Origin of the sequence: Flavobacterium sp. CFS9 (assembly GCF_041154745.1) — a bacterium.
Lineage (GTDB): Bacteria > Bacteroidota > Bacteroidia > Flavobacteriales > Flavobacteriaceae > Flavobacterium.
In genome coordinates this window covers 2,247,188-2,304,858 of record NZ_AP031573.1, presented here as the reverse complement: position 1 = coordinate 2,304,858, position 57,671 = coordinate 2,247,188, and the positions used below count along the sequence as shown (strand labels likewise).

52 protein-coding genes and 1 tRNA gene (2 of these 53 running past the window's edge) are annotated in these 57,671 nt (G+C 35.9%); 33 read left to right on the top strand and 20 right to left on the bottom strand.

Annotated features, from left to right (window positions below; translation table 11 throughout):
* On the top strand, positions 1–675 hold the 3' portion of the coding sequence (locus ACAM30_RS10120) for a GYDIA family GHMP kinase (RefSeq protein WP_369618381.1). The gene continues 240 nt to the left of window position 1, outside the view; only the last 675 of its 915 coding nucleotides appear in the window; its start codon lies off the left edge, out of view; it ends in the stop codon at positions 673–675.
* A gap of 44 nt (positions 676–719) precedes the next feature.
* On the opposite strand, the gene ACAM30_RS10115 is transcribed toward ACAM30_RS10120, so the two are convergent.
* The 7 genes from ACAM30_RS10115 to ACAM30_RS10085 form a co-directional block, all read right to left on the bottom strand.
* Positions 720–1,067, bottom strand: coding sequence for a hypothetical protein (locus ACAM30_RS10115; RefSeq protein ID WP_369618380.1), 348 nt, complete (start codon positions 1,065–1,067; stop codon positions 720–722).
* 341 nt (positions 1,068–1,408) lie between these two features.
* A complete protein-coding gene (locus tag ACAM30_RS10110) occupies positions 1,409–3,508 on the bottom strand; it encodes a peptidylprolyl isomerase (RefSeq protein ID WP_369618379.1) in 2,100 nt (699 codons plus the stop codon).
* Positions 3,509–3,616: 108 nt separating this feature from the next.
* Entirely contained in the window at positions 3,617–4,876 is a 1,260-nt protein-coding gene (locus tag ACAM30_RS10105) for a hemolysin family protein (protein ID WP_369618378.1), read from the bottom strand.
* 3 nt (positions 4,877–4,879) lie between these two features.
* Positions 4,880–5,074: a hypothetical protein gene (locus tag ACAM30_RS10100; RefSeq protein ID WP_369618377.1), complete on the bottom strand. Its 195-nt coding sequence runs from the start codon at positions 5,072–5,074 to the stop codon at positions 4,880–4,882.
* Positions 5,075–5,085: 11 nt separating this feature from the next.
* Entirely contained in the window at positions 5,086–5,637 is a 552-nt protein-coding gene (gene lptC, locus ACAM30_RS10095) for an LPS export ABC transporter periplasmic protein LptC (RefSeq protein ID WP_369618376.1), read from the bottom strand.
* 52 nt (positions 5,638–5,689) lie between these two features.
* Positions 5,690–6,922: a hypothetical protein gene (locus ACAM30_RS10090; protein ID WP_369618375.1), complete on the bottom strand. Its 1,233-nt coding sequence runs from the start codon at positions 6,920–6,922 to the stop codon at positions 5,690–5,692.
* Entirely contained in the window at positions 6,915–7,649 is a 735-nt protein-coding gene (locus ACAM30_RS10085) for a type III pantothenate kinase (RefSeq protein WP_369618374.1), read from the bottom strand. The genes ACAM30_RS10090 and ACAM30_RS10085 overlap by 8 nt, the downstream gene beginning before the upstream one ends.
* Before the next feature lie 104 nt (positions 7,650–7,753).
* Here ACAM30_RS10085 and ACAM30_RS10080 point away from each other — a divergent pair.
* From ACAM30_RS10080 to ACAM30_RS10070, 3 genes are all read left to right on the top strand, one after another.
* A tRNA-Phe gene (locus tag ACAM30_RS10080) sits at positions 7,754–7,826 on the top strand.
* A 388-nt stretch (positions 7,827–8,214) separates the two neighbouring features.
* Positions 8,215–9,711 carry an MFS transporter gene (locus ACAM30_RS10075; RefSeq protein WP_369618373.1) on the top strand — a complete coding sequence of 499 codons (1,497 nt, stop codon included), beginning with the start codon at positions 8,215–8,217 and terminating at the stop codon, positions 9,709–9,711.
* A gap of 10 nt (positions 9,712–9,721) precedes the next feature.
* Positions 9,722–9,955 carry a DUF6814 family protein gene (locus tag ACAM30_RS10070; protein WP_369618372.1) on the top strand — a complete coding sequence of 78 codons (234 nt, stop codon included), beginning with the start codon at positions 9,722–9,724 and terminating at the stop codon, positions 9,953–9,955.
* Between the two features lie 100 nt (positions 9,956–10,055).
* On the opposite strand, the gene ACAM30_RS10065 is transcribed toward ACAM30_RS10070, so the two are convergent.
* From ACAM30_RS10065 to ACAM30_RS10050, 4 genes are all read right to left on the bottom strand, one after another.
* Positions 10,056–12,929: an alpha-amylase family glycosyl hydrolase gene (locus tag ACAM30_RS10065; protein WP_369618371.1), complete on the bottom strand. Its 2,874-nt coding sequence runs from the start codon at positions 12,927–12,929 to the stop codon at positions 10,056–10,058.
* A 78-nt stretch (positions 12,930–13,007) separates the two neighbouring features.
* Complete coding sequence (locus ACAM30_RS10060) at positions 13,008–13,760, bottom strand: SusE domain-containing protein (RefSeq protein ID WP_369618370.1); 753 nt, start codon at positions 13,758–13,760, stop codon at positions 13,008–13,010.
* 23 nt (positions 13,761–13,783) lie between these two features.
* Positions 13,784–15,412 (bottom strand): RagB/SusD family nutrient uptake outer membrane protein, encoded by a 1,629-nt coding sequence (locus ACAM30_RS10055; RefSeq protein WP_369618369.1) that lies wholly within the window; start codon positions 15,410–15,412, stop codon positions 13,784–13,786.
* Between the two features lie 37 nt (positions 15,413–15,449).
* Positions 15,450–18,413, bottom strand: coding sequence for a SusC/RagA family TonB-linked outer membrane protein (locus ACAM30_RS10050; RefSeq protein WP_369618368.1), 2,964 nt, complete (start codon positions 18,411–18,413; stop codon positions 15,450–15,452).
* A 237-nt stretch (positions 18,414–18,650) separates the two neighbouring features.
* Between ACAM30_RS10050 and ACAM30_RS10045 the strand changes: the two genes are divergently transcribed.
* From ACAM30_RS10045 to ACAM30_RS10010, 8 genes are all read left to right on the top strand, one after another.
* Positions 18,651–19,682 carry a LacI family DNA-binding transcriptional regulator gene (locus tag ACAM30_RS10045; RefSeq protein ID WP_017494772.1) on the top strand — a complete coding sequence of 344 codons (1,032 nt, stop codon included), beginning with the start codon at positions 18,651–18,653 and terminating at the stop codon, positions 19,680–19,682.
* Between the two features lie 181 nt (positions 19,683–19,863).
* A complete protein-coding gene (locus ACAM30_RS10040) occupies positions 19,864–21,384 on the top strand; it encodes an MFS transporter (protein WP_369618367.1) in 1,521 nt (506 codons plus the stop codon).
* Positions 21,377–22,036 (top strand): beta-phosphoglucomutase, encoded by a 660-nt coding sequence (gene pgmB / locus ACAM30_RS10035; protein ID WP_369618366.1) that lies wholly within the window; start codon positions 21,377–21,379, stop codon positions 22,034–22,036. Before ACAM30_RS10040 ends, pgmB begins: the two co-directional genes overlap by 8 nt.
* 17 nt (positions 22,037–22,053) lie before the next feature.
* Positions 22,054–24,357 carry a glycoside hydrolase family 65 protein gene (locus tag ACAM30_RS10030; protein ID WP_369618365.1) on the top strand — a complete coding sequence of 768 codons (2,304 nt, stop codon included), beginning with the start codon at positions 22,054–22,056 and terminating at the stop codon, positions 24,355–24,357.
* A 26-nt stretch (positions 24,358–24,383) separates the two neighbouring features.
* Positions 24,384–26,498, top strand: coding sequence for a glycoside hydrolase family 97 protein (locus ACAM30_RS10025; RefSeq protein ID WP_369618364.1), 2,115 nt, complete (start codon positions 24,384–24,386; stop codon positions 26,496–26,498).
* 488 nt (positions 26,499–26,986) lie between these two features.
* The gene (locus ACAM30_RS10020) at positions 26,987–28,846 is read left to right on the top strand and encodes a glycoside hydrolase family 13 protein (protein ID WP_369618363.1); all 1,860 of its coding nucleotides are present in this window, start codon (positions 26,987–26,989) and stop codon (positions 28,844–28,846) included.
* A gap of 162 nt (positions 28,847–29,008) precedes the next feature.
* The gene (locus ACAM30_RS10015) at positions 29,009–29,686 is read left to right on the top strand and encodes a glycerophosphodiester phosphodiesterase (RefSeq protein WP_369618362.1); all 678 of its coding nucleotides are present in this window, start codon (positions 29,009–29,011) and stop codon (positions 29,684–29,686) included.
* 105 nt (positions 29,687–29,791) lie between these two features.
* Positions 29,792–31,000, top strand: coding sequence for an NAD(P)/FAD-dependent oxidoreductase (locus ACAM30_RS10010; RefSeq protein ID WP_369618361.1), 1,209 nt, complete (start codon positions 29,792–29,794; stop codon positions 30,998–31,000).
* Positions 31,001–31,077: 77 nt separating this feature from the next.
* On the opposite strand, the gene ACAM30_RS10005 is transcribed toward ACAM30_RS10010, so the two are convergent.
* Positions 31,078–31,551 carry a TspO/MBR family protein gene (locus ACAM30_RS10005; RefSeq protein WP_369618360.1) on the bottom strand — a complete coding sequence of 158 codons (474 nt, stop codon included), beginning with the start codon at positions 31,549–31,551 and terminating at the stop codon, positions 31,078–31,080.
* 156 nt (positions 31,552–31,707) lie between these two features.
* On the opposite strand from ACAM30_RS10005, the gene ACAM30_RS10000 reads away from it, so the two are divergent.
* From ACAM30_RS10000 to ACAM30_RS09970, 7 genes are all read left to right on the top strand, one after another.
* Positions 31,708–32,796 carry a diphosphomevalonate/mevalonate 3,5-bisphosphate decarboxylase family protein gene (locus tag ACAM30_RS10000; protein ID WP_369618359.1) on the top strand — a complete coding sequence of 363 codons (1,089 nt, stop codon included), beginning with the start codon at positions 31,708–31,710 and terminating at the stop codon, positions 32,794–32,796.
* A gap of 30 nt (positions 32,797–32,826) precedes the next feature.
* A complete protein-coding gene (locus tag ACAM30_RS09995) occupies positions 32,827–33,045 on the top strand; it encodes a hypothetical protein (RefSeq protein WP_089076799.1) in 219 nt (72 codons plus the stop codon).
* Positions 33,045–33,350 carry a type II toxin-antitoxin system RelE/ParE family toxin gene (locus ACAM30_RS09990; protein WP_369618358.1) on the top strand — a complete coding sequence of 102 codons (306 nt, stop codon included), beginning with the start codon at positions 33,045–33,047 and terminating at the stop codon, positions 33,348–33,350. Before ACAM30_RS09995 ends, ACAM30_RS09990 begins: the two co-directional genes overlap by 1 nt.
* A 2-nt stretch (positions 33,351–33,352) precedes the next feature.
* Complete coding sequence (locus ACAM30_RS09985; protein WP_369618357.1) at positions 33,353–34,291, top strand: mevalonate kinase; 939 nt, start codon at positions 33,353–33,355, stop codon at positions 34,289–34,291.
* Between the two features lie 52 nt (positions 34,292–34,343).
* Positions 34,344–34,604, top strand: coding sequence for a hypothetical protein (locus ACAM30_RS09980; protein ID WP_369618356.1), 261 nt, complete (start codon positions 34,344–34,346; stop codon positions 34,602–34,604).
* 64 nt (positions 34,605–34,668) lie between these two features.
* Positions 34,669–35,625 (top strand): geranylgeranylglycerol-phosphate geranylgeranyltransferase, encoded by a 957-nt coding sequence (locus tag ACAM30_RS09975; RefSeq protein ID WP_369618355.1) that lies wholly within the window; start codon positions 34,669–34,671, stop codon positions 35,623–35,625.
* A gap of 203 nt (positions 35,626–35,828) precedes the next feature.
* Positions 35,829–36,737, top strand: coding sequence for a pseudouridine synthase (locus tag ACAM30_RS09970; RefSeq protein WP_369618354.1), 909 nt, complete (start codon positions 35,829–35,831; stop codon positions 36,735–36,737).
* Between the two features lie 65 nt (positions 36,738–36,802).
* On the opposite strand, the gene ACAM30_RS09965 is transcribed toward ACAM30_RS09970, so the two are convergent.
* Positions 36,803–37,405: a DUF937 domain-containing protein gene (locus tag ACAM30_RS09965; RefSeq protein WP_369618353.1), complete on the bottom strand. Its 603-nt coding sequence runs from the start codon at positions 37,403–37,405 to the stop codon at positions 36,803–36,805.
* A 280-nt stretch (positions 37,406–37,685) separates the two neighbouring features.
* A complete protein-coding gene (locus ACAM30_RS09960) occupies positions 37,686–38,186 on the bottom strand; it encodes a DUF456 domain-containing protein (protein ID WP_369618352.1) in 501 nt (166 codons plus the stop codon).
* 50 nt (positions 38,187–38,236) lie between these two features.
* Between ACAM30_RS09960 and ACAM30_RS09955 the strand changes: the two genes are divergently transcribed.
* Positions 38,237–38,620: a hypothetical protein gene (locus ACAM30_RS09955; RefSeq protein WP_369618351.1), complete on the top strand. Its 384-nt coding sequence runs from the start codon at positions 38,237–38,239 to the stop codon at positions 38,618–38,620.
* Between the two features lie 48 nt (positions 38,621–38,668).
* Complete coding sequence (locus tag ACAM30_RS09950) at positions 38,669–39,154, top strand: hypothetical protein (protein WP_369618350.1); 486 nt, start codon at positions 38,669–38,671, stop codon at positions 39,152–39,154.
* Between the two features lie 28 nt (positions 39,155–39,182).
* Here the strand turns inward: ACAM30_RS09950 and ACAM30_RS09945 are convergent, their stop codons facing one another.
* Positions 39,183–40,286: a glycosyltransferase gene (locus ACAM30_RS09945; RefSeq protein WP_369618349.1), complete on the bottom strand. Its 1,104-nt coding sequence runs from the start codon at positions 40,284–40,286 to the stop codon at positions 39,183–39,185.
* Positions 40,283–41,227, bottom strand: a complete 945-nt coding sequence (locus ACAM30_RS09940) for a lysylphosphatidylglycerol synthase domain-containing protein (RefSeq protein ID WP_369618348.1) — start codon at positions 41,225–41,227, stop codon at positions 40,283–40,285. The genes ACAM30_RS09945 and ACAM30_RS09940 overlap by 4 nt, the downstream gene beginning before the upstream one ends.
* A 53-nt stretch (positions 41,228–41,280) precedes the next feature.
* Here ACAM30_RS09940 and ACAM30_RS09935 point away from each other — a divergent pair, with 53 nt between their 5' ends.
* The 9 genes from ACAM30_RS09935 to ACAM30_RS09895 all read left to right on the top strand — a co-directional run bounded on the left by ACAM30_RS09935 (position 41,281) and on the right by ACAM30_RS09895 (position 46,997).
* Complete coding sequence (locus ACAM30_RS09935) at positions 41,281–41,841, top strand: hypothetical protein (RefSeq protein WP_369618347.1); 561 nt, start codon at positions 41,281–41,283, stop codon at positions 41,839–41,841.
* Positions 41,842–41,882: 41 nt separating this feature from the next.
* A complete protein-coding gene (ruvC, locus tag ACAM30_RS09930; protein WP_369618346.1) occupies positions 41,883–42,437 on the top strand; it encodes a crossover junction endodeoxyribonuclease RuvC in 555 nt (184 codons plus the stop codon).
* A gap of 75 nt (positions 42,438–42,512) precedes the next feature.
* Positions 42,513–43,658, top strand: a complete 1,146-nt coding sequence (gene hemW / locus ACAM30_RS09925) for a radical SAM family heme chaperone HemW (RefSeq protein WP_369618345.1) — start codon at positions 42,513–42,515, stop codon at positions 43,656–43,658.
* A 123-nt stretch (positions 43,659–43,781) separates the two neighbouring features.
* On the top strand, positions 43,782–44,159 hold the full coding sequence (locus ACAM30_RS09920) for a GxxExxY protein (protein ID WP_369618344.1): 378 nt from the start codon (positions 43,782–43,784) through the stop codon (positions 44,157–44,159).
* Between the two features lie 56 nt (positions 44,160–44,215).
* Complete coding sequence (locus tag ACAM30_RS09915) at positions 44,216–45,061, top strand: cyclase family protein (RefSeq protein ID WP_369618343.1); 846 nt, start codon at positions 44,216–44,218, stop codon at positions 45,059–45,061.
* Positions 45,062–45,090: 29 nt separating this feature from the next.
* Positions 45,091–45,492, top strand: a complete 402-nt coding sequence (locus ACAM30_RS09910) for a GNAT family N-acetyltransferase (RefSeq protein WP_369618342.1) — start codon at positions 45,091–45,093, stop codon at positions 45,490–45,492.
* Positions 45,489–45,839: a DUF4260 domain-containing protein gene (locus tag ACAM30_RS09905; protein ID WP_369618341.1), complete on the top strand. Its 351-nt coding sequence runs from the start codon at positions 45,489–45,491 to the stop codon at positions 45,837–45,839. The genes ACAM30_RS09910 and ACAM30_RS09905 overlap by 4 nt, the downstream gene beginning before the upstream one ends.
* 7 nt (positions 45,840–45,846) lie before the next feature.
* Complete coding sequence (locus ACAM30_RS09900) at positions 45,847–46,218, top strand: MmcQ/YjbR family DNA-binding protein (protein ID WP_369618340.1); 372 nt, start codon at positions 45,847–45,849, stop codon at positions 46,216–46,218.
* A 71-nt stretch (positions 46,219–46,289) separates the two neighbouring features.
* Entirely contained in the window at positions 46,290–46,997 is a 708-nt protein-coding gene (locus tag ACAM30_RS09895) for a PH domain-containing protein (protein WP_369618339.1), read from the top strand.
* A 117-nt stretch (positions 46,998–47,114) separates the two neighbouring features.
* On the opposite strand, the gene ACAM30_RS09890 is transcribed toward ACAM30_RS09895, so the two are convergent.
* Positions 47,115–48,215, bottom strand: a complete 1,101-nt coding sequence (locus ACAM30_RS09890; protein WP_369618338.1) for a DUF4407 domain-containing protein — start codon at positions 48,213–48,215, stop codon at positions 47,115–47,117.
* 269 nt (positions 48,216–48,484) lie between these two features.
* Between ACAM30_RS09890 and ACAM30_RS09885 the strand changes: the two genes are divergently transcribed.
* A complete protein-coding gene (locus tag ACAM30_RS09885) occupies positions 48,485–51,295 on the top strand; it encodes a TonB-dependent receptor (RefSeq protein ID WP_369618337.1) in 2,811 nt (936 codons plus the stop codon).
* A gap of 74 nt (positions 51,296–51,369) precedes the next feature.
* Positions 51,370–52,425 (top strand): phytase, encoded by a 1,056-nt coding sequence (locus ACAM30_RS09880; protein WP_369618336.1) that lies wholly within the window; start codon positions 51,370–51,372, stop codon positions 52,423–52,425.
* Between the two features lie 138 nt (positions 52,426–52,563).
* Here ACAM30_RS09880 and pckA read toward each other — a convergent pair whose 3' ends face one another.
* Both pckA and ACAM30_RS09870 read right to left on the bottom strand, forming a co-directional pair.
* Positions 52,564–54,168 (bottom strand): phosphoenolpyruvate carboxykinase (ATP), encoded by a 1,605-nt coding sequence (gene pckA, locus ACAM30_RS09875; protein WP_369618335.1) that lies wholly within the window; start codon positions 54,166–54,168, stop codon positions 52,564–52,566.
* A gap of 300 nt (positions 54,169–54,468) precedes the next feature.
* Positions 54,469–54,855: a DUF423 domain-containing protein gene (locus ACAM30_RS09870; protein ID WP_369618334.1), complete on the bottom strand. Its 387-nt coding sequence runs from the start codon at positions 54,853–54,855 to the stop codon at positions 54,469–54,471.
* Between the two features lie 193 nt (positions 54,856–55,048).
* Here ACAM30_RS09870 and ACAM30_RS09865 point away from each other — a divergent pair, with 193 nt between their 5' ends.
* Positions 55,049–56,413, top strand: coding sequence for a saccharopine dehydrogenase family protein (locus ACAM30_RS09865; RefSeq protein ID WP_369618333.1), 1,365 nt, complete (start codon positions 55,049–55,051; stop codon positions 56,411–56,413).
* A gap of 504 nt (positions 56,414–56,917) precedes the next feature.
* Here ACAM30_RS09865 and ACAM30_RS09860 read toward each other — a convergent pair.
* Positions 56,918–57,671, bottom strand: the 3' portion of a protein-coding gene (locus ACAM30_RS09860) for a dipeptidase (RefSeq protein WP_017494733.1). 635 nt of this gene lie beyond the right edge of the window; 754 of the gene's 1,389 nt are visible here — the last part of the coding sequence; its start codon lies off the right edge, out of view — the gene reads right to left on this strand; its stop codon occupies positions 56,918–56,920.

The following is a 57,671-nucleotide window of genomic DNA, read 5'->3' as shown; positions in this document are numbered from 1 at the left end:
ACGACTTTGATTCAAATTCTTCATGAAGCTTACCTTCTGAACCCGGATTTTCTAAAAGATACTGACGGCTACAAGATCAGCACACATCTTACATTTCCTAAAAACTGGGGATTAGGTACTTCTTCAACTTTATTGAACAATGTTGCACAATGGACAAAAGTCAATGCTTTTACTTTACTAAAAAACAGTTTTGGAGGCAGCGGTTATGACATAGCCTGTGCCCAAAATGACACACCAATTGTTTATCAAATTGAAAATAATACGGTAAAATCAGTCTCTTTTAACCCTGATTTTACAGATAAAATTCATTTTGTGTATCTCAATAAAAAACAGAATAGTAAAGCAGCTATAAAAGCCTATTACAACAATAAAAATCAGAATTTAGCGCAAAACATAGCCGAAAACAACAAAATTACTTCTAGCCTTATCAATGCTAAAACAGCAAAGGAATTTGCTCTTGCTCTTGAAAAACACGAGGTTCATTTGAGCGATATCCTGGAAATGGAAACCATCAAAGAGATTGCTTTTCCAGATTTCAATGGAGTCGTAAAAAGTCTTGGCGCCTGGGGTGGAGATTTTGTGATGGTGATCTCTAAAGAAAATCCCAAATCTTATTTTACTTCAAAAGGATACGGAACCATCCTGAGTTACGAAGAAATGATTCTACAAAAATAAAGTCATCAGATTTTAACCGACCTAAAACCAAAAGAAAGGAGATTTTAATTTACTTTTTTACTTTCGCGATCTTTGGTTTCCAGTTTTCTGACTTTTTGATTTTCCAGTTCATTAGATTCTCTAAGCGTGTTGTGTAGCCGCTCGGCCATTTTTTCTATATTATTGGTTATAGAATCATAAACCTCTTCCATTCTGCGGTGCTTTTCTTCTTTTATTGCTTTTAAAACATCTTCCACAAAAGCTTTATCGTACTTCTCAGCAACAGAATCTCGAGTATTGGTTAACCTGATTACATAATCGTTACCCAATACCGTCACTTTAAAATGCTGTTCTTCATTACTTAAATAATACTTCCCACCCAATTCATCCCCGTTGATTTCGGTACTACTCAATTTTAAAAGCTCTGTTATTATTCCGAAAATATGATTTTCAATCTTAGAATAAGCTCTGGGCTTTCTTTTCAACAGCTTAAACATAAAGATGGAATGCTGGATTACTACAATATTTATTCATCAGTCTTAAGTCGATTTTGTTTAAATTTTTAAATATAATTTCAACAAATTAACTGTAATATTCTTAATACCACAAACTTTTAACCAAAATTCCTCACAAAAAATCTAAAAACCACACAACAAAACTCCTTTAATCGCACTTAATACATAACAATAAAAAAAACCGAAACATTCTGTAAGAACGTTTCGGTTTTTATATTTAAACCTTAACTAACTAAAAACTAGTAGTTAAATTGCAATCTGTTATCTTCAATTTTAGCGTTAGCTTTCAATGCCGGTAAAATTCTGCTTGCATCAGATGCGCTTTGTGCTTTTACTTTAGCCACATATTCTGCATGATTAGCAGCTGCAGGAGCTTTTACTGTACTGATGTTTTTCACTACATATACACCTGTATTACCTTCAATTGGAGCAGAGATTTTGTTTGCAGCCAATGCAAATGCATTACCTACTACTTTTGGCTCTTGTCCTACACCTCCTGGCAATACCGGGCTGTCCATAGTTACGTTAGTTGCTTGCTGAACGGCAACACCTGCACTTTTAGCAATAGCTTCAAGTGACGAACCTTTCATTTTTGCTTTTAAGATCTCAGCTTTTTTCTTGTTTTTCAAAATTGACTCTACATAAGGTCTTGCCAAAGTTACAGATACTAAACCTGATTTGTTTTCGCTTTTGTATTGTGCAATTACGTGACCGATATTAGCCAATTCGAAACGTTTTACATCTCCGGTGTTCGTTTCTTTATCAAATGCCCATCTGATGATGTTACGTTGGTTTCCTAATGGACCAAATGCTTCGTCCATAGCTTTTGCAGTTATCGGAGCAGCTACTTTTAAACCTAATTCTTTTGCTGTAGCAGCGAAATCTTTATCAGCAGCATCCATTTCAAATTTAGTTGCTAATGTAAATACTTTATCAGAAGTAGCTTCAGAAGGCTCGATTTTTTGAGCAATAGTAGCTAAACGAATTCCGTCTTGTTTGTCGGTAATTTTGATCACGTGAAATCCAAAAGGAGTTTCAACTAAACCAACTTTTCCAATTCCGTTGCTGAATACAAAATCATTGAATGGTTTCACCATTTGGTTTGGACCAAAATATCCTAAATCTCCTCCTTGTTGTGCAGAAGAATCATCTGAACTTGTGAAAGCCAACATCATGAAACTATCAGGGTTTGCCTGAACCTGAGCCAAAATTTCTTCTGCTTTAGCTTTAGCTTCTTCTTTAGTTCTTTTCTCTTTTGTATTTGGAGTCTGAGAACCTTCGTATCCAATTAAAATATGACTTGCTTTTGCGTTAACTCCTGCTTTAAATCCTAAAGATTTAGAAATCGCATAGTATCTTCCGTAAACGTATGGTCCGTAAATTGCTCCTGCAGGTAAGCTGAATAATTTATCAGCATCAACAGCCGGTAAAGCATTTTTAGGTACGTAAGTTGAATCGTAAGGAACATCAGAATTTGAGTTTACAAATTCAGCAATGTTAGTAGCATTTTTAAATCCTGGCAAAGTATCGTTCTTACCCGTTTTAGCATTGTACTCTACTCTTCCGTTTAATAATGCAGTAATTTTAGCTTTAATTTCAGCTTCGTCTTGTTTTGAAGCTTTGTCTTCTACTAAAACATATTGAATCTCACGAGTTGCATCCGCTTTGAATTTCTTCTCGTTTTTCTTCATATATTCTACAATCTCTGAATCAGAAATCTTTACTTCACTATCTTTAATTGAAGAATACAAAGCAGCAGCGTAAGCAAAGTTTACTTTGTTAGCTTCCATTTCATATTTTAGTTTTCCTTCGCTTACAGTAGTGTAAAGTCCAGACTTTACTAATGTATTGTAGATTTGAAATTTAGCGTTTAGCTCAGCATCTTTCTCTTTTTGAGAGATAAATTGTGCTGCTTCCGGATTCGTTTTAAAGTATTCTTTAAATTTAGCTACATCAAAAATACCAGCAGCATTTAAGAACATTGGGTTTTTACCAATATTCGGATCTGCCTTTAAAACTTCAAGTAAGTGTTTTTCACCCACTCTCAATCCTAATTTATCAAACTGTGTTGATAATAATGCGATTGAAACCTCTTGGTCCCAAACTCTGTTTGCAGCTTCAGTGGAAGTAATTCCTTGACCACTTTTTTCAACATTACTAACTTTAACTCTAAAGTCTTCAAATGAAATATCTTTTCCATCGATGCTTCCCACATCTTTTGAACTTTGACCAAATGTTCCTCTAGTGAATAGATCTTGTATTATAAATGCAAATAATGCAAGTGCAATAACTCCTATCAATAAAGCGGAACGCTGTCTAATTTTTGCTAAAACTGCCATTTTTATTATCGTTAATTTTATATTCAGTTTGCGAAAATACAATTATCTAGTTAATAACAATACAACTAGCGTTTTATTTTACACAATTTTTTTTATTAATTTCAAAAATCACTCTTTTATTGTCAATTTAACCAATTCGATTTTCTTATTTGTGGCTTCTTCAATCACAAAATGATAGCTTCCAATTCGTATTTCTTCTCCTTTTTGAGGAATTTCCTTGGTAGAATTGACAATAAACCCGCCTAAAGTCCCGTAAGAATCCTCCTCCGGAATAGCTAATTTATAGGTTTCATTGAGATATTCTACATCTAATCGTGTCGAAAACAAATACCTGCCTTCTCCCAATTCCTGTTCAATCAATTCCTCATCTAAATCATGCTCGTCTTCAATCTCACCAAAAAGCTCCTCCACAATGTCTTCTATTGTAATAATTCCGGAAGTCCCTCCGTATTCATCCAAAACTACGGCCACATTTTTTCGCTTTTTGATCAGCAGATTTAGTACATCTTTTATCAAAATGGTTTCAGGAACAAATTCAACTGTCATCAAAACCGATTTTATTGTTTTTGGCTTTTTAAACAAATCAAACGAATGCACATAACCCACAATATCATCGAGTGAGTTTTGACTCACTATGATTTTTGAATATCCGGTTTCTACAAATAATTCTTTAAGATCTGCAACACTGTCAAACAAATCAATATCGACAATTTCGGTACGCGGGGTCATAATATCACGGGCTTTTACACCTGAAAACTCCAGTGCATTCTGAAAAATCTGAATTTCAGAATCTACTTCTTCATCATCTTCAACAGCATTCATTTGTTCTGCAATATAATTCCCCAGTTCAACTTTACTAAAATACAACTGTATCTGATCTCCTTCTGTTTTAAAAAATTTACGCAGAATAAAATCTGAAATCCAAATGAAAAAAGTGGAGAAATAATAGAACAAACGATAAAACAGATAGGCAGGAATTGCAAAAATCTTGATTAATGAATTGGCATAAATCTGAAAAAAAACTTTTGGAAAAAACTCAGCTGTTATTAAAACAACAAAAGTAGAAATAGTCGTTTGAACCAGTAAACTGGTTAAATTTGAAAAATGCCCTCCTGAATTGATAATCCATTTCAGAATCAGATCTCCCATGTAAAATCCGTAAACAACCAAAGCCAGATTATTACCAATAAGCATTGCAGCAATAAACTTTGAAGGATTTCCGGTAAGTTTTGTTAGAATTTGTGAGGCAAAATTATCTTGTTTTTTTTCAATTTCAAGATAAATTTTATTGGAGGAAACAAAAGCGATTTCCATTCCTGAAAAAAAGGCTGACAATATTAAACATAATATTATAATCCCTATTTCCATTGTTTACTGCTTTTTATTACGGTCGCCAAATTTCTTGACAAATCTCCTCCTAAAGAAGAACATAAATACTGCCATCCCTGCAATTAAAAAACTTAAAGCGGCGGTATCATTTCCATCGTTTATCTTTGTAAAACCATCGTAAATAAAGTAAATGGCAAATATGATGTAAACGTATTGTGTATATTTTATGTAACCCATAATCTCTTTTTTTATTCGTCTGATTCAATCTCACCGCTCACACGCTGCGAATTAATCACTTTAAAATCCTTACTAAAATCTATTCCCTGCCCGATTGAGCTTCCTTTTGCATCTGTAAGTCTAAACTTCCTTTCGGTATAAAACCATTCGTTCGTCTGATCGAAGTACAGCTGTTCTGTTTCCAGCATTTGCCCCTCTTCTGAAGTGATTCTAACTTTTCCCTGCAAGTCAATTATACCTGTTGGCTTATAGGAAACTGCATAATTTGATCTTATAAAGGTACGCTTTTGATTTTTATCGTATAAGGTAACATCAATTCCTTTTGGAAATTCGGTAAACGGAAAATCCAAATTAGAATAATCCAGCATTTTAGGACTTTTCAAAACCCCGGTTATGCGTCCGGAATCTGTATATTTAATATCAACGGTATCTGCATCACTTCCGGGAACAAACTCTGAGAAGTTAATTTTCTGAACCTCTTTAAAATTACTTTCGCACCCAAAAAACAGTGTCACAGTAAAAACTGTGACAGCCGCTATTGTATATCTTTTTGATAAATTCATTTGTCAAATGTAGTAAATTGTAATGAGCTTAAAAAAACATAAAAGTTTATGTTTAATTAAATTTACTTTTCACGAACCATTTATCATTAAATGAGAAGCTCATACTAAAATTGAAATAATTTTCCTGAACTAAACCAGCTGACATTGTTCCTCTTTTTCCGAACTCAAGTCCAATATTAACATTTGAAAAAGATCCATTATTAAGTGGAATTCCCATACCTAATGTCATTCCCAGGTCATTGATCTCCTGATTATTTACGACCAAACCAATTTTCTCGTATTTTAATCCGGCCCTATACGTCATTCGGCTAAAATAGCTTGTGAATGATCCATAATTAGGAATATAGTAACCACCTATCGCATACTTTTGGTATTTTTCGTAACGTACATTATCTCTTGTATTGTAAAAATTCGCAAGCTGTCCGTCACCCTGAAAAGAAATCGTAGTACCCACTAACCATTTTCTGGCTTCACCGATACCAGCACCAAAGGTTACTTTATTTGGTAACTTAAGTTTATTTGTCTGCTCAGGAGTTGTAATTGGATCCGGATCACCATCTACCTGAATAACTCTGTTACTGGTTGAAGTCAAATTACTGGCAAAAGTATAATTCAAACTGGTAAACAAACTTAATTTTTTATCAATTTTTGTTTGATACATTGTACCAATATTAAAATTAATTCCTGATAACTCAGAATCATTTGTTTCTCTGGTTGCATTTTCAACATCTGTTCTAAGCGCTAAACTTGTTGTTGTAATTTTTCCGAAATTATACTGTGCATCAACTCCAATATTCCAGTTCTTTTTAATCTGATATCCTAAACCAAAAAACACTTTATTAACTCCGCCTTTTCCCTGAAGCTGTGTGCTTGTAGCACCTTGTGTATCTGTAAGGTCATTTTGAATTTTATATCCAACAGAACTTAACGGAACCAAACCAAACGCTGCTCCAAATTTTCCCATCGGAATTCCTAATGCCAAATAATCAAAAGTAGCTCTTTGTGCCTTTTCAGATCTTTCGCTGGTCTTCAAATTAGTTGTACCAAAAGATCCTCCAACCGTAAAAGTTGTAAACTTTAAACTCGCATAACTGGCAGGATTTTCAATATTCAGGTGAATACTATCCTGTTCCACCGCAACTCCGGACATCGATCTGTTTTCAAGGGTCCCTTTAAATCTTGTATCTCCAATTCCGTAGAAAGAATAAGGCGATGCGGTACCCTGTTGAGCGAAGGAAACGAACGAGATAAGCAAACAAGCGCTTACTATAATTTTTTTAATCATTGTCGATTTTATATTGAAATGTTTGGTTCAAACTCTCCAAAAGGAAATTTGAATTGGCAAATATGGTATTTTTTAATCGTTTAGCCAAAAAATCTGCATCACCTCCCGTTAAAATTATTATAAAATTTGAAAAGTTTGCCCGATATTCATCGATAAAACCATCAATCTCATAGACGAATCCATTGACCACTCCGGAGTGAATCGCCTGTTTTGTGGAATCTCCAATATAGGAATCCGGAGACTCTAAAGTGAGTAACGGAAGCCTGGCTGTAAAATTGTGCAAAGATTCATAACGCAGTCTCAGTCCCGGAGAAATAGCTCCTCCTAAATAGTTATCATTTTCGTCGATGAAATCGTAGGTTATACAAGTTCCGGCGTCAATTACCAGTCTGTTTTGTTTGGGAAATTTCAAAGTTGCTCCGGCTGCCAAAACCATTCGGTCTATTCCTAATGTTTTTGGAGTGGCATATTTATTTGTGAAGGGAAAAATATCCTCATGAGTTAAAAAATGAACTTTTAGATCCTTTTCGAAAGTCAGGAAAGATTGTTTTTCTACATTTCCAACCGATGCAACAACCAAATCGGAGCATTTCTGAAATTTTTCTAAAATTTTTTTAATTTTTTTTTCGAGCTCATTTTTCTCGAAAGTAAAAGTTTCAAGAACAGTACCTCCCTCAAATACAGCAGCTTTAATTCTGGTATTTCCAACATCAACCGTTAAAATCATGTTTGTTTTTTTAGCAAGGCGAAGATACGAATTGATTTTTTTAAAAAAATGTTTTGGATAAACGAAAAATGATTCTATCTTTGCACCCGCAATGCGCACAGCACGGTACCTTAGCTCAGATGGTAGAGCAATGGACTGAAAATCCATGTGTCCCTGGTTCGATCCCTGGAGGTACCACAACAACCCACTCAACCGAGTGGGTTTTTTGTTTTTACTATCTTTCCTTCGTAATTAAAACAAGAAAAATTAAATATTTTAATACTGATTTTTTTCTTTGCGATCAGGCTTTTGCCCTTTCAGGGCGTAAACAAACATCTCCATCTCCCATAGTGCTTTGCACTATGCTATTGCCAGAGCTCTTTCAGAGTAACAATTCTACATTACTTTCTTCCGGAGAAATAAACAGCAGACAAATCTTTTACGAAAACTATTCTGCCTAAAAAACAATATTTATTTTTTATTATCCTTTTGTTAAAAAATCATTAAATAAATAAAAAAATATCTTATATATTCGCGAAATAGCATTTTATACTTTTATTCATCATCAAGTACACAAAGTCAGCTTATGAGCAACACCTCTGCAAAAGGCATCTGGAAAGTAATTTCGGCATCGTCGATGGGAACCATGATTGAATGGTATGATTTTTATATTTTCGGTAGTTTAGCTGTCGTCATTTCAACCAAATTCTTTCCCAGTGATAATCCTACCGCTGCATTCCTATCCACTTTAGCCACTTTTGCTGCCGGATTTGTAGTACGTCCTTTTGGAGCGCTATTCTTCGGAAGACTTGGTGATATCATCGGACGTAAATACACCTTTATGGCAACTCTCTTATTAATGGGGGGCTCTACTTTTTTAATAGGCTGTATTCCGAGTTATGATACGATTGGATTTTTAGCTCCTTTATTAGTTTTAATTCTTCGTTTACTTCAGGGGCTTGCTCTTGGGGGCGAATATGGCGGTGCAGCTACTTATGTGGCAGAACATGCTCCTGCAGGGCAAAAAGGATATTGGACTTCGTGGATTCAAACTACCGCAACAGTTGGTTTATTTATTTCTTTGATGGTCATATTGACCACAAAAAACATTCTTTCAACCGAGGATTTCGATTCCTGGGGATGGCGTGTTCCCTTTTGGGTTTCTATTGTAATGATCGGAATTTCGTACTTGATTCGTAAAAACATGGATGAATCTCCTGTATTTGCCAAAGCTAAAAAAGAAGGAACAACAAGTACCAATCCTTTAAAGGAAAGTTTTGGGAATCGATATAACCTGAAATTCGTTTTACTCGCGTTGTTCGGCGCCACTATGGGCCAGGGTGTTGTTTGGTACACGGGGCAATTCTACGCCATGAGTTTTATGAAAACTGTGATGAATATTAATTCGTCGCAAGTAGATGAATTACTGGGAATCGCATTGTTGTTCGGAACTCCATTCTTTATTTTTTTTGGATGGCTGAGTGATAAAATAGGACGTAAACACATTATGATGGGCGGAATGCTGCTCGCTATTTTGTTTTACAGACCCATTTACAAAAAGATGTACAACATCACCGATCTAAAATACAAGACCGAAATAGCCGAGAAAACAACTATAACTACAGCTATTTTTAAAGAAAATCAAACCATTACCACGATTTCAAAAACCTATACGGACGGAACTACGTATACAGAAAAGAAAACAAACTTTGCGGATAAAAAAGAATCTCAGAGCAGTGTTATTATAAATATCAATTCTAATGATGAATGGGCTTTAATTTTCTTAGTTTTCATTCAGGTTTTATTTGTTACTATGGTTTACGGCCCCATTGCAGCGTTTTTAGTTGAACTGTTTCCAACTAAAATCAGATATACTTCGATGTCACTTCCTTATCATGTAGGGAACGGAATTTTTGGCGGTTTACTCCCCGCAATTTCAACTTATTTTGTAACTCATGCTAAAGCTGCCGAAAAAGAAGATTTTTATCTTGACGGACTTTGGTACCCCATTATTATAGCCTCGGTATGTTTTGTAATTGGCATGGTTTACATCGAAAATAAAAATAAAACAAATCACCTTTAATATATTATTTATGAATTCAATCAAACAAGCTTTAGGTGTTCTGTGGATTATACTGGCAATTGCAGCGACTTATTTCTGCATTTTCGAATTTGGCTTACCTAAACTGCTTTCAGACAAACAAGACGATCTTGTATTCGGAATCATTATTCTTTTCATTCTCACTCCATTAATTGTTTTGGGGCTAGGTACTTTTGGCTATTTTGCTGTAGCAGGGGAATACAATACTAAAATAAAAAGATCATAAAAAACGAAAGGACTGTCTAAAAACTGACAGTCCTTTCTCACCACTAACAAAACCAAAAATCTTTTACCCGTCAGTTACATTTTCTATTTATTTCGATAAATTACTTTTTAATAAACTTCATTACCTGAGTATGTCCATTCTCATCAACTGCTTTAACAAAGTATAAACCTGTTTTCAAATCGCTTACAGCAAACTGAGAATCCCTATTTTCTTTGATGCCAAAGCTTTTTACGAGTTGGCCTGAAACTGCATAGACCTGAACTTTTGATACTGGCACATCTAAAGTAAAATAATCTGTAACCGGATTGGGGTACAAATGAACTGCGCTTCCTTTTTCAAAATCTTTAATGGCTAAATTTGCTGCTTTATTACCATAAATTCTATACTCTCCTGCAGGAAGATTTAAGGGGGCATTTACATCTGTAACATTAATCGTAGTATTGTCCATCAAATCATACCAGGTACCTGTATATTGAAAACCTGTTGGAACATTTTGAGCAGTAACGTCAAAATTTGCTATTATTAAAACATCCTTTAACTGAGTTGAAGACAAGGCCGAATTGGTAATTTTAATATTAACTGATAACGAATTTGCGTTTGCAATTACGGGAGTTCCCAAAAAAACAGGCTCCTTTATTTTCAGAGTAATCATCTTTGCCCAGTCGTTGTAAATTTTACTGCGTGCTGAATTACCCAGCCAGTTATTAACCCATTGAGGCTGTGGTTTTGTGTCGAGTTTACAATCGCCCCCTATGGCATCAAAATCGGTATTGACAGAATTATTGCTACAGGTAAAAATAGAATTCTCCCATCCTAATTCTCCAAAATGCCAAATCATTTTTGGTCCCGGAACTAATAGTGAAACGGCACCAATTGCCGACATTCTGGACAATGCAGTGTCTAACGTTTTTACATTATATCCTGTTCCTGAATTTCCGTATTGTATATTTTTATACATCAAACGTTCTTCATCATGACTTTCAGCATATCCCATTAATCGGTTTGCTGTAAAACCATGACTGCTACTGGCCATCCTTGAGATATTGCTCTCATTTGCATAGCCCATTGACAGTTGATTGTAAGGCCCTGTCATTTTCCCCCACATCATGACTCCTTTAGAAGGTGTTTCGGCAATTCTGTAATTGGCCCATTCTTTTTCCTCGGTATCGGATCCCAGGTGTTCAAAAATAGTATAATGTGTAGGATCGAGACTCCATGAATAATCAGCATATTTCTTTAAGACATCTACTCTGTCCTGTTGATAAGCATCCGTACAGACTCCATCAGAAGCCGTACAATTTTGTGTAAAACCTTTGGTTAAATCCCAACGGAAACCGTCAATTTTATACTCTTCAATCCATTGTTTAACGACACGATCAACATAATTCTGCGTTTTTAACGACTGGTGATTGAAATCTTCTCCTACATTATAAGCATGTTTGGCAACGGTATTAAAATATGGATTTTCAGCAGTTGGCGAACCAAAACCGTCCCCATCCGGATCATTCATCCACATTCTCACCATCGGATTTCTTCCAAAAGCATGATTTAAGGCAACATCCAGAATTACCGCAATTCCATTTTGATGACACAAGTCAATGAATTCTTTTAACTTATCTGAAGTCCCGTAAAATTTATCCAAAGCCATATGAAACGAGGTATTGTATCCCCAGCTTTCATTACCTTCGAACTCCATTACCGGCATTAATTCGATTGCGTTTATTTTAAGATTTTTGAAATAATCGATACGGTCTATCAGACTTTGATAATTTTTGGCTGCATCAAAATCACGAACTAAAACTTCGTAAACTACTAGCTTTTCTTTTTCAGGTTTTACAAAATTGGTCACCTGCCAATTGTACGGTGTTTGTCCTGTTTTTAAAACGGTCACCTCAAAGTTCTGTCCTGCCGGATAAACAGGCATATTGGGGTAAGAAGTTGCAGGAATAGAGGAATCATCATAAGGAGACAATACTAAAGTGGAATACGGATCGGCAGTTTTTACCATCGAAGGGGAATTCGTCAATGGTGTTGCATCCACTACCCAATATTGATAAGTATTGTTTGCGCCTGAAACCAATCCAGTTAATTCTAACCAGAATTTACCTGAAGCAGGGTCTTTTTTCATAGCATAAGCCGATGACGGTTGCCAATTATTAAAACTTCCCGCTATATAAACAAAGTCTTTTAAGGGTGCGTCTAAAACCAAAGTTGCTTTTGTGGCATCGGACGAATTATAATTTATTCCATCAACCAAGCCTATCGGCATTGCTTCTGAAACCGTATTTGGATTTACTACTACAGAAAATTTCTTTACAATAATAGTTGCTCCCTGAGTCACACTCAGTTCATAACTTTGATTACTTGTAATATTTGAATGAGAATAAGAATAACTTGTCGTACTTGTAATGGTATTAATGGTAGCCCCGTTTGACTTCAAAATGTAGCTTGCCGCACCGTTTGTATTGGTGGCCGCAATATTAAAATTTGCACCTGAAGCAATAATTGTTGTGCTATTTTCTGCAGGACTGGTGAGGCTTACCTGAAAAGTTCCTACTTCAACCTGGATATCCTGCGATTTTTTATCTCCTGTTCCGTCTTTCGCTTTTACCAAAAAACCTATTCTCCCAATTCCGTTTCTATTAAAATAAACCGATGGCGTTAAGGTTTTAGTATACGTATCCGTTGCTGAATCATATGTAAATCTGGCTGCTTCATTAGAGGCTGTCCAGGATCCGTTCGACGGTGAATCCAATTGATTTATATCATTAACATCATACGACCATGACCAAAGATACAGTGCATTTCCGGTTACTGACCAGCTGCCTTCGTTGATACTATTTCCGTTAACCGTAATAGTTATAGAAGTGGTATCTTCAAAAGTTGGCGGACTTATGGAGTAAGTTATCGTTTGTGATTGGGCAAAAGTAGCCACGGACCACAAAAATGTGATCAATAGTAAAGTTTTTTTCATAATGTGGTTGATTGGTTAGTTAGTCGGACTAAAAAAAGGGCTATCTTCTAACAGATAGCCCTTTTCGATTTTCTAAATCTAATTCTTTTTAATAGTATAAGTTTTAGCTGTAAAATCAATAACAATAGTATAATTTCCAGCTACTGTAATTGGAATATTAGCACCTCCGGCATCTAATGTTAAATCATTACCATCATCTCCAAAGTTAGTACCCCATGAATCATCTAGTCTAAATTTGATTTCTCCTACTGTTAATGGTCCAACATAAGAATATTTTTTAGTACTTAAATCATAATCTAAATTGGTGTCAGGATCATTCCATCCGTTAGGAGTTGCAGAACCAATAATACCCCAATTTGGCCAAGCCGGGTATGGAGTTGCTGTAATCGTATAAAAATTTGAAACCTGACTTACTGAACCTGTTGTTCCCAGGGAAGATTTAACACGTACATCAATCTGAGCTGCCTTAAATGGAGCAAAACCTGCATTTAAACAAGCTGAATTCAAGTCTGCCACTGTAAAACTTTTAAATTTATCGGTTGTTGTAGCCACTACAGTTGGAGTTTTAAAATTAGTTCCTGCAGCAGCCATTTCCAGACTATAAGTCACAACAGTATGAGTTCCGTTATACTGAGCATCATCCCACACAAATGTTGTTGCAGCATTTGCAGCATTTGTATTCTGAAGCACAATGCTAAAATCTGATTTTGGAGTTAATAATACCGGTGCCGTTGCCGCTTCAATTACTGGTCTGTCTTGTACATCATCCGCATTACATGATACCGTTAGTACACCAACGAATGCAAGTAAAATTCTATATATATTTTTCATTTTATTATTTTTTATAAGGTTAGTTAGTATCCTGGATTTTGTTTTAAAGTTGGATTTGCCTGAATTGTTTTTAAAGGAATTGGCATCAAATCTCTGGAAGGATCTGTAGCACTACCGTTCATAACTCCGCCTTTCCACTGCCAGATTTTAGATCCTCCTGTGAATTTTCCAAAACGAATTAAATCGGTTCTTCTGTGACATTCCCAAAACAATTCTCTTCCTCTTTCATTTAAGATAAAATCTAGTGTCAGATCAGAAGCTGCAATTGTTGCAGCCCCCGCTCTGGTTCTAATTTTATTCACATATCCTACAGCTGTAGCAATGTTAGCCGCGCTTGCTCCTCTTACAGCAGCTTCTGCATACATTAAATACACATCTGATAATCTGTACATTGGAAAATCTGTATCTGGAATATCATTTCTTTGCGCTGCAGTTCCGTCAGAATTTACGTTTGTATATTTCGTAACTGCATATCCTTCGGTAAAAATGTCAACTCTGGCAATATCTAAATTTTGTCCTTTAGTATAAAAAGTCCCTCTTTTGTCGCCTGTTGCAGTTGCATCCGGAAAAAGAGCAACAAACTCTTTACGAGTTCTAATTCCTGCCCAGCCACCATTCATTCCCTGAGCAGCCGCATCCATACTACCACCTATAGAAGCATGAAGTATAAAACTCATTCCACCACCTGTAGCTCTAATCGCATTTCCATCACTTACAACAGGGAAAATAAATTCGTTTTGAGCTCCGTTTCTATTGTTATCTGCCGAAAATAAATTTTTGTACGGTATATTGGCAAAAGTATATTGTGAATTATCAATAATATCTTTACATACAACCGCTGCTTCATTATTTCTATCTGTTCCTGTATAAACTTTTGAATTCAGATAAATTTGTGCTAATAAAAACTTAGCCGCTGTTTTATCAACTCTTCCATATTCATTTTGCTTAGAAGCTACCAGACTGGCATCGATATCTTTTAACTCCGATTCGATAAAAGCAAAAACTTCAGCTCTTGATTTTTGTACCGGATAAAAGAATCCAACAGGGTCGTTTTCAGTAGTGATTGGCACATTCCCGAACAAATCCATTAAATTGTAGTATGAAAATGCTCTTAGGAAACGAGCTTCAGCTCTAAATGCAGCTATTTGAGCTTTTAAATTAGCATCAACTCCTCTGGCAGTCAATTTTTCATCAGTAGTTTGTCTCAAAAACTCATTGGCTACACTAATATGATAGAATGCTCTGGAAAAAGTTCCATACAAGAACTCATTATCTGCAGACCAGGTTTGCCCATTTAAACTTGGTAAATTACCATCAGCCCACGCGATAATTGCTTCGTCAGTAGGAAATTCCTGTGTTACAAAAAGCAATCTTAAGTAACTGCTAAAATCACCACCTATTCCCGCTATATCAGGGTTCTTTCCAGGTGTATTGGCATCACCGTCACCATCATTACCACCTACATACAATCCGGCATATAATTTTGCCAATACTTGCTTGTATGAAGCAGGATCTTTATAGAAAGCTTCAGAAAGAAATTCATCATCATCTTTAGGCGTCACGTCCAGATCGCCAGTACATGAAGTAAGTGTCAGATTCAATCCTAAAATAAATAGGAGAAAATAAGATATGTATTTAAATGATATTTTCATTTTTGTATGTTTTAAATTTTTGTTTTTTAATGTACTATTAGAAACTTGCATTTACACCAAATATGAAAGTTCGGGCTCTTGGATAAACATTGTTATCTATTCCGTTAAATTTCTCCGGATCCAGACCACCATACTTTGTAAGTACAAAAACATTTTGCACTCCACCAGTGAATCTTAAAGAAACGTCTTTTAATAGTGCCTTATCAAGGGTATACCCCAGAGTAACATTATCTAATTTTATAAAAGAAGCATCTTTTACAAAATAATTAGACAAGTAGTTGTTGTTCGTTACGAATCCCGTGTTATTGTAATCAGAACTGATGTTTCCTAAATCAGATTGTCTTCTCAATCCTGCCAGTAAATATCCTTTGTCTGAGCTTACGTTATCATAAATATAATTCCCTAAACTGGCTCTCCAGTTCATTGTAAAATCAAACTTCTTGTAGTTTAAAGTAGAGAATAATCCAAAAGTGTAATCTGCTGATGGTTTGTGATATTTGTAGCGATCTCCGTCGTCAATTTTTCCGTCCCCATTTCTGTCTGCATAAGCTCCTTCAATTGGTTTTTTGTTCGAATCATACAATTGTTCATAAACAAAGAATGAATTTGGTGCATACCCCACAGAATTAATAAGGATTTTATTCCCGGATCCTCCTGCAATATTATCCCCTACAATATATCCTGTAAAACCTGGTATTGTAGTTCCTAAATTTGTAATTTTCTGGTGAAGATAAGTAGCATTAAAAGCAACATTCCAAGTCAGATTATCGTTTTTCACAATATCCGACTGAATACTAAACTCAACCCCTTTTGTTTCAAAACTTCCGATATTATTAAATCCCTGATTTCTTAAATTCGCTCCGTCCGGAACCAAAACATCCGCTAACAAATCACTTGATTTTTTATCAAAATAGTTTACCGTACCTGTAATTCTGTCGTTAAAAAATCCAAAATCGACTCCTATATTAGTTTCGGCCAATTCTTCCCATTTGATACTTGTATTATATCCTTCCGGTCTTGCTGTTGGGTAAACTGTATTTCCGAAAATGTATTGAGAATTAATAGTTCCTAAAGTTACTCTTGGTAAAAAGTCATACGCAGACGTAATGTCTTGCTGTCCGGTAGTACCATATCCTACTCTTAATTTTAAACTGGACAATGTACTATTTCCTTTCAGGAATGATTCTTCTGCAACATTCCATGCAAAAGCTGCTCCACCAAAATTACCCCATCTGTTCTCTTTAGAGAAACGAGAAGTTCCGTCTCTTCTATAGTTTAAAGTCAATAAATAACGACTGTCGTAATTTAAAGTCAAACGTCCAAAATAAGACTGAAGATTAACATCCGGGTCAGTTGCTACGTCCTCATTTGGATTTGGCTGTCTAACTTCTCCTGAAGAATACTTCTCTTTTTGAAATAACTGGTAGTTATATCCAGCAGTAGCGTCGATTTTAAACTTTCCTAAACTTTTTGTATAGTTAAAGTAAGTGTTTAGATTTTTATTTTGAAGATCATCTGTATAGGAGTTGTAATTTCCTAAGTTTATCCAATTCCCACTACTAAAAACATTTGGCTGGTATCCCAGAATACTTTCTGTACTTTGTCGATTATACCCGTTGCTGCTGAATCTATCAATACCGGCTTCAGCAATAATTCTTAAATCTTCAAAGAAATGAAATTTATAATCTACACTAATATTACCCCATTTTCTGGTAGAAGTAGCTCTTTTATCTTCCTGATTTAATCTGGCTACAGGATTTCTGGCCGGTAATAAAGGTACATTACCATTTGCTTCCAACCATTCAAAATAACCTCCATAACGAGAACCTTCCTGATAAACAGACTGCGTAGGATCAAAAGCTAATGCGCTTCCAATTACTCCTCCTTCATCCTGAAATTGATTTTTAGCAAATGCAATGTTTCCGCTAATGTCAATTTTTAAGTGATTGTCAAATAATACCGGATTTAACGATATCGATGTCGTAGTTCTTTCAAAAGAAGTATTTCTTAGGATTCCAGGATTATCTACATTTCCAACAGATAAACGTACTGGTAATTTATTAAACAAAGCACCACTTACCGAAATATTATTGTTTGTTGTAAGTGCTGTGTGAAAGATTTCGTCCTGCCAATTTGTGTTTGCTGTTCCTAATGTCGCTTTTTGCTGCGGTGTACCTTTTGCATTTACGACAGCACGGAATTGATCTGCACTTAAAACATCTACTGTATTGGCTACTGTATTAATACCAACCTGAGAGCTAAAATTAACCTTCACTCCACCTTTTGTTCCTTTTTTAGTCGTAATAACAATTACACCATTTGCTGCACGAGAGCCATAAATAGCTGCTGCTGATGCATCTTTAAGAACCGTAAAAGACTCAATATCATTAGGATCAATTGTTGACAGAATACTTGTGGCACCACTTGGCACAGCATTACTTAATGGTAGTCCGTCTAAAATAATTAACGGATCATTAGAAGCACTTAAAGAAGATCCTCCACGAATTCTGATATCGGCTTTAGCTCCCGGAGCACCTCCTCCAACAACATTCACACCAGCGATACGTCCACCGATTAAACTTTCCGGAGTAACGTTAATTCCTTTGTTAAATTCTTTGGCTGAAATTTGAGATACTGAACCTGTTGCATCCTTTTTCTTAACCGTACCGTAACCTACCTGCACCACAACTTCTTTAAGCTGATTGGTATCTTCTTCCAGAGAAACGTTTAGTGTTTTTTGGCCATTATAGATTACAGTTGACGTTTTGTATCCGATAAATGAAACCAAAATTTTGTCCCCATTTTTCACATTAGATAACTGAAATTTACCGTCAAAATCTGTTGATGCTCCACCAGGAGCACCCTGTACATTTACATTTACTCCCGGGATTGGTTGTCCCGTTGCCAAATCGACAACTGTTCCGGTTAAAGTGCTTTGAGCCAACACAGTAAACGGCAACAAGAGGAATAAAAATAACAACTTTTTGTAAATTGTTTTCATACTTTTTGTTTAAATTTAGTTTGAGTTTTTGATTGTTAGTTAAGTTTTTAATTTTACTTCGAATTTCAAAATTAGGAATTAATTAACATGCCCAACCGGTTGGCTTTTTTATTGGTTTACGAAAACGTGGTAGTGTTGAAAACTTTCTTTTTTTTGTAATCTTTTAAGTCAAAAATTGTCGATTATAGAAATATAAGATACCTTTATTAACAATTAGATTTTTTTCAAATAACAATTATGAAACGTAAAATAACCCTAAAGCAGATTGCAAAGGAACTTGACGTCTCTATCTCAACAGTCTCAAAATCATTGAGAGACAGCCAGGAAATAGGAGAAGAAACGCGCGCAAAAGTGCAGGCATTTGCAAAGTTTTACAACTACAAGCCCAACAATATTGCCCTTAGTTTAAAAAATCGAAAAACCAAAAGTATTGGCATTATCATTCCGGAAATTGTGCATCATTTTTTCTCTACCGTGATCAACGGAATTGAACAGGTAGCCAATGAAAATGGCTATAGCGTTGTGATCTGTTTGTCTGATGATTCTTTCGATAAAGAAGTCCTGAATATGGAGATGTTAGCCAACGGAAGTATCGATGGTTTTATCATGTCGCTCTCTAAAGAAACACAATACAAAGGTGATTTTCACCACATTACTGAGGTTATCAATCAGGGAATGCCGGTGGTTATGTTTGACCGAGTGACTAATGATATTTTATGCGATAAAGTGATTATTGACGATAAAGCCGCAGCTTATGAAGCCGTTCAGAGTCTGATTGACAACGGCCGCAAAAAAATCGCTCTGGTAACGACTGTAGATTATGTAAGTGTGGGAAAACTCAGAACCGACGGTTACGAAAAAGCCCTTCTCGATAATGGATTGCCTTTTAATGAAGATTTAATCATAAAAATTGAAGATGTAGACACTTGCGAAATCACCATCAGTCAGCTATTGCATGACCGTGCATTTGATGCTGTTTTTGCGGTAAATGAGCTTTTTGCGGTAACGATTATCAAAACCGCAAGTAAAATGGGCCTCAAAGTTCCCGAAGATATTGCTGTAATCGCCTTTACTGACGGAATTATCTCTAAATACTCTACTCCAAGCATCACGACCGTAAGTCAGAGTGGCGAAAAAATGGGAAATAAAGCTGCCAAAATGCTAATCGAAAGACTCGAAGCCGAACATGAGGATGACGAAGAAGAGAACGAAAATTACACCACAGAGGTCATTGAAACCCATCTTATAAAAAGAGAATCTACTGACTAAAAATCTAAAAATCAATATTTTATAAAGTCACAAACAATATTTATGACTTTTTTATTAGCGTATTTAAAAAAATAATTAATACTTTTACGCCTGCTCAAAGCTTTTACTTTTACTTCGAAAATAATAAGTAAGTTTTGATAAGCAAAGCGCTTATCGTCTAATTAATTCTTTAATTACGATAATGGAAAAGCGTAAATTAAGTTTCTGGGAAATTTGGAACATGAGTTTCGGTTTCTTGGGAATACAGTTTGGTTTTGCACTGCAAAATGCAAATACTTCAAGAATTTTTGAAACTCTGGGTGCCAAAATTGACGAAATTCCAATTTTATGGATTGCGGCTCCGGTTTCAGGATTAATTATCCAACCTGTAATTGGTTATTTTAGCGATAGAACCTGGACTCGTTTAGGCAGACGCCGCCCCTATTTTCTAATTGGAGCCATCTTGTCTTCTGTAGCCTTATTCATCATGCCCAACTCTCCAACTTTATGGATAGCTGCCGGTACTTTATGGATTATGGACGCATCGATAAATGTTTCAATGGAGCCTTTCCGCGCTTTTGTTGGAGACAATCTACCCGAAAAGCAGCGTACTTTAGGATTTGCCATGCAAAGTTTCTTTATTGGAACCGGAGCAGTTGTTGGTTCGGTTTTACCCTATCTTTTTACTAACGTTTTTGACGTAAGCAATACAGCTCCGGAAGGAATTATACCCGATTCTGTTAAATGGTCCTTTTATATTGGCGGAATTGTTTTCCTCCTTTCTGTTTTGTGGACTGTTTTTAAAACAACAGAATACACGCCTGAGGAACTTCATGCTTTTGAACTTCAAAGCAAAAAAGACAAGGAAGATCTTATCTTAAATCCGGAAACCGAATCTGAAAGCAACATCAAAAGACAATTCTTTTTGGGATTACTATTGACGATAGTTGGAGCTCTAATTTCCTTTTTAATTTTCGAAAACAGTCTGGCTAAAGAACTTTACATTCTGTTCATCGGGTTGGTTTTCATGGGTATTTTATTCATGATTGCTTCACAATTGAGAACTTCAAAGGTTCACAATGGTTTTACGATCATTATGACCGATCTTTTGAACATGCCTGTCACGATGAAAAAACTGGCCTGGGTACAGTTCTTCTCCTGGTTTGCTTTGTTCTCAATGTGGATTTATACGACGCAAGCCGTTACACAACATATTTTTGGTACTACAGACACTACTTCTAAAATTTACAATGATGCTGCCGACTGGGTTTCAGTTTTATTCACCGTTTACAACGGAGTAGCCGCAGCAGTTGCTTTTTTATTGCCCGTCATTGCAAAAAAAGTAGGTGTCAGAGCAACACATTTATTGGCCTTATGTGCCGGAGGTGTTGGTTTAATCTCTATTTATTTTATTGGTGATAAACAAATGCTGATTCTTCCAATGCTGGGAGTAGGTATCGCGTGGGCAAGTATATTATCTATGCCTTATGCCATGCTATCTGGGGCTTTACCGGCAGCAAAAATGGGATACTACATGGGCGTTTTCAACTTCTTCGTAGTCATACCACAAATTGTAGCTGCCACAATCTTAGGATTTGTCATCAAACAATTCTTTCACAACGAACCTATCTACGCCTTAATTATTGGAGGTGTGTCTATGATATTTGCCGGATTACTTACCCTTAGAGTAAATAGCAGAACTAAAATTGAAATTCATGAATAATAAAAAAGCATTCATCTTCGATCTTGATGGAGTGATCGTTGATACCGCTAAATACCACTTTTTAGCCTGGCAGAAGATTGCGAAGGCCTTACATATAAATTTTACACACGAACACAACGAATTACTTAAAGGTGTAAGCCGCGTGCGTTCGTTAGACATAATTCTCGAATTAGGAAACGTTTCCGCTTCTCAGGAAGACAAAGACAAATGGCTCATTCAAAAAAACGAAGACTACTTGTCTTATTTAGTTGACATGGATGAAAGCGAAATTCTTCCCGGAGTTTTTAACATTCTTCAATTCTTAAAAGAACAAAATCAGGGAATTGCATTGGGTTCTGCCAGTAAAAATGCCCGCCCGATTCTGGAGAAAACCGGAATACTCTCGTATTTCGATGTTATCGTAGACGGAAATGATGTAACCAATGCCAAACCAGACCCGGAAGTTTTCTTAAAAGCAGCTCAATTGCTGCAAATTAGTCCGGAAGATGCTTTTGTTTTTGAAGATTCAGTTGCCGGAGTTCAGGCTGCCAATATTGGAAAAATGACCAGTATCGGAATCGGTTCAAAAGCAATCCTGCACGAAGCACACTATATCTTTGAGGATTTTACCTCAATGGATACCCATTTTATCGAATCATTAATCTCAAAATAAATCAATCAATCACAAAAATGAATCAAGATTACATTAAACCAGACAATTGGTCCATCATCGAAGAAGGCTTTGACGCTGAGAGAGTAAAATCATCAGAAAGTCTTTTCAGCATCGGAAACGGTGCTATGGGGCAACGTGCCAATTTTGAAGAGACCTATTCGGGTGAAACTTTTCAGGGAAGCTACATCGCGGGAATCTACTATCCGGACAAAACAAAAGTAGGCTGGTGGAAAAACGGATATCCTAAATACTTCGCCAAAGTATTAAACGCTCCAAACTGGATTGGAATTGACATTCAGATCAATGAAGAAAACCTGGATTTGAACCATTGCACTGCTGTGAAAAATTTCCGCAGAGAATTGAATATGAAAGAAGGCTGGTACAATCGTTCTTTTGAAGCTACTTTAAAAAACGGAACCGAAATTGCCGTAAACATTCGTCGTTTTCTTTCTTTAGATCTGGATGAAACCGGAATCATTAAATACGAAATAACTCCTTTGAACAAGGATGCCAAAATTGTTTACAAACCTTATATCGACGCAGGAGTTACCAATGAAGATGCTAACTGGGATGAAAAATTCTGGGAGCCCCTTGAAGTTAAAAAAGGAGCAAATGAAGCTTTTGTAACCGCGCAGACTTTTAAAACGCATTTTAAAGTAACCACTTTTATGCACAACACGATTTTTGCAAACGGAGAAAACGTAAACATTTCACCTTCAACAATCGATTCAACTGCCGATAAAATTCAGTTTACTTACGGTACCATTATCGCAAAAGGACAAACCTCATCGATCCAAAAAATTGGTGGATATACGGTTTCTTTAAATCATGAAAATACTTTAACTGCTGCCGAGAAATGCATTAAAACTGCTGCTACTCTGGGTTATGATACTTTGCTTCAAAATCAAATCGATGCCTGGAGTAAAATCTGGGAAATGTCAGACATTACTATTAATGGAGATGTAAAAGCACAACAGGGAATTCGTTTTAATATTTTTCAGTTGAATCAGACATACTTAGGAAAAGACAGCCGTTTAAACATTGGACCTAAAGGTTTCACCGGAGAAAAATACGGCGGATCTACCTATTGGGATACTGAGGCGTATTGCATTCCGTTTTACATGGCTACTAAAGATCAGCAGGTTGCCCGCAATTTACTGACCTACCGTTTCAACCAACTGGACAAAGCAATTGAAAACGCCAAAGACAATTTAGGTTTTAAAAATGGTGCTGCCTTGTACCCAATGGTTACCATGAATGGCGAAGAATGCCATAACGAATGGGAAATCACACACGAGGAAATCCACCGAAACGGAGCGATCGCTTTCGCGATTTACAATTACCACCGTTTTACCGGAGACTACTCTTATATTCCTGAAAAAGGTTTGGAAGTACTCATCGGAATTGCACGTTTCTGGCACCAAAGAGCTTCTTTCTCCAAAGACAAAAATCAGTACGTAATTCTTGGTGTTACAGGTCCAAATGAATACGAAAACAATATCAACAATAATTTCTATACCAATTATATTGCAAAATGGTGTATTGATTATGCCGAAGAACAAATTAACAAAATCGCTGCCGAATATCCTGCAGATCATCAGCGAATTATGGAAAAAGTAACACTTTCTCCATCTGAAATTCAGGAATGGAAAAAAGTTGCCGGCAACATGTATTTCCCAACTTCAGAAGAGTTAGGCATTTACCTGCAGCAAGACGGTTTCTTAGACAAAGAATTAGTTCCTGTAAAAGATTTAGACCGTTCTCAGCGTCCTATCAATCAAAAGTGGTCCTGGGATCGTGTATTGCGTTCGCCATATATCAAACAAGCCGATGTTTTGCAATGTTTCTACTTCTTCGAAGATCATTTTTCTAAAGACAAATTAAAACGTAATTTTGAGTTTTACGAATCCTTTACGGTTCATGAAAGCTCACTGTCACCTTGTGTTCACTCTATTCAGGCTGCTGTTTTAGACAAAATGGATATGGCTTATACCTTCTATTTAAGAACCTCTCGTTTGGATCTTGATGATTACAACAAAGAAGTTGAAGAAGGCTGTCATATTACCTCAATGGCCGGAACATGGATGAGTATTGTGGAAGGTTTTGGCGGAATGCGTGTGAAAAATGATCAGCTTCATTTTTCTCCAAAAATTCCAAAAGAATGGAACGGTTATTCTTTTAAAATTAATTTCAGAAACCAAATTTTAAAAGTAGCAGTAAATCATAACGAAACAACTTTCACCGTAGACGGTGATCAGGATTTAACGATTGTAGTTAATGGAAATCCGGTAACTGCAGAAAAATTGTTTCAAACCAATTAATACAACACACTTAAAAACTTAACAACATGAAAAACTTATTTTTCGCAAGTTTAATCCTGTTTGCTTTCAGCTCCATAGCAAAAGCACAACAATTAAAATCACCCGAAGGAAAGTTCGTAATGGAGTTTTCGCTTCAAAACGACGGAACTCCGGTTTACAATCTGAAATACAAAAACAAAGAAGTTGTAAAAACCAGTAAATTAGGTCTTGAACTTAAAGATGATAAAAAATCTTTACTGAATGATTTTACTGTTGTTGACACCAAAACGAGCACTCTTGACGAAAACTGGAAACCGGTTTGGGGAGAAGTAGATCAAATCAGAAACCACTACAATGAACTGGCTGTAACTTTAAACCAAAAAGGAACTGACCGTCAAATCGTAATTCGTTTCCGCTTGTTTGATGACGGATTAGGATTCCGATATGAATTTCCAGCCCAAAAGAATCTTACCTATTTTGTAATCAAAGAAGAGAGAACACAATTTGCAATGGCGGGCGACCACACGGCATTCTGGATTCCGGGAGATTACGACACTCAGGAATACGATTACACCAAATCGAAATTATCTGAAATCAGAGGTTTATCTCAAAAAGCATATACTGCTAACGTATCTCAGAAATCTTTTTCTCCAACAGGAGTTCAGACTTCTTTAATGCTGAAAACGGCTGATGGAATTTACATCAACTTACACGAAGCAGCTTTGATCAACTATTCTTGCATGCACCTGAATTTAGATGATAAAAACATGATTTTTGAGTCTTGGTTAACTCCGGATGCAAAAGGTGATAAAGGATACATGCAAGCCCCAAGTCATTCGCCTTGGAGAACAATTATGGTAAGCGATGATGCGAGAGAGATCCTGGCCTCAAAAATGACTTTAAACTTAAACGATCCGTCAAAAATTGATGATACTTCATGGATTAAACCTGTAAAATATATTGGGGTTTGGTGGGAAATGATCACAGGAAAAAGTTCCTGGTCTTACACCAATGATTTTCCAACTGTACAATTGGGTGTTTCTGATTTCTCCAAAGCAAAACCAAACGGAACACATGGAGCGAATAATGCTAACGTTAAAAAATATATTGATTTTGCCGCTGCAAATGGCTTCGATGCTGTTTTGGTTGAAGGATGGAACGAAGGCTGGGAAGACTGGTTTGGACATTCTAAAGATTATGTTTTTGATTTCGTAACGCCTTACCCGGATTTTGACGTGAAGGGTTTACACGAATATGCAAAATCTAAAGGAGTAAAAATCATCATGCACCATGAAACTTCAGGTTCTGTTCGCAACTACGAGCGCCATATCGACAAAGCGTACCAGTTCATGAAAGACAACGGATATGATGCTGTAAAGAGCGGTTATGTTGGTGACATTTTACCTCGCGGTGAAAATCATTACGATCAGTGGATTGTAAACCACTATCAATACGCTATTGAAAAAGCAGCAGATTATAAAATTATGGTGAACGCTCACGAAGCTGTTCGTCCAACCGGAATTTGCAGAACGTATCCGAACTTAATTGGAAACGAAGCAGCGAGAGGAACAGAATACCAGGCTTTTGGAGGTTCTAAACCAAACCACGTAACGGTTTTACCATTCACACGTTTAATTGGAGGTCCAATGGATTACACTCCGGGAATCTTCGAAATGGATATCAGTAAAATGAATCCGGACAACAAATCACATGTAAACAGTACGCTGGCAAATCAATTAGCATTGTATGTAACCATGTACAGCCCGTTGCAAATGGCTGCTGATACTCCTGAAAACTACAACCGCTTTCCGGATGCTTTTCAATTCATTAAAGATGTTGCCGTAGACTGGTCTGAAAGTAAATACATTGAGGCAGAACCAGGCGATTTTATTACCGTTGCCCGTAAAGCAAAAGGAACCAACAACTGGTTCGTTGGAAACGTAAACGGAGAAACTGCCCGTACCTCAAACATTGATTTCAGTTTCCTTGAAAAAGGCAAAAAATATACGGCTACCATCTACGCTGATGCAAAAGATGCGCATTACAAAACCAATCCACAAGCTTACACCATCAAAAAAATAGCGGTGACCAATAAATCAAAATTATCTCAGTTGTCTGCTCCTGGCGGCGGTTATGCGATCAGCATTATCGAAACGAAGTAATTTTTAAAGACAAGTGATTTCCCCCAGAATTACTTGTCTTTTTTTTAAAAAATTAACCTCTTTTCGTTACATCGAACGAACTGTCACATCGAACGGAGTTGAGATGTGTGACAAAGGTTCTCGACTCCGCTCGAACTGACACCGGAAATCACTCGAAATGTCACACCGAGAATCGCTCGAACTGATACTGAAAATCACTCGAACTATCACATCAAACGAACTGTCACATCGAGCGGAGTCGAGATGTGTGGCAAAGGTTCTCGACTCCGCTCGAACTGACACCGGAAATCACTCGAAATGTCACACCGAGAATCGCTCGAACTGATACTGAAAATCACTCGAACTATCACATCAAACGAACTGTCACATCGAGCGGAGTCGAGATGTGTGGCAAAGGTTCTCGACTCCGCTCGAACTGACACCGGAAATCACTCGAAATGTCACACCGAGAATCGCTAGACTAACAATGAGAATAATTCCTTATTACTATGAAAAACAAAAAAACATCACTTATCTATAAATTAGTTCTATTCGTTCTACTATTTTCCGCTTCCGCGAAAGCGCAAATTCAAAAAACGGAACCTCCTTTCTGGTATGCCGGAATGAAAAATCCGGAACTGCAAATCATGTTCTACGGAAAAAACATTTCGCAATATGAAGCTTCGGTTTCCAACAATGTGGTGATTAAAAGTGTAGAAAAAACTGAAAACCCAAACTATCTTTTTGTTACCATCGATACAAAAGATGTAAAAACTTCAGAGTTGGTTTTCTCTTTCAAAAACAATAACAAAGTTGCTTTCACTCAAAAATATACACTTAAAGAAAGAAGAGCCAATTCGGCAGACCGAAAAAGCTATGATGCCTCGGATGTAATGTACCTCATCATGCCGGATCGTTTTGCTAACGGCAATCCGAAGAACGACAGCAATGCCGCTTTAACTGAAAAAGGGAACCGCCAGGATCCAAGCGGTCGTCACGGCGGAGACATCGAAGGAATCATTAAAAACCTGGATTATATTTCATCTCTTGGTGCAACCACTATTTGGAGCACTCCTCTATGTGAAGACAACGACAAACAGCACTCCTATCACACTTACGGACAATCGGACGTATACAAAATCGATCCGCGTTACGGAACTAATGAGGACTACGCTCGTCTGTCGGCAGAAATGCATAAAAAAAACATGAAACTGGTTATGGACTATGTGACTAATCACTGGGGAATCACGCATTGGATGATGAAAGATATTCCGACCAAAACATGGTTCAATCAGTTTGAAAACTTTACGCAGACACACCACCGTCGTGAAGTAATCACTGATATTCACGCTTCAAAATTAGATCAGGAAGTTTGTATTGACGGCTGGTTCGTACCTTCAATGCCGGATTTAAATCTTAGAAATCCTTTAGTATCCAGATATCTGACTCAAAATGCAATCTGGTGGATTGAATTTGCTAATCTCGACGGATTCAGAGTGGATACTTACAACTATTCTGATCCTACAGCAATGGCCAACTGGGCGAAAGCCATCACCAATGAATATCCAAATTTTAATATCGTAGGGGAAATCTGGATGCACAATCAGGCCAATTTAGCGTATTGGCAAAAAGACAGCAAAATTGGTGCTATTGAGAATTACAATTCAAATTTGCCAAGCGTTATGGATTTTACACTTCAAAGCCAAATTAGTTCGGCTTTCAACGAAAATGAACCAAGCTGGGATAACGGATTGATTAAATTCTACAACAATTTTGCAATGGACTATTTGTATCCAAATACCAATAATATTTTAGTTTTTGCCGAAAATCATGACACAGATCGTGTCAATAATAATTTTAAATATGATTTAGCAAAATACAAACTAACAATGACTTTATTGGCAACCGTACGCGGAATCCCTCAACTGTATTACGGTTCCGAAATTGGTATGGGCGGAGATAAAAGCAAAGGCGATGCCGATATTCGTCAGGATTTCCCAGGTGGATGGGCTGGTGATAAAAACAATGCTTTCACAAAGGAAGGCAGAACTGCTGATCAGGTAAAGTATTTTGATTTTACCTCTAAACTATTCAACTGGAGAAAATCAAACGAAGCAGTTCATTTCGGAAAAATGACACACTATATTCCGGAGAACAATACCTATGTTTATTTCAGATATACAGATGCTAAAACAGTAATGGTTGTTTTTAATAATAACGCAAAAGAACAAGTTGTAAAAACCAATCGCTTTAAGGAAAATATCAAAACCTTTAAAACCGGTAAAGATGTAATTACAGGAAAAACATTCGATTTAACTTCTGAAATTACTTTGGAGCCAAAATCAGCTTTGGTTTTAGAATTGCAATAAAAACGAGGTCCTTTTAAATTTTTCCGCCACGAATTCACGAATTGTTTTTTTGATAATCTTTAAAAACAAAAATTCGTGAATTCGTGGCTATTTAATTTTTCTCCATCATGCTATGCTTTGCACAAAACTTTTGCGACCTTTGCGGTTAAAAAACATTGCAAAATGCTAAAAATAGCACACAGAGGCGCAAAAGGTTATGAACCTGAGAACACTTTAAAAGCATTTCAGAAAGCGTTAGATCTCAATGCTGACGGAATCGAACTTGATGTTCACTTAAGCGCTGACGGGCATATCATTGTAATGCACGATGAAACCATTGACAAAATGACCAACGGAAAGGGCGAGATTACTCAATTTTCCTTAGCTGAACTAAAGTCATTTTTGATTGGCGGGCAATATGAAATTCCAACTTTAAACGAAGTTTTTGATCTGGTTGACAAAAGATGTTTCATTAATGTCGAACTGAAAAATGCCGATACTTCCTCACAGGTAGTTGCTTTAATCGAAACTTATATCAAAGAAAAAGGCTGGAATTATGAGCATTTTATTATTTCAAGCTTTGACTGGAATGCCTTAAAAGAAGTCCAAAATCTAAATCCTAATATTCCTATCGGCGTTTTAACCGAAGAAGATCTTAATACCGCTTTCACTTTCGCCGAAACCATAAAAGCAAAAGCCATCCATCCTGATTACCAACTTCTGGATGCAGAAAATGTTAGTGAAATAAAGAAAAGAGGATTTCTGGTTTTCCCCTGGACCGTTAATAAAGAAGAAGACATTCAAAAAGTAAAAAACTATAACGTAGACGGTATCATTTCTGATTTTCCGGATAAGATATAAAATTCAAAATTTTAGCCACAGATTTAAAGGATCCTTTTAATTGGTGAAATAAGCGGCTTAAAAAATTAGTGCCCATTCGTGTAATTCGTGGCAAACCTAAAAAATATGACTCAAAATTTCGACATAATTATCGTTGGCGGAGGTGCTGCTGGTTTTTTCACAGCGATCAATATTGCAGAGAAAAATCCTAAACTAAAAATTGTCATTTTAGAACGTGGAAAAGAAGTACTTTCTAAAGTTCGCATTTCAGGTGGAGGAAGATGTAACGTAACGCATGCCTGCTTTGAACCGAATGAATTGGTTAAATTTTATCCACGTGGCGAAAAAGAGCTTCGCGGCCCTTTTCATCAGTTTTGCTCGGGTGACACGATCGAATGGTTCGAAAAACATGGTGTTGAATTAAAAATCGAAGAAGATGGCAGAATGTTTCCTGTTTCTAATTCTTCACAAACCATTATCGACTGCTTCTTAAAGGCAACCGAAAAACTGGGCATAAAAGTACTGACCGGACAAAGCGTACAATCGATTTTCAAAAAAGAAGATTGCTGGAAAATTGATACTCAAAATGAAAATTTCGCTGCCGAAAAATTAGTAATGGCCACCGGAAGCAATCCTAAAATCTGGGAAATGCTGCAGCAACAGGGACATGCCATTGTGAGTCCCGTTCCCTCGTTATTCACTTTCAACATCAAAGATCCCAGAATCAAAGAATTACCGGGAGTTGCGGCACAAACTACCGTGACTGTAAAAGACACCAAACTCGAGTCGACCGGACCTTTGTTAATCACACATTGGGGAATGAGCGGTCCTGCTGTTCTGAAACTTTCCGCTTGGGGTGCCAGAATCCTGCACGACAAAAACTATCAGTTTACCATTTTTGTCAATTGGCTGAATGATGTTGATACCGAAGACGCCGAAAAAATTCTGAAAGATCTAAAACAGGAACATGCCAAAAAAGCTGTTTCAAAAAAGTCTCCTTTTGATTTTCCGAATCGTTTGTGGGAAAGTTTAGTTTTGGCTTCAGAAATTCAAGCGGAAACAAAATGGGCAGATTTATCCAAAATTCAACTGCAAAATTTAGCATTACAACTTACCAAAGCAAAATTTCAGGTTAACGGAAAAAGCACTTTTAAAGAAGAATTTGTAACTGCCGGAGGAATTGATTTAAAGGAAATTAATTTTAAAACCATGGAGAGTAAATTACATCAAAATCTTTATTTTGCCGGTGAAATTGTAAATATTGATGCCATTACTGGCGGATTTAATTTCCAGAATGCCTGGACAAGCGGGTTTATTTTGGCAAACGCAATTTAATTAGTAGACAGTCGCAGTTTGCAGTCACAGTCATTCTGAGACTGAAAACTGGAAACTGAGAACTGAAAACTATCCTGTCAATTCAGCCACCAGATGCTGGCATTTAAAACTGCAGCAAACGCTACCCAAACCATATACGGAATCAATAAATATCCGGCAATTTTATTGATCTTAATGAATTTCAAATACGTTTCATAAATCATCAGCCATAAAAGTACAATCTCAATTAGAGCGAGCATTGGGTTCTTCAGTTCAAAGAACAAATACGACCAGATCGCATTTAGCGTCAACTGAATGATAAAGAAACCTAAAGCCATTTTCACCATCTCTTGTTGCTCTTTTATTTTATCCCAAACCAGTCCCGCTGCAACCGCCATCAAAATATAAAGCAATGTCCAAACAGGCATAAAAATCCAATTGGGCGGGTTAAAAGGAGGTTTTATAAGAGTAGGATACCACGTTTCAACACTTGGTCTTGTCACTACACTTGCAGAATATCCTACCATTAAACAAATAACTAATGCAATTGCAATTTTGACTGACTTGTTCATTTTACTTTGATTTTTTCCCAAAAATAATCAAAAAGAAGGCGTAAATCCTATAACTCCCCTTCAGTTTGTTATTAGTTGGCACTTGACTTACATTTTCCAACATAACTTATATGACGCAATATTTTAAAAACTATCTTTGCCAAAATTTTATAGTTCATGTTTACAGCAGCTGATTTTATTCCTAATACTTATACTTCATCCATCGAAAACGGAAATTTTGAATGGAGCGCACCCAGCAACATCGCGTTAGTAAAATACTGGGGAAAAAAAGACAATCAGATTCCGGCAAATCCTTCAGTAAGTTTTACCCTTAAAAATTGTAAAACGATTACTAAACTTGCTTTTGCAAAGAGAGAAGCTTCTCAGGAAAGTAATTTCTCCTTTGATTTACTTTTTGAAGGAAAACCAAAAGAAGACTTCAAACCAAAAATTCAAAAGTTCTTAGAACGAATTGAAGTTTATCTGCCTTTCCTAAAAGAATATCATTTTACGATCGATACTCAGAATACCTTTCCGCACAGTTCCGGAATTGCTTCGTCGGCCTCAGGAATGGCGGCTTTGGCAATGAATTTTATGAGTTTAGAGAGGTTACTAAATCCTGAAATGACCGAAGATTACTTTTACCAGAAAGCCTCATTTTTAGCCCGTTTAGGCTCCGGAAGTGCCTGCAGAAGTGTAAAAGGAAATCTGGTGGCTTGGGGAAATCAGGCAAACATAGAAGGAAGTTCGGATTTGTATGGTGTTGAATTTCCTTATGCTGTTCATGAAAATTTCAAGAACTATCAGGATACCATTTTGCTGGTTGATAAAGGTGAAAAACAAGTTTCCAGTACTGTCGGGCATGATTTAATGCACAATCATCCATACGCCGAAAGACGTTTTGCTCAGGCGCATGAAAATCTGGATCAGTTAATTACCATTTTTGAAAGCGGTAATCTGAACGAATTTATAAAAATAGTTGAAAGTGAAGCATTGACATTACATGCTATGATGATGACTTCTATGCCCTACTATATTTTAATGAAACCGAACACCTTGCAAATCATTAATGCCATCTGGAAGTTCCGAAATGAGACTCAGATTCCGGTTTGCTTTACACTTGATGCCGGAGCAAATGTTCACGTTCTCTATCCTGAAAACGTTACCGATAAAGTACTACAATTTATTCAGGACGAATTAGTTGTATTTTGTCAGAATGGTCAGTACATTTGCGACGAAATTGGAGATGGTGTAATTGCATTGTAATTTTGCGTATCTTTAATTAAAATTTTGATTATGGACATTCAATTAGAAAAACTTGAGTTAATAAAACTATTAGCAGAGACAGAAGATCCATCTATCTTGAAATCAATTAGAAAAATCTTTAAGAAGGAGCAGAAAGACTGGTGGGATGATTTGACAGAAGAACAAAAAGCAAACGTAGCTCAAAGTGAATTAGAGTTTGAACGAGGTGAATTCAGTAGTTTTGAAGATGTTATGAAAAAATACAGATAGTGAATCTTAAAGTAAATTTTTCAAAAACTGCTGAACGAAATTTAGATGGTATTTTAAAATTCATCGAAGCCAGATGGTCGGAAAAATCGAAAAAGTTGTTTATTATTAAATTTGAAAAAGCAATTTCGATAGTAAGTATGAATCCTGAGATTTTCCCAAAATCATCCGTAAATAAAAAATATCGAAAATGTGTTATAACCAAACAATCGAGTTTATTATATAGCTATAGCGCTAATGAGATTAGGGTTCACACTATTTTCGACACCAGACAAGACCCAAATAAAATAAAGAAAGACATAAAATAATCATGAAAGGACCCTTATTTTACTCAAAAATATTACTCTTTGGAGAATACGGAATCATCCGCGACTCTAAAGGACTTTCTATTCCTTATAATTTTTACAACGGTGCTTTGAAAAAAACCGAAGAACCTTCGGCAGAAGCAATGGCGTCCAATGCAAGCTTAAAGCGTTTTGCATCTTATCTTGAAGCTTTACAAACAGAACAGCCGGATTTGGTTGCTTTTGATTTGACGGCTTTAAAAAATGATGTAGAAACCGGAATGTATTTCGATTCCAGTATTCCGCAAGGATACGGAGTAGGAAGCAGCGGTGCGCTTGTTGCTGCAATTTACGATAAATATGCTACTCATAAAATAACCGTTTTAGAAAATCTGACTCGCGAAAAACTATTACAGTTAAAGAATATTTTCGCTCAAATGGAAAGTTTTTTCCACGGAAAGAGCTCTGGTTTAGATCCTTTAAACAGTTATTTAAGCATTCCTATTTTAATCAATTCGAAAGATAACATTGAAGCAACCGGAATTCCAACTCAAAGTTTTGACGGAAAAGGGGCTGTCTTTTTATTAGATTCAGGAATTGTAGGTGAAACCGCTCCAATGGTTAATATTTTCATGGAAAACCTGAAAGACAAAGGTTTCCGTACCATGCTTAAAAATCAGTTTGTAAAATATACCGATGCTTGTGTAGAAAACTTTTTACACGGCGACATGAAATCGTTGTTCACTAATACTAAAAAGCTATCAAAAGTCGTTTTAAACAACTTCAAACCAATGATTCCGGAACAATTTCATGGGATCTGGCAAAACGGAATTGACACGAATGACTACTATCTGAAACTTTGCGGTTCAGGCGGAGGCGGTTATATTCTGGGCTTTACCGAAGATTTGGAACGCGCCAAAGCATCTTTAAAAGATTATAAATTAGAAGTCGTTTATCAATTCTAAATCCGCCCTTTTAAAACTCGCTTTCTTTAAACAGATCTTAAAAGTTTAAACTATGAATAGTATTTTAAAGATTCTCAAAGCGACTTTTTCAGGAGAAATTCTATTTTTAGTACCTTTAATTTTATTAAAGATACTTTTAGAAAAAGGGTTTCGCATTGTTCGAAGAACCACCAGCCCAATCATTAACCATTTCTCTAAAGTAAAAATTTTAGAACTGGCTTTTGAAGAAGTTGTTGCCATTGTCTTTATTTCTTTTACTGCCGGATTAATTGCTAAATTTGATGCCAAAGCAATATTGAAAGATAATCTTTAAATCACATCAAAAAGCACTACTATCAAACACGCCTGAAATTAAAATCCGAAACCAAACTCAAAAAATGTTAAGCAGACAGCACAAACTTTTAGTAATGAAAATTGTTAGTTTGTTCTCCGTCGTGAGAGGCTATAACATCCCGATTATCGTTTTAGCTCAATACTTATCCTCTATTTTTATACTGGCACCGGAAAAAAGAGCACTGGATATTTTATTGGATTTCAATTTATTTTTAATCGTTTTTGCTTCCGCAATCACTATTGCTTCAGGTTATATTATCAACAATTTCTACGACAGCCAAAAAGATTTAATCAACAGGCCTAACAAATCAATGCTGGACAGATTAGTCAGTCAAAAAACAAAACTATCTGTTTATTTCACACTCAACTTCATTGCGGCCTTAATGGCGTTAATTGTTTCCTGGCGTGCTTTTCTATTCTTTTCAGCATACATTTTCCTCATTTGGTTCTACTCTCATAAAATAAAAAAATATCCTATTGTTGGTAATCTTTGTGCAGCCTTCCTGGCAGTAGTTCCTTTCTTTGCTATTCTGCTGTATTTCTACAATAAAATCTCATTTGAAGAAATCGAGAATCACATGAGTCATTTTATGGTTATCTCATCTCACGCTGTTTTCCTGTTTCTATTATTACTCATTCGGGAAATGATAAAAGATTTGGAAAACCTAAAAGGTGATTTAGCTAACAATTACAGAACAATTCCGATACTTTACAACGAAACGATTTCCAAACAAATCATTACAGTTTTAACAATCCTGACAGTGATTCCGGTTTATATTCTAATCAACATTTATGATGTGGGTTATATGGACATTTACTTTTATGTCTGTTTTGGCGTACTGCTATTTTTCCTGATTTATTTATGGAAATCAAACTCTAAGGAACAGTTTTTACTATTACACAATGTCTTAAAATTCCTGATTGTTTCGGGAGTATTTTGCATCGTATTAATTAATCCGGCTGTCTTATGGCACGGAAAAAAACTGTTGCTGAAGATTTAAAAACTATTTCGTAGAAATTTTGCACAGACAAAGTTTCATCTTTGATTTATAAAGTTGTGCATATAGATTGTAATTCGATCAAACAACAAACCATAAACCATAAACACTTAAATAGTTACACGATAAAACAATTCTTTCCTAAGAACAATGAACTTAGGATTATTTAGCCAGAATAAACTATCTTTGCACAAATTACAGAATTTATGAACAATAAGGAAGGCAATAATAAAAGAGGCGGTTCAAGACCAAATAGCTCCAGACCAAACTCTAGCAAGCCAAAACCTCCTATGGCGAAACGTGCTCAAGGGCCGAAAAAGGTGAAACCTGCTGTGAAGGCTGCCGAAGAACAAAAGGCAGAAAAATTTAAAAAACAGAATCAGGCTCCAAAAAGACAAAAAGCTTCAGACGAAATTCGTTTAAACAAATACATCTCAAATTCAGGGGTTTGTTCTCGTCGTGATGCCGATATATACATTCAGTCCGGAAATGTTAAAGTAAATGGGGTTCCGGTAACTGAAATGGGTTATTTAGTAAAATTAAATGATGTTGTAAATTTCGATGGTGTTACTTTGACTCCTGAAAAGAAAGAATACATCTTATTAAACAAACCTAAAAACTTTACTACAGCTCTTGACGAAGGTCAGGAATACCGTAATGTTTTAGAGTTAGTTCGCGGTTCCACAACGGCAAAAATTGCTCCGATTGGAAGAATGGACAAAAATACAACCGGTTTATTGTTATTTACCAACGATACGGACATGATTCGTAAATTTACTTTACCAAATCAGAAATCATCTAAAATCTACCAGGTTTCTTTAGATAAAAACTTGAAATTTGAGGATTTAGAAAAAATAAGTAAAGGCTTAGTTCTTGACGGACACCGTGTTTTCGTAGAAGAAATCAGTTATATTGAGAAAGAAGCAAAAAGCGAAGTAGGTCTTAAATTACGTTCTTCGAATGTAAAAGTGGTACGTGCTATTTTCGAAAACTTTGACTATGACGTATTACGTATTGACCGTGTATCATTCGCAGGTTTAACTAAAAAGAATTTACCGAGAGGTAACTGGCGTTTTTTAACTGACCAGGAAGTTATCAACCTGAAGAATATGTAAGAAACTATTCAAATTGATTTGAAATATAAATCCTGTTTTGCTTTAGTAAGACGGGATTTTTTTATTTAGAAGCTGAAAAAATTATGACCGAATAAGGTAAAAATAGATCTTCCTATAGATTGGTTTTTTTCTTCTACTGTTTCGTAACAGGAAAAACCGAGGATAATTTTGATTCCGGGAGGAATACTGTTTAAAATATCTCTTTTTTGATCTTCTAAAAGCAATTTTAAACTCTCTAATATTTGGATATTATTCTTAAGATAAGAGACGACTAGTAAAGCAGAAAAGTTAAGAATCTCTCGGGCTGTTTCACTTTTGATTCCAACTTCATTAGAAATCATTTCAGAAATTCTGCCCTTTTTATTGGTAAAAATTTCTTTCAGTAAACTATTTCCTTCTAAACGATAACAATCGTCAACTGATAAAATACGTCCTGATGTAAAATCTACCTCCTGGTAAAAAGTCGATTCATCTTGTATTAATGAAGTAATTCCTTTGTAAAAATCCGACTCCTCCGCCCTGTTGTACAACCCCATTAAAACTGTACCTATCGAAACATCAATTCCTTTAATTAAAAGTGCATCATTTTCAAAATAAAACTTGTTCAACTTTGAAACAACATTAGAAGAAATAAAACGTCTAAGTTCAATTTGTAGGTTAGGAGTCATATTTAACTTGTTTGAAATTATTTAAATCCGTTAAAAATAATCGACGAAGTGAGGCTTTTTATCGTTTATCAGGATAAAAATATAAAATATTCTAACATTTCCAAAAAATAAGTTAAATGGTGAATTACAGCTTAAACAGTTGTTAAACCTAAAAATCCCGAACGTCCAGTAAACATAACCCATTCGTTATCAAAACAAAGAAAAATCCTCTCAAAAAAAAATCACATTTTTTTGATAAAAAATTAAAAAATAAGAAAAAGCTTAAGGATAAATACGCTGTTTAAAACAGTAATAAGCGATTTTGCCAGACAATGCTAATAAAAATACCCAGGAAAATAATGCAGCATAAAAAATTCACAAAACTCGAAGCCAAAAACCCCAAAACGGATCCTGTTGCTGCTTTCAGCGCTCTTTGATGATTGGTCGAATCGTAAATCAATTCTCCAACAAGAGCGCCCACAAAAGGTCCAATAATAACTCCAAAAGGTATGGGAGCAATAATACCAACAATTAAACCAATGTTGGTTCCCCATACACCATAGGAACTCCCTCCAAATTTTTTAGTTCCTTTTGCCGGAATGATATAATCAAGAATCGTAATTACAATCGTTAGCAAAAGTGTAATTCCTAAAACCCAATAATTATTTTCAACTGCTTTGGTCAGGTACAGCAGTAACAACCCCACCCAACAAGATGACAATCCGGGTAATACAGGCAGAAAACTACCAAAAATCCCAACAATCATACATATAAACCCAAGCAACAACAATAGTAAATCCATGTCTATTTTTTTGTAAATTTGATCTGCAAACTTTCTAAAGGAACAAATTAATGCGTCAATTTCTGCAATTTATCTCCTGTAGTTTTTTGATCCTTGTCATCAATAGCAATTTGTATGCCCAAACTAAAAAGCTATCAATTGAGGACAGACTTCTGCAAGACAGCATTTATAAAAGTAATAAGAAAAAAGTGCTCAACTTTTCGATGAAAGATTTTAATACTTTATTCTTCGAATATTTTAATCGAAAAAATGATCCCAATATTGTATTAAGCAAAACGGAGTACTACAATTACACCGTTCGAATTGCTGCTTTCTCTGACCGACTTGCTTCTTTATATCCTGAAGAAAAAGAAGTTGCAGCAAAAAACAAAGAAAAATGGCTGTCGGAAAATTATGAAGATTATTTACAATTCAAAGCTTCTCAAAAAAAATAATTGTATTTTTATATTCTAATTTTATTTATTCAATCCAACATCAAAGTCTTGAAGAAGTTTTTCCTTTTATTCCTAATTCTATTTTTCCAATCTTGTCAATATTTTGAGAAGAAGGTTCCGTCTGAAAAAGAATTACTTCAAAAAGAACTAAAATCGATTAACTGGAAAGAAGTTGATGAGTTCCCATCTGTTGCCAATTGCGAAAAAATCACCAATAAAAAGCAACGTCAGCAATGCTTTTTCGAGGTAATGGCACAACTTATTCAGGAAAAACTGGATATTGATACCCTTTCCATACTCTATCCTGAACTTGATACCATCGAAGTAAAAGTGACCGTTTTTCCTAATTCAACAATGAAATTCGAACCACAATTCCCTAAAGATTCTGTTGCCTACGACACGATTAAAATCGATAGTATTCTACATGCTCGTCTAGTCGATTTCCCTAAAGTAAATCCGGCACTTAAACGTGGAATTCCGGTAAAAACACAATTTATCTTGCCTGTTATTCTCAAGGCAAAAGAAAAAAAATAGTTGTTATCTCATTTATATAGAAGAGATTCTATTTCGTAAACTTTCTTCCCTTCCATTCGTAAGAACCAAACATACTGTACAAAGCCACAGCCGAACTAAAAAAAGGATACAGCAAACTACTTAAGAACAAACTCTTTATATTTTCTTTCGTTAAAAAACGGTTCGTAGTATAGAGTAAAATATAATCAACTGTAAATTTTGAAAAAGCAAACAAAACAAAGAAGTAATAAGGCAAAATCAAAAAAACTACAGAACAAAATCCAATTACAAAACTCAGATTACCTAAGAAAACAATAAGACCTAATAACTTTCCAAAACTGCTTTGATACGAACTTGTTTTAGCTGCCCAACGAATTCTTTGATAAAATAATGATTTCCAATCTTCAGTTGGTTTTGTGCTTACAATTGCAGCTGTCGCTTTTAAATAGTGGACTTCATCAGGAAACAAATCAACCGTTTTTTGCAATAAAAACACATCATCCCCACTGGCAATTTTACTATTCCCATCAAATCCATTTAAATCTTCAAACAACGATTTAGTGTACGCGAAATTGGCTCCATTACACATAAAAGCTTTTCGAAGCCCAAAACTTCCAATAGTAGCACCTTGCAGACTCGTTAAATCCAATTGCTGAAAATGGTGCAAAAAAGAACTCTCACATTCGTAGGTTACAGCTCCTGCCAGCATTGAAACCTTATTTTGTTGAATATAATTATCAAATGTCAGCAACCAGTTTTCAGGCACCAGACAATCGGCATCTGTGGTAACAACCCAGTCTGTTTTCACCAATTGCATGGCAGTCGAAATAGCATCTTTTTTAGGAGAATTCGAAACCCGGATATTGTCGATTTGTGAGATGTGAAATGTGAAATGTGAAATATGAAATTTCTCCTTAGAATTATCATCTACCAAAATAACTTCAAACAAATCATTAGGGTAATTCAATTTTGAAAAACGCTCTAAAAGATTAGGCAAATTCTCCTCTTCATCCCGAAACGGAACTATAATCGTAAAGCTTGTCTGAGGTTTAAGACCTGTATTTTGGTACTTTTTTACTTTAAAAAATCCATAAATAAGCCAAGCAATGGTAATCAAATAAACACTTAATATGGCATCCAAAAACCAAATCATTCTGTAGTTTTGGTCTTAAAATTCAATACATAATAAACTCCTATTACTACTGGTAAAACCACATTGAGAAACCACATCAGAGTGCTGATAAAAACTACAATCCATTCGTTTACGCCTAAAATTCCAAAGAAATAGATCGCAACACTTCCTTTTACCGCAAAATCCAGAAACTGAAAAGTAGGCAGTGATGAAGCCAGGAAGTAGACTACCGCGATGGTAGCAATTAAAGTAAAATAAGGCAAATCAACATCAAAAGCCAAGAACAAAAAGTAATACTGATGTGAAAAAACCAAATAACGTAAAATCCCCAAAACAATATTCTTACGGTGAATAGGTTTTGGGATTTCATTGATTTTATGTACCAATTTCTCGATTGAATAGCCTTTAATTTTTATTTTCTTCAAGGAAAACAAAACAACCAAAAGCAACACAAAACCTCCGAATAAAACAGCAACAGTTTGAGTGGTAATAATCTCATATTTGGCATTAAAATACAGTAATCCAAAAACTCCAAAAATCACCGTTAAGATCATCTGGATTCCGTTGCAAATCAGATTCAGAAAAATTACTTTTTTTGCCTCTGATTTTGAATAATACAGCGCTTTTCCGGCATACTCTCCTACTCCGTTTGGTGTAAAAATTCCTGCTGTTAAAGCTGCCAACACTTGTTTTGTGGCTTCTCCTAAAGAAATCTCATGAATTACTTTAGCCAGATTTTGCCATTTCAAGATCTCAAAATAACGGTTCAAAACACTCAAAAGCAATATAAAACCAATTCCTAAAACGGACTGATTTTTACGAAACAGCACAATAAATTTCTGCCAGTCTAATTGATCATTGTTTGCCAACTGATTGTAAATAAAATAAAATGCGCCGCCAACAATCAAAAGTTTGACTAAAAGAACAAGGAATTGCTTAGCTTTGTGTGGAATTGAAATCATGCTGCAAAAGTAATCAATTTGAAAATGTGGCAATTTGAAAATGAGAAAATGAAATGTCAGAATCAGTAAATAAAGAACGAAATTTAATTAGCTCGCTGATAAATCATCATTTTTGTATAGAAAATACGGCAAAAAGTTCAATATTAGAGGTTCTAAAGGTATCAGATACCGAAGTTATAGAATTTGATGAAAAATTCGATTGGTCATTTTTATCTGATGAAAGTTCAAGCAAAACCACAAAACCATTTCTGTTATTTGACCAAATTAATGAATGGAATTATCTAATATGGAATGTTTGGGATTTTGAAGAAACAAGACAAATGACATTATTTCTTTCGAAAGAACTTAATACAAAAGTTTATTATTTTTTCGTTGATCCCTGGATTGCCACTTGCAGGTGGGTTTTAGCAGATAAAGGAAATCTCTTGACATCTTATTATGAAAGTCATGGTGAAATTTTAAATAATGATGACAATGCCGAAACTGAAAATATATTAGAACAAGAAGATGATTTCGAAGATAAATTTTGGAAATTATACAACAGTATTTGTCAACAAATAGAAGTACTGAATAAAGAACAAAATATAATAGTAACAAAGGGATATCTAAGCTGATAAACTTTGAACGTGAAACATCAAACCTGAAACAAAAAAACTTGACAAAAGAACGCATCATATTAGGTATCGATCCCGGAACGACCATCATGGGTTTTGGATTAATTAAAGTTACCAATAAAAAAATGGATTTTCTGCAGCTTAACGAACTGCAATTGTCCAAATACGACAATCATTACCAAAAATTAAAAATCATATTTGAACGTACAATCGAACTAATTGAAACGCACCATCCGGACGAAATTGCGATTGAAGCTCCTTTCTTTGGCAAAAACGTTCAATCGATGCTGAAATTAGGGCGTGCTCAAGGCGTAGCAATGGCAGCGGGGCTTTCGAGAGGAATTCCTATCACCGAGTACGAACCTAAAAAGATCAAAATGGCGATTACCGGAAACGGAAATGCCAGTAAGGAACAGGTAGCCAAAATGCTCCAACAGCTTCTTGGACTGAAAGAATTACCCAAAAATCTCGATTCAACAGATGGTCTCGCGGCTGCCGTTTGTCATCATTTTAATTCCGGTAAAGTTATTGCCGGTAAAAGTTATTCGGGTTGGGATGCTTTTGTGAAACAGAATGAAGATCGAGTTAAAAAATAGTTTTCAGTCGCAGTCACAGTACACGGCAAAAAAAGACTGAGACTGAAAACTGGCACTGAACACTGAATACTATAAATGAGCGGCATTTACATACACATACCATTCTGCAAGCAGGCTTGTCATTACTGTGACTTTCATTTTTCGACTTCTATGAAAAAGAAAGACGAGATGGTTTTGGCATTAGCCAAAGAAATTATCCTGCGAAAGAATGAGCTTATCGACTCCACTCGAAATGGTCAGCAAATTGAGACTATATATTTTGGCGGTGGAACTCCTTCTGTTTTGAGTAATACCGAAATAAACTTTTTAATTGAGACCGTTTACAAGAATTACAATGTTGTGGAAAATCCGGAGATCACGCTCGAAGCTAACCCGGACGATCTATCTCCCGAACGAATTCTAGAATTATCAAAAAGCCCTATAAACCGTTTAAGCATTGGGATTCAGTCCTTTTATGAAGACGATTTAAAAATGATGAATCGTGCTCATAATTCAGCGGAAGCCAAAAAATGTTTAGAGGAAGCAACAAAATATTTCGACAATATTTCACTGGATCTGATTTACGGAATTCCGGGAATGACTGACGAAATGTGGAAACAAAACATCGAAACCGCTTTAAGCTTTGGGATTCCACATATCTCAAGTTATGCTTTGACGGTGGAGCCCAAAACAGCTTTAAAAAAACTGATTGACACTGGTAAAATTGCAGAGCCACAAGACGAAGCAGCTTCCAATCATTTTATGATTCTGGTTGATATACTTCAGAAAAATGGTTTTATTCACTACGAATTATCCAATTTTGGAAAAGAAGGTTACTTCTCCAAAAACAATTCGGCTTATTGGCTAGGCAAAAAATATATTGGAATTGGACCTTCGGCTCATAGTTTTGACGGCCGGAAAAGAGGCTGGAATGTTGCTAATAACGCTTTGTATCTAAAAGCCATTCAGCATGATGAACTTCCTATTGAAATGGAAATTCTGACTGTTTCAGATCGTTATAACGAATATATCATGACAGGATTACGAACCATTTGGGGCGTTTCTCTGGAAAGAATTGAAAATGAATTCGGATCGGAATATTTGAATTATCTACTGAAACAATCTCAGAAATTCTTAACCGATGATTTGCTATCAATCGAAGACAACATTCTTAGACCAACTTTAAAAGGAAAATTTTTAACGGATGGAATTGCTTCAGATTTATTTTATATCGAATCATAAAGCTTAACCGCAAGGGGCGCTAAGGTTTACGCAAAGATCGCGATGTTTACAAAATGTAAGAATAAAATTACTTTTGTTGTTTTAAACACTACATTTGAGATTTAATTGTAAATCTTACGTCTCATGTCAGAGAATGAATTATCGCGAATTGTATTTAACAGTGCATTAAAAGTCCATCAGGCTTTGGGACCAGGACTTCTAGAAAGTGCTTATGAAGAATGTCTTTTTTATGAATTAAAAAAACTTGGGTTATTCATTGAAAAGCAAAAAGCTCTACCCTTAGTTTATGAAGAAGTAAAATTAGATATTGGTTATCGATTAGATATTTTAGTAGAAAATAAACTAATTTTGGAGATAAAGTCAGTCGATTGTTTAAATGAAGTTCATTTTGCTCAATTATTAACTTATTTAAAACTAACCAACTGCAAATTAGGTTTATTAATCAATTTCAATGTTTGTTTAATAAAAAATGGAATCAGAAGAGTCGTAAACAATCTTTAATAAAAAAATCTGGCGTTCTTAGCGTAAACCTTAGCGCCCCTTGCGGTTAAACAAACATGATAGCAAAAATCAACAACTTCGAAATCGACTTATCAAAACCCATTGATATTTCAATTCCATTAACCAATACCGATGAAAACCCGATTGCCTGGTACATCGAAAAACCGGTCATTGAACCGGTTGTTTTTGGCGATTGGATTGGTAAAGTTAGCGAAGGAAAATCATCTACTAATTTTAATAATATTTTCTTCAACCCTCACGGACATGGAACACACACGGAGTGTTTGGGACATATTACAAACGATTTTTACAGTATCAACCAGTGTTTAAAGCAGTTTTTCTTTCCTGCTAAATTGATTACAATTGAGCCAGAAAAAATAGGTGATGATTTAGTAATAACCAAAGAACACATTTCGACTTCGCTCAATGTGACACATGCTTCGACTTCCCTCAATGGGACACGTACTTCGACTTCGCTCAATGGAACAAATGATTCCCCTTCGTCCGCCAAAACAATTGAGGCTTTAATTATTAGAACCCTTCCAAATCAGATTTCAAAAAAATCAACTAAATATTCCAATACCAATCCGCCTTATTTATCCGAAGAAGCGGCAATTTTCATTCGTGAAAACGGAATTCAGCATTTGTTAATTGACTTACCAAGTGTTGACAGAGAACATGATGAGGGAAAATTACTGGCGCACAAAGCTTTTTGGAATGTAAAAGACACCCACAACCTAAATTCCGATGCACGATTCAACGCGACCATTACCGAAATGATTTTTGTTGCAGATGAAATCGAAGATGGAGAGTACATACTAAATCTCCAGATTGCTTCGTTTGAAAACGATGCAAGTCCATCAAAACCACTATTATTTCAGATTTCAAATCTTACAATGTAAAATCTTAAGCATAAAATCGATCCTCTAGAATGATAACAGTTTCAACAGATAAAAGCAAACTCGATGTTCCGTTTATTCAAAATTTCCTGAAGGACATTTACTGGGCAGCCGGAAGAACGATCGAAGAGGTACAAACCACAATAGACGCCTCTGTTTGTTTTGGTATTTATCTTAATGACAAACAAATTGGTTTTGCAAGAGTCATTACAGATTATGTTGTTTTTGGCTATGTGATGGACGTTTTTATTACCGAAGAACAACGTGGTAAAGGATATTCGTCAATTTTAATAGAAGCGATGATGAACGATCCACAGCTCAAAAACATTCAGATTTGGAGATTAGCCACCACTGATGCTCACTTTTTATACGAGAAATTTGGTTTTAGTGCTTTACAGCATCCCGAAAAAATGATGGAAAAGAAAATATTATGAAAACAATACTCAAACTTGAAGAACTGGGAATGTTTATTCTCGGAATCTATTTATTTAGTCTTTTAAACTATCAGTGGTGGTGGTTTTTAGTCTTCATTCTGGCTCCTGATTTTTCGATGATGGGTTATGCCTTTAATTCCAAAATTGGAGCTTTCTCCTATAACCTATTCCATCATAAAGGAATTGCAATAATAATTTATATATTAGGTTGTTATTTAAAAATAGAATACATTCAGCTTATCGGAATCATTCTGTTCTCTCACGCTGCAATGGATCGTTTTTTCGGTTATGGTTTGAAATATCAAAAAGGTTTTAAGTATACACATTTAGGTGAAATTGGTAAATAAAAATAATATGAATCTGGAAACGTACTACGAATATTGTCTTTCAAAAAAAGGAGTCAGCGAGCACTTCCCTTTTGACGAAGACACTTTGGTTTTTAAAGTTGGCGGAAAAATGTTTGCATTATCCTCCTTATCGCAATGGGAAAAAAATGAACCTTCGGTTAACTTAAAATGTGATCCGGAACGCGCTCAGGAACTAAGAGCCGAATACGAAGAGATCAAACCCGGTTTTCATATGAGCAAAGTCCACTGGAATACTATCGCGCTCAACGGAAGTTTACCAACTGCTTTCATCAAAGAATTGATCGATCATTCCTATGAATTGGTTTTCAAAAGTTTGACAAAGAAAATTCAGAATGAAATTATCGAATTAGAAAATTAGGCATTACATTTGTAGCATAAGACCAAAAAACTAGCAACTCAGTTACCACGTAACTTAGCAACTTATCAATCATGAAAGAACAATTTAAAAAATTTCTGAACGAAGAACAAGACCCTAAAGCGATTGAAAAAATCACTTCGAAACTCAATGATTTACTGATGAAAAATGAAGAAGTTGGGTACATTGCGGTTCAAAAAAAGCCCGCAATAACTGTTTTTCCGGATAGCATAATCTTAACCAACAAACGTATTATTATCTGCAAACCTAAAAACTTAGGTTTATCAATGGATTTTACTGATTATACCTGGGATGATATTGCAAGCACTTTTGTAAAAGAAAATATTTTAGGTTCTGAATTTTCATTTGGCACCAAAACTGATCTGACCATTTCGATCGATTATATTCCGAAAACTCAGGCCAGAAAAATTTATACTTATGCGAAAGAGCAATTGGATTTATTAAAAAATCCTGCTGCTTCTGAGACTCCAATAACTGAAGCAACACCAATCATTGAAGATGATTTTGAAGACGACGTAGAAGAAGTTGAAACAGAAGAAGTGACCAGTTTCGCCGAGATTTTGCCTGCTGCCGCTACTCCTTATGAAACTTTTGAACCTATTCAACCCGCTCCAACTTCTACAGGAGAACGTAAATTAAGCGACTTATCCAAAGAAGAACTTTTTGATAAACTGCAGAATTATAAAAAACTACTTGACAATGGTTTAATCATGCAAGGAGAATATGACACTTATAAGAAAGAAATTTTAAGCTATATGTAATTTAGTCTTAAAGTCTAAAGCCATAAAGTCTTAATACTCTTGTTGATATCAACAAAAAAGCCAGAAATAGAACTTCTATTTCTGGCTTTTTAACTTTATGACTTTCGACTTTACGCCTTACAAAGTAGCTTTTTGCTTCTCTACAAAACTATTCGATTGCAGTTCCAATAACTCCTTTGCATTTTTACGCTGTAAATCAAAAAGGCCTCGGTCACCGGCAATATCAGCATACACTTTATCGTGCATTGCAGCACTGGTATTCACCAATAGTTCACGCTGGTATTTATTCTGTTCCAAAGTTGCTTTCATAGCCGTTTCAGCTTCTTCCTGTTTGAAATCAAACTCCCCTTTAGGAGCCAGTAACTTCGCTATAATTGGAGAAGTCTCAATTGCCAGGAACAATAGCATGATAAAAAAGGAAGGAAGCCAAGGCAATTTATTCAAGGCATTAATACGCGCCATTAATCCGTCAAAGCCTTCAATGATCGGCTGTGTCTGCGTGACTTTTTTGTCTAGGTCAGCCTGTAATTGTTTCCCTGTTTTTTCTTTCTCAGCAATTTTGGCTTCATTAGTGGTTTTTAAAGCAGCAAGCTCTTTTAAAGCAGCATCATGTTTTTCCCGTTTTTCTTTATAAACGGGTCCTTTCCCCAGTTTCTTCGTTCCCGAAGTCCCTTCAGCTTCTGTAATATAAGTAGAGTACAAATCATTTACTTCTTTTTCTTTTGTCAGAATATCACTTTTCAAAGCGGCAATTTCGGCTTTGTTCTTATCTAAATCTGATTTGAAATAATTGCCTACCTGTTTTTTATTCGCCAATTCCATCTCATTTTTTTCCTTCAATAAAACGGTATTGATTTCTTTTTCGAAAATTTTAATTTCCAGAGGCTTCGAAATTACAATTGCAATGATAATGGCCAATATAATTCTGGGAGTCGCCTGAATAAATTCATCCATAAAACGATCTCTTTTTTTAATTGTCGAAACGATAAATCGGTCCAGATTAAAGATGAGCAAACCCCAGACAAATCCAAAAGCTAAAGCCGGATAAAGCGAGTCAAAAACAGTAAAAAGCGCATAAGCACTGGCCAGAAAAGCCATAACTGCAGTAAAAAAAACGGTGGCTCCAATACCAGCATATTTGGTTTGTTCGCCTTCCGAACAGCCTTCGAGCAGATCCCGATCGGCTCCGGAGCAAAGGATAAAAAATTGTTTTAACATGATTGATGATTTTTGATTGATGATTATTTCGTCAGTCCGCCCTTCGGCTTCCTGTGATAGGGCAAATTTAGCGCCAAAAAATTAAATTCTAAGTTAAATAGTTCATTTCTTTTAAGTTGAGTTCTTAAAAAACATTTCTCATTTAAATGTTATTTCAACATTAATCTATTTTTAATGTCAACGACGAATCATAACACTATGTTAATTTTTTCCAAGTCCTTTAATAACATTCAGGTTCTAGTTTCGCAGCAAATCAAACTAAAACACAAATGAAAAAAATTTATTTAGTAATTACACTTCTGTTTTTAGCCTTGTCAGGTTATGCTCAAAAGGCTATAATCTCAGGAAAAGTGCTGGATACAGATGACAAACTTCCTTTACCGGGAGCAATGATTCAGATTGTAGGCGAGAACAAATACACTGTTACAGATTACAACGGTCATTTCGAATTGCTTAGCATAAATGCAGGAACCTACCAGTTACAGGTAAAATATATAGGATACACAGCTCTCACAAAAGAAATTACAGTTGAACATGGTAAAAACAACGTAATTGATTTTGCGCTTAAAACTTCGGGAACTGAATTGAACGAAGTTGTGGTGGGTGACATCTTAAAAGGTCAAGCCAAGGCTTTAAACCAACAAAAAAACAATAAAAACATTGGAAACGTAATCTCTTCTGACCAAATGGGACGTTTTCCGGATGCCAACGTTGGGGATGCCTTAAAACGTGTTCCGGGAATCACGATGCAAAACGATCAGGGTGAAGCCCGTAACATTATTATTCGTGGACTTGCTCCGTCATTGAACTCTGTTACCTTAAACGGAGACCGAATTCCATCAGCTGAAGGAGACAACAGAAATGTACAAATGGATTTGATTCCGTCTGATATGATTTCGACAATTGAAGTCAACAAAACCCTAACTCCCGATATGGATGCTGATGCTATTGGGGGTTCTGTAAATCTGATCACAAGAGCTACACCAAACGGAGAAAGAATTTCTGCGACATTAGCCGGAGGTTACTTACCAATTCGTGAACATGCCTCTTATACAGCCGGATTAGTTTATGGAAACCGCTTTTTAGACAATAAACTGGGAGCAGTTTTTAGCGGATCTTATAACAATGTGAATTACGGATCTGATAATATTGAAAACGAATGGGTAAAAGATAAATTCGGAAATGAGTACTTACAGGCATCCGAGATCAGAAAATATGATGTACAGCGTATTCGCCGCAGCGGATCTGTGGCATTAGATTATAAATTTGATGAAAATAATACCATTTTTGCCAATGCCATTTACAACTGGAGAGACGATAGAGAAAATCGTTTCAGAACTACCTATGATGATATTCAGCCTGTTTATAATGGTGAACAAATTACAGCTTTCAAAGGTCGTGTAAAACGCCAAACCAAAGGCGGAGTTGATAATAATCGAAATAAAAACAGCCGATTAGAAGATCAGCGTGTTCAGAATTACTCGATTCGCGGGGAACATTTAATCAACTCTAAACTCGATTTAGACTGGTCTGCCAACTATGCAAAAGCCAGAGAATATCGTCCTGGAGAGCGTTATATCGAATACCGTCAGAAAGGTTTGGACTTAACTCAGAATCTATCCGATATCGAATTTCCTTTAATCACAACCAGTGGAGAGTCTTTAGACAAATTCAAGTTCCAAACGGCTACCGAAAATACAAATGAAACCAGTGAAAGTGAATTTGGAGCAAAAATTAATATCCGTTTCCCTTTTACTATTATCCCATCTCAAAAAGGTAGATTAAGAACCGGGCTCCGTCTTCGATTGAAAGAAAAAGAAAGAAACAACAATTTCTTTGCCTACACACCAATCAATACTGATATGGCTTTACTGTCGCAGATTCCAAACAGTTTCTATGACGGTCAAAACTTTAATCCGGGTAGTAAATATGTTCCGGGTAGTTTTGCTTCGGCTAACTTTTTAGGAGGTTTAGATTTAAACAATGCTGCTTTATTCAACAAAAAAGCAGATCCATCAGAATTCTTAGCGGTAAATTTCAATGCCAAAGAAAACATTTATGCCGCTTATGTAAGATGGGATCAGGATTTTAACGATAAACTCTCTATGGTTTTAGGTTTTCGTGTAGAAAACACTCGTATTGATTATACCGGAAATCGTGTTTTGGATGAAGAAAAATTAGAAAGTCAAATTAATACGACCAACTCTTATACTAATCTATTGCCAAGTATCTCATTCCAATACAACGCTACCAAAGACTTAGTTTTAAGAGCTGCCGCCACGACAGCTTTAGCCAGACCGGACTATTATGCTCTGGCTCCGTATGTAAACAATATTGCTGCCGAAAAAGAAATTACAGCCGGAAATCCGGATCTTGATGCTACTTACTCGTACAATTATGATTTCATGGCCGAAAACTATTTCAAGTCTGTCGGATTAATTTCAGGAGGTGTTTTCTATAAAAAACTCGAAAATTTCATTTACAATTATAGCGACAACCAATACACTGCTGCAAAATTTGCTGCTGATTTCCCAAACCAGGCAAATCCAATTCCGGCAGGTGAAAATTGGTCGTTTTTACAATCCAGAAACGGAGATACGGTTGATGTTTACGGCTTTGAAGTCGCTTTTCAGCGTCAGTTGGATTTCCTTCCGGGTAAATTCCTAAAAGGATTTGGTATTTATCTGAATTACACCTACACCAAATCTAAAGCAAAAGGAATCGCTGATGAAGAGGGTAACGAAAGAAACAATATCAGTCTTCCGGGAACTACTCCACATATGTTTAACGGTTCTTTATCGTGGGAAAACAAACGTTTCTCTGCCCGAATTTCAACCAATTTCACTTCAGATTATTTAGATGAATTGGGTTCAGAATCTTATAAAGACAGTTATTACGACAAACAATTTTTCTTAGACGCAAACGCTTCTTTTAAAATTACACCAAAGCTTCGTCTTTTTGCTGAAGCCAATAACTTAACCAATCAGCCTTTGCGTTACTATCAGGGAGTTCAGGCACATACCAAACAAGCTGAGTACTATCAGGCCCGATACAATTTTGGTTTGAAACTTGACTTGTAATCCTCTATTTATAAAATCCTTACATTAGACAGAACTTAACGGCTCTGTCTAATGGTATTAAAACGAAATCCATAATGAAAAATAAAACGATACTCGCCTTTTTACTTTTAAGCACTTTATTCATCGCTTGTAAAGAGGACAAACTGGCTCCTGTAGCTGCAAACGCTGTAAAACCAACTATTGTTACTGAAGCTTTGCCTCACGATACAGACGATCCTGCAATCTGGATTCACCCAACTGATTCTTCTAAAAGTATTATTATCGGGACTGATAAAGATACAGACGGCGCTTTGTATGCTTTTGATTTAAAGGGAAAAATTATTTCGAAATCCGAAGTGCTAAAACGTCCGAACAATGTTGATATCGCTTATGGCTTGATCATAGATGGAAAAAAAGTGGATGTTGCTGTTACTACAGAACGTGAATCAAACAAAATAAGAATCTTTAGTTTACCTGATTTAAAAGCAATCGATAATGGCGGAATCGCTGTTTTTGAGGGTGAAGAATTACGCGACCCGATGGGCATTGCTTTGTACACCCGAAAAACTGACGGTAAAATCTTCGCTGTTGTAGGCAGAAAATCAGGACCATCGGGAAGTTACTTATGGCAATATGAACTTTCCGGAAATGGAGAATCTGCAACAGCAAAAGTCGTTCGAAAGTTTGGCGCCTACAGTGGAAAGAAAGAAATCGAGGCTATTGCAGTAGATAATGAACTAGGCACTATCCTGTACTGTGATGAACAATTCGGGATCAGAAAATACAAAGCCGATCCTGCTCTAAACGACAACAAAGAACTGACTGTTTTTGGAAAAACAGGATTTAAAGGGGATAACGAAGGAATTGCAATCTATAAAAAAACGGATTCTACCGGATACATTTTAGTTTCTAACCAACAAGCAAATACGTTTATGGTCTATCCGAGAGAAGGTGCCAATGGCAATCCGAATAGTTATCCACTTTTGGCCGAAATCCCAACTTCGACTATCGAATGTGATGGTGCCGATGTTACCAGTATCAATTTAGGCGGAAGCTTTAAAAATGGCCTTTTCGTAGCAATGAGCAACGGAATGACTTTTCATTACTATGCCTGGGATTTAATCCAGAAACGTATTGATGAGAAGAAATAAGTTGGCAGTCGCGGTCGCAGTTTTCAGTTTCTTAACTGCGACTGAAAACTGCGACTGAGACTGAAGACTGAGACTGAATACCAAACAAAAAAGCTGTTCATAAAGAACAGCTTTTTTAACGTGAATTAGTAATCTTCCTTATTCTATGATCGGTGCGCCAGCCAAAATTTCGGCATTAGCAAATTCTTCAAATTTCGCGAAATTAGCTTTAAATTTCTGAGCTAATTCAACTGCTTTTTTGTCGTACAACTCAGCATCTTCCCAAGTGTTTCTAGGATCTAAAATTTCATTTGGTACATTCGGACAGCTTTCTGGCTGTGCAATTCCGAATACTTTATGATTTTTAAAGTTTACGTTATCCAATTCTCCGTTTAAGGCAGCGGTAATCATCGCACGAGTGTATTTCAACTTCATACGGCTTCCTGTTCCGTAAGGACCACCTGTCCAACCAGTATTGATCAACCAAACGGTTACGTTAGCCTCTTCCATTTTTTTAGTTAGCATTTCTGCGTAACGTGTTGGGTGTAATGGCATGAATGGTGCTCCAAAACACGCTGAGAAATTAGGCTGTGGCTCTGTAACTCCTGCTTCTGTTCCGGCAACTTTAGCTGTATATCCTGAGATAAAATAATAAGCTGCCTGTCCTGGAGTCAGTTTTGAGATTGGAGGCAAAATTCCGAAAGAATCTGCAGTTAAGAAAAATATATTCTTAGGATTATGCCCGATAGAACCTGGCTGAATATTGTCGATGTGAGTGATTGGGTAACTTACACGTGTATTTTGTGTGATCGAAACATCATCATAATCTACCACGTTAGTTCCAGGTTTGAAAACCACATTTTCTAAAAGAGCTCCTTTTTTGATCGCTCTAAAAATGTCCGGTTCGTTTTCCTCTGTGAGGTTAATTACTTTTGCATAGCATCCTCCTTCAAAGTTGAAAACTGTATTTTCTGCAGTCCATCCGTGCTCATCGTCTCCGATTAACTTACGTTGCGGATCTGCTGATAAAGTAGTTTTTCCTGTTCCTGATAATCCGAAGAAAATGGCAGTATCTCCTTTTTCACCAACATTCGCACTACAGTGCATTGGTAAAGTATTTTTGAAAACCGGCAAGATGAAGTTTAAAGCAGAGAAAATTCCCTTTTTCATTTCTCCAGTATACCCTGTTCCTCCGATAAGTGCAATCTTTTTAGTAAAATCTAAAATAGCAAAATTAGACTGACGCGTTCCGTCTACAGCAGGATCTGCCATAAAACCCGGAGCACAAACAACCGTCCATTCCGGAGTAAAATTGGCCAATTCTGACTCTTCCGGTCTTAGAAACATATTGTAACAAAACAAATTAGACCATGCTGTTTCCGTAACAACACGAACATTTAATCTGTAATTAGCATCAGAACAAACGTAAGAATCGCGAACAAAAACTTCTTTATTTGATAAGTACTGTGTTACTTTATTGTATAATCTTTCAAAAGCATCCGGTTCAAAAGAAATGTTAACATTTCCCCACCAAACCTGATCTCCGGTAATACTATCTTTTACAATATAACGATCCTGAGGAGAACGTCCTGTAAATTCGCCCGTATTAATTGCCAATGCTCCCGTGGAGTTCTCAACACCTTGACCTGATTGCAAAGTGATCGCATGTAATTCATCTGCAGATAGTTGATATCGAACCTTTGCATTTTCAATTCCTAATTCTTTCAGCGAAATCGATTGCGTGAAAACTGTGTGACTGTCCATAAATTTTTAGTTGTTGTGATGTTTAAGAGAATGCAAAATTATATAATTTATTATTAAACCTTTAAAAAAATTTAAATTTCACTTTTATTTATACTAATTAGTTAAAATTTAAACTCCTAAAATGAATAAAACAAAAAATAAATGCCTCTAATTCATTTTTCTATAACCCTATAAATGAATTTGTTATATTATTTCAACATTAAAGAAAAAAACAATAGAAACTCACATAAATAAGATTATCTGTTATTTATGAGACAAAATTAAAGATTAATTTTTAGATAGAATTTTTTATTCGGTATTTTATGATTTTCTCCTCAAAATCGTAACAAATAACAGCGCCCAGGCAATAATTAATAAAAAACCACCCACTGGAGTTGCGAATACGATAATTTTAAAATCAAAAACCGTGAGGCTTTTAGTAGCTAACAAATAGATAGATCCGCTAAAAAGCAAAACCCCGGCAACAACCAAATTGTAGATCGTTTTTACCGTTTTCTCGGCGATATCTTTTCGGGTTGAAAGGAAAAGCAAAAATAGGGCATGATACATTTGGTAACGAACACCAACTTCAAAAGTGTTTAATTCTTCTATAGACAAGTATTTCTTCAATAAATGCGCACCAAAAGCGCCTAAAATGATAGCCAACATTCCCATAAAAGCACCTGCCAAAACAATTCTTCTTTTCATATTTTCTGTAACTTTCGATTCTCCCACAAAAATACTTCAATAGTACTTAAAAAGCATTTTAGTTTTGGAAAATATTTTTCATAAAAAAGAATTTCCATTTTTTTGGCATTAAAAAAAAGCATCTAATATTTTTCTGAAATTAAAATTGTTATATATTTAACATTTTAATATATTTGTGTTATAAATATAAAATATGAGAAGCATTTTAATCATTGGAGCCGGCAGATCTGCATCATCCTTAATACGTTATTTATTGGCAAAATCAGAAAGTGAAAACCTACACCTCGTTGTAGCCGATCTTTCTTTGGCCTTAGCCGAAAAGAAAACACAGAAACATCCTAATGCCACTCCGATTGCTCTTGATATATTTAATACAGCTGAAAGAAAAGCAGCCATCGAAAAAGCTTCTATCGTAATCTCGATGTTGCCTGCTCATTTACATATTGAGATCGCAAAAGATTGTCTTGAATTTAAAAAACATCTGGTTACCGCTTCCTATATCAGTGACGCCATGCAGGCACTCGACGAAGAAGCGAAGAAAAACAATCTGGTTTTCATGAACGAAATCGGGCTTGATCCCGGAATCGATCACATGAGTGCCATGAAAGTCATTGATGAAATCAGAGCCAAAGGGGGAAAAATGCTGCTTTTTGAATCGTTCTGCGGCGGTTTAGTTGCTCCAGAATCCGATAATAATTTATGGAATTATAAATTTACCTGGGCGCCGCGAAATGTGGTTCTGGCGGGACAAGGCGGTGCTGCCAAATTCATTCAGGAAGGCACTTACAAATACATTCCGTACAGCGCTTTATTCCGTCGTACTGAATTTTTGGAAGTCGAAGGATACGGAAAATTCGAGGCTTATTCTAATCGCGATTCTCTTAAATACAAATCGGTTTATGGCTTAGACGATATTTTAACATTGTACAGAGGAACCATTAGAAGAGTAGGTTTCTCGAAAGCATGGAATATGTTCGTGCAATTGGGCATGACTGACGACAGCTATGTTATGGAAAATTCCGAAAACATGAGCTATCGTCAATTCGTAAATTCTTTCTTACCGTATCATCCAACCGATTCGGCAGAAATCAAAACCCGACTGATCTTAAAAATTGATCAGGACGATATCATGTGGGACAAACTTCTGGAACTGGATCTTTTTAATCCAAACAAGAAAGTGAACCTGCCTAATGCCACTCCTGCACAGATATTAGAAAAAATATTATCCGACAGCTGGTCTTTAGAACCTGATGACAAAGACATGATTGTCATGTACCACAAATTTGGCTACGAACTCAATGGTGAGAAAAAACAAATTGACTCGAAAATGGTTTGCATCGGAGACGATCAAACCTATACCGCCATGGCAAAAACCGTAGGATTACCGGTTGCAATGGCAACGCTGTTAATCTTAAATGGAAAAATCACAACTCCGGGCGTACAGCTTCCAATAAAAAAAGAAGTGTACCTGCCTATTTTAAACGAGTTAGAAGAATACGGAGTTATTTTTAACGAGCAAAAAATGCCCTATTTTGGATATAACCCGGATTTGTTCTAGATCCGGATTGTTTGTTTTTTAGAATTTTTTTTTTAGTTTTTTATTTTATCCGCTTTCAGAATCTGGGAGCGGATTTTTTTTAAGGTGCTGAGATTCTAAGGTGCTAAGATTCTGAGGTTTTCTTTTTGAAGACTCAAAGTGGCAAAGGTACAGAGGTACAAAGACACAAAGGTGCAGAGAGACAAAATTTGAATTGCCTCCAGCTTTAGCTGGAGATTGGAGAAATACAGGCAATTATTGGCTTCAGCCTAATTTTACACAAAGATTTTAAAATACAAATCTGGAATTTATTTGGCTAAAGTCAATTATCTAAATCCTTTAAACCTATCTACAGCTAAAACTGTAGCCTATTTATTACATCCTTATTTATGACGATCCCGCTTTAAAACAAAGAAATCCGTTCATTTCTGAACGGATTTTACATCTTAAGATTTAACTTTTACATCTTAACGAACCAAAAAAACAGTGAACTTAGCGTAAATCGTTGCGTTCTTTGCGGTTAAACTATTTCGAAAGCTCTACAAAATATTTGTAAAACAACGGAATAGTCTCAATTCCTTTTAAGTAATTGAAGATTCCGAAATGCTCGTTTGGCGAGTGAATTGCGTCACTATCCAATCCGAAGCCCATTAAAATGGTTTTGCTTTTTAGTTCTTTCTCGAACAAAGCTACAATCGGAATACTACCTCCTGAACGAACCGGAATTGCAGGCACTCCAAAAGTCTCTGTATAGGCTTTGTTGGCAGCCTGGTATCCAATACTGTCAATTGGCGTTACATAACCCTGACCTCCGTGATGTGGCGTTACTTTTACCGTAACTCCAGCCGGAGCAATGTTTGTAAAATGCTTGGTAAATAGCTCTGTGATTTCTTCCCAGTCCTGACCAGGAACCAAACGCATCGAGATTTTAGCAAAAGCCTTACTCGCAATAACCGTTTTAGCGCCTTCACCAGTATAACCACCCCAGATTCCGTTTACATCTAAAGTTGGACGAATAGAGTTGCGCTCGTTCGTTACATATCCTTTTTCACCGTAAACATCGTTTAGATTTAAGGCTTTTTTATATTTTTCTAAGCTGAAAGGCGCTTTTGCCATTTCGGCTCTTTCTTCAAGAGATAATTCCTGTACTTTATCGTAGAACCCAGGAATCGTAATATGATTGTCTTCGTCGTGAAGTGCAGCAATCATTTTTGCCAGAATATTAATTGGGTTCGCTACAGCTCCACCATATAAACCGGAATGCAAATCACGGTTTGGC

What these genes read in the sequence shown, in the direction of transcription:
- ACAM30_RS09900 (WP_369618340.1), top strand. Translation starts at nt 45,847, where the DNA reads ATGAATCTGGAAACGTACTACGAATATTGTCTTTCAAAAAAAGGAGTC.
- ACAM30_RS09940 (WP_369618348.1), bottom strand. Translation starts at nt 41,227, where the DNA reads ATGATTTCAATTCCACACAAAGCTAAGCAATTCCTTGTTCTTTTAGTC.
- ACAM30_RS09890 (WP_369618338.1), bottom strand. Translation starts at nt 48,215, where the DNA reads ATGTTAAAACAATTTTTTATCCTTTGCTCCGGAGCCGATCGGGATCTG.
- ACAM30_RS10005 (WP_369618360.1), bottom strand. Translation starts at nt 31,551, where the DNA reads ATGAACAAGTCAGTCAAAATTGCAATTGCATTAGTTATTTGTTTAATG.
- ACAM30_RS09980 (WP_369618356.1), top strand. Translation starts at nt 34,344, where the DNA reads ATGAATAGTATTTTAAAGATTCTCAAAGCGACTTTTTCAGGAGAAATT.
- pckA (WP_369618335.1), bottom strand. Translation starts at nt 54,168, where the DNA reads ATGGACAGTCACACAGTTTTCACGCAATCGATTTCGCTGAAAGAATTA.
- ACAM30_RS10105 (WP_369618378.1), bottom strand. Translation starts at nt 4,876, where the DNA reads ATGGAAATAGGGATTATAATATTATGTTTAATATTGTCAGCCTTTTTT.
- ACAM30_RS09910 (WP_369618342.1), top strand. Translation starts at nt 45,091, where the DNA reads ATGATAACAGTTTCAACAGATAAAAGCAAACTCGATGTTCCGTTTATT.
- ACAM30_RS10045 (WP_017494772.1), top strand. Translation starts at nt 18,651, where the DNA reads ATGAAACGTAAAATAACCCTAAAGCAGATTGCAAAGGAACTTGACGTC.
- ACAM30_RS10040 (WP_369618367.1), top strand. Translation starts at nt 19,864, where the DNA reads ATGGAAAAGCGTAAATTAAGTTTCTGGGAAATTTGGAACATGAGTTTC.
- ACAM30_RS10015 (WP_369618362.1), top strand. Translation starts at nt 29,009, where the DNA reads ATGCTAAAAATAGCACACAGAGGCGCAAAAGGTTATGAACCTGAGAAC.
- ACAM30_RS09945 (WP_369618349.1), bottom strand. Translation starts at nt 40,286, where the DNA reads ATGATTTGGTTTTTGGATGCCATATTAAGTGTTTATTTGATTACCATT.
- ACAM30_RS09995 (WP_089076799.1), top strand. Translation starts at nt 32,827, where the DNA reads ATGGACATTCAATTAGAAAAACTTGAGTTAATAAAACTATTAGCAGAG.
- ACAM30_RS09975 (WP_369618355.1), top strand. Translation starts at nt 34,669, where the DNA reads ATGTTAAGCAGACAGCACAAACTTTTAGTAATGAAAATTGTTAGTTTG.
- ACAM30_RS10020 (WP_369618363.1), top strand. Translation starts at nt 26,987, where the DNA reads ATGAAAAACAAAAAAACATCACTTATCTATAAATTAGTTCTATTCGTT.
- ACAM30_RS10010 (WP_369618361.1), top strand. Translation starts at nt 29,792, where the DNA reads ATGACTCAAAATTTCGACATAATTATCGTTGGCGGAGGTGCTGCTGGT.
- ACAM30_RS10050 (WP_369618368.1), bottom strand. Translation starts at nt 18,413, where the DNA reads ATGAAAACAATTTACAAAAAGTTGTTATTTTTATTCCTCTTGTTGCCG.
- ACAM30_RS09865 (WP_369618333.1), top strand. Translation starts at nt 55,049, where the DNA reads ATGAGAAGCATTTTAATCATTGGAGCCGGCAGATCTGCATCATCCTTA.
- ACAM30_RS09985 (WP_369618357.1), top strand. Translation starts at nt 33,353, where the DNA reads ATGAAAGGACCCTTATTTTACTCAAAAATATTACTCTTTGGAGAATAC.
- ACAM30_RS10100 (WP_369618377.1), bottom strand. Translation starts at nt 5,074, where the DNA reads ATGGGTTACATAAAATATACACAATACGTTTACATCATATTTGCCATT.
- hemW (WP_369618345.1), top strand. Translation starts at nt 42,513, where the DNA reads ATGAGCGGCATTTACATACACATACCATTCTGCAAGCAGGCTTGTCAT.
- ACAM30_RS09955 (WP_369618351.1), top strand. Translation starts at nt 38,237, where the DNA reads ATGCGTCAATTTCTGCAATTTATCTCCTGTAGTTTTTTGATCCTTGTC.
- ACAM30_RS10025 (WP_369618364.1), top strand. Translation starts at nt 24,384, where the DNA reads ATGAAAAACTTATTTTTCGCAAGTTTAATCCTGTTTGCTTTCAGCTCC.
- ACAM30_RS10085 (WP_369618374.1), bottom strand. Translation starts at nt 7,649, where the DNA reads ATGATTTTAACGGTTGATGTTGGAAATACCAGAATTAAAGCTGCTGTA.
- ACAM30_RS09965 (WP_369618353.1), bottom strand. Translation starts at nt 37,405, where the DNA reads ATGACTCCTAACCTACAAATTGAACTTAGACGTTTTATTTCTTCTAAT.
- ACAM30_RS09920 (WP_369618344.1), top strand. Translation starts at nt 43,782, where the DNA reads ATGTCAGAGAATGAATTATCGCGAATTGTATTTAACAGTGCATTAAAA.
- ACAM30_RS09970 (WP_369618354.1), top strand. Translation starts at nt 35,829, where the DNA reads ATGAACAATAAGGAAGGCAATAATAAAAGAGGCGGTTCAAGACCAAAT.
- ACAM30_RS09905 (WP_369618341.1), top strand. Translation starts at nt 45,489, where the DNA reads ATGAAAACAATACTCAAACTTGAAGAACTGGGAATGTTTATTCTCGGA.
- ACAM30_RS09915 (WP_369618343.1), top strand. Translation starts at nt 44,216, where the DNA reads ATGATAGCAAAAATCAACAACTTCGAAATCGACTTATCAAAACCCATT.
- ACAM30_RS10070 (WP_369618372.1), top strand. Translation starts at nt 9,722, where the DNA reads ATGAATTCAATCAAACAAGCTTTAGGTGTTCTGTGGATTATACTGGCA.
- ACAM30_RS10065 (WP_369618371.1), bottom strand. Translation starts at nt 12,929, where the DNA reads ATGAAAAAAACTTTACTATTGATCACATTTTTGTGGTCCGTGGCTACT.
- ACAM30_RS10075 (WP_369618373.1), top strand. Translation starts at nt 8,215, where the DNA reads ATGAGCAACACCTCTGCAAAAGGCATCTGGAAAGTAATTTCGGCATCG.
- pgmB (WP_369618366.1), top strand. Translation starts at nt 21,377, where the DNA reads ATGAATAATAAAAAAGCATTCATCTTCGATCTTGATGGAGTGATCGTT.
- ACAM30_RS10090 (WP_369618375.1), bottom strand. Translation starts at nt 6,922, where the DNA reads ATGATTAAAAAAATTATAGTAAGCGCTTGTTTGCTTATCTCGTTCGTT.
- ACAM30_RS09880 (WP_369618336.1), top strand. Translation starts at nt 51,370, where the DNA reads ATGAAAAATAAAACGATACTCGCCTTTTTACTTTTAAGCACTTTATTC.
- ACAM30_RS09960 (WP_369618352.1), bottom strand. Translation starts at nt 38,186, where the DNA reads ATGGATTTACTATTGTTGTTGCTTGGGTTTATATGTATGATTGTTGGG.
- ACAM30_RS10030 (WP_369618365.1), top strand. Translation starts at nt 22,054, where the DNA reads ATGAATCAAGATTACATTAAACCAGACAATTGGTCCATCATCGAAGAA.
- ACAM30_RS10000 (WP_369618359.1), top strand. Translation starts at nt 31,708, where the DNA reads ATGTTTACAGCAGCTGATTTTATTCCTAATACTTATACTTCATCCATC.
- ACAM30_RS09895 (WP_369618339.1), top strand. Translation starts at nt 46,290, where the DNA reads ATGAAAGAACAATTTAAAAAATTTCTGAACGAAGAACAAGACCCTAAA.
- ACAM30_RS09870 (WP_369618334.1), bottom strand. Translation starts at nt 54,855, where the DNA reads ATGAAAAGAAGAATTGTTTTGGCAGGTGCTTTTATGGGAATGTTGGCT.
- ACAM30_RS09885 (WP_369618337.1), top strand. Translation starts at nt 48,485, where the DNA reads ATGAAAAAAATTTATTTAGTAATTACACTTCTGTTTTTAGCCTTGTCA.
- ACAM30_RS09935 (WP_369618347.1), top strand. Translation starts at nt 41,281, where the DNA reads ATGTCAGAATCAGTAAATAAAGAACGAAATTTAATTAGCTCGCTGATA.
- ACAM30_RS10110 (WP_369618379.1), bottom strand. Translation starts at nt 3,508, where the DNA reads ATGGCAGTTTTAGCAAAAATTAGACAGCGTTCCGCTTTATTGATAGGA.
- lptC (WP_369618376.1), bottom strand. Translation starts at nt 5,637, where the DNA reads ATGAATTTATCAAAAAGATATACAATAGCGGCTGTCACAGTTTTTACT.
- ACAM30_RS10055 (WP_369618369.1), bottom strand. Translation starts at nt 15,412, where the DNA reads ATGAAAATATCATTTAAATACATATCTTATTTTCTCCTATTTATTTTA.
- ACAM30_RS10060 (WP_369618370.1), bottom strand. Translation starts at nt 13,760, where the DNA reads ATGAAAAATATATATAGAATTTTACTTGCATTCGTTGGTGTACTAACG.